The sequence below is a fragment of the Amycolatopsis sp. NPDC024027 genome, from assembly GCF_040638975.1.
In the GTDB taxonomy this organism is placed as follows: domain Bacteria; phylum Actinomycetota; class Actinomycetes; order Mycobacteriales; family Pseudonocardiaceae; genus Amycolatopsis.
Genome location: NZ_JBEZYY010000012.1, coordinates 223,516 through 277,728 on the forward strand (window position 1 = coordinate 223,516; position 54,213 = coordinate 277,728).

Below are 54,213 nucleotides of genomic sequence, written 5' to 3' on the forward strand. Positions count from 1 at the left end.
GCCGCGCACAGGACGAGCCAGGCGCCCGGCAGCAGCCGGCCCGGCGCGACCACCAGCGCGATCGTCACCGCGACCGCGGCCAGCACGAGCCCGGCGGCGAGCGTCAGCGGGTGCCACCGGCGCCGCGGAACCCCTTCGGTCACAGGGCGGCGCGGCAGATCGTCAGGTACGTCTGGCCGGTGTAGCCGCCACCCCAGAAGGTGGAGAAGCCGTCGGAGCAGCGGTAGACCTTCATGTCCGGCGTCGTCCACCGCCACGCGTTCTTGCCCACGAACTGGCCGCACGTGTTGGCCACCGGCTGGTGGTCGACCTGGATGCCGCCCTCGTTCCAGGTGCCGTACTTGTGCCAGCCCGCTTCGCAGTAGGTGCTCCCCCGCCAGAACCCGCCGAAGCACGCGGCGTAGGTGTTGACGTAGGTGCCGCTGGTGTCGGTCAGTTCGGCGTAGCCGGTGGGGTAGGCGTCCCGGCAGTCGTTGCGGTCGAAGCCCGGCATGCCGTACGGGCTGAACTCGGCGTTCGCCTTCCGGACGCGGGACAGGCCGGACCAGTCGAGCGCGGTCGCACCGATCGTCAAGGCCCCGAGCGTCACCGCACGGAGGAACGTCCTGCGCGTGCCGCGGGCCCTCAGCTTCCGTCCCGCGCGGGTGGGCTCGGCAGCCGGGCCGGGGCGGTCAAAGTCGGGAATGTGCGCCAACTCCAGGGTCACCGGTCTCGCCTCCTTCCTTCGGGCCGGCCCAGCCGGCCAGTGCCGTGTCCACTTCGGCCGCCCGGACCGGCAGCAGCATCCGGCGGACGCGGCCGGTCCCGTCGAGCGACATCAGCACCGGTGGCGCGAGGTGGGAAACCGAACGCCACGCTTCGCCGTCGCTGATCACCGGCAGGCCGTGGGCCAGGTCCGCCCACGTCGTCAGGGGTTCGTGGGTCAGCAGGGTCGCGTCCGCGCCGAGCCCGGCCAGCCGCTCGACCACCGTCAGGCACAGCGGACAGCCCGAATCGACCGCCGCCACGATCCGGCCGCCGTCCCCGGCGAACCGCGGGCCCAGCACCAGATCGGGCGGCGCGGCCACGAATCCGTCCGTGGTCCGGGTGACCACCCCGCGCAGCAGGCGGACCTCGCGCAGGACGGCCGCCAACCCGAAGAACAGCAGGATGATCGCCGCCCACGTGAGGAGCGTGACCGCGATCGACGGGGTCATCGGCGGTCCCAGGCGATGTCGATCCCGTCGAGCCAGTCGAGCCGTTCCCGTTCGGTCTTCGCCGGCGTGGTCGCGAGGTGGACCTCGGCCAGGCCGGCCGGGCAGCCGAGGACGAACGAGCGCGCGGACTCCTTCGCGTACCCGGCCTTCCAGACCTCGCCGTAGCGCGTGCGCGCGCCCGCGTGCCGCGGGATCAGCGCGGCGGCCTGGCGCGGCGTGGGGATCGACAGCGAACCGTGGTCCTTCACCACGACCACGAAGTGTTCGTTCATCGGGTCCAGCAGCGTCTCCGCGCGGGGGACGACGGTCATGCCGTCGACGTGGTCTTCGATCCGCAGCGAGCCGAACAGGGCGAGCACGCGGTCGCGGCGGGGCGCCGGACCCGCGTACACCGTCATCAGCTCGTGGTAGGCGCCGAACAGGGTGGCCACGGACGACTGCCCGTCGCGGGCTTCGGCGACGGCCACCTCCCGGCCGTGCACGACCAGGCGCTCCCGGGTTTCGGCCGGGGCGACGTGCGTGCACGCGAAATCGTGGTAGCCGCGCGGCCCGATCTGGAACCCGGTGCCGTACGAGCCGCCGACGAACCGGACACCGGCCACCACGTGGGAAACGGGGGCCGCCGCGGGCAGGCCCACGGTCACCCGGTCCCCGCCCGGCGCCACCAATCGCAGCCGTTGTGTCGCCATGAGACCTCCGATTCCCGGAATCGCCCCGGTGAGACTAGCCGACGGATTCCGCGGTGGCCACGATCGTTTTCCAACGGTTCTCCGATTGCTCCGAACGGGGACGGTAATTCTGGCGGGGGAATACAGTGGGTCCATGCACATCTGGTCCGCGGGAATGACGGCGCTGACGGCATTCGGGGCGATTCTGCTGGCCGCGGCCGGCGTGACCCACGCAGCGCGCCCGCAGGAGCACCGGGCGGTGCTGCGCGTCCACGGCCTGCTGCCGCCGACGGCTTTCGTGGCGGCGGCGACCACGGGCGCGGAGGTCCTCGTGGGCGTGGCCGTGCTCGCGGTCCTGCTCACGGATCCCGCTGCCGCAGCTCTCCCGGTCGCCGCGCAAGCCGCGCTGTACTGCGCTTTTGCCGGCTACGCGGCGGTGCTGCGGACGCGCCGGCCGGGTGTGCCGTGCGGGTGTTTCGGCGCGGAGACGGTGTCGTGGGCGGTGGTGTCCCGTGCGGTCACACTCGCCGCGGGCAGCGCGGGGTGCGCGGCGATCGGCGCGCTCGAACCGGTCCCGGACCGGTGGCCGGGCGTGGCGGCCGGCGTTGTCCTCGCCATGGCGAACCACCTGATTCCGGCCTGGCGCGGCGCCGGCAACCGAAAACCCGGCCACCCCACCCGATGATTTTTTGACCACTTTCCGGACCCCGCGAAGAAATCGACGGCGGTTGGGCGGAAAATCACCGTCCGCGATTCGCGTCCCGGTTCACCACGCGCAGGACGAGCCACTGGTCGAACCACGCCCCGGCGGTGGTCACGACGAGCATCACCAGCCCGATGACCAGGTGCGTGTAGCTGTGCAGCGGCGCGGCTTCGTCGGTCAGCTTCGCGAGCCCGAACTGGAGCAGCAGCCGCACCGTGAACAGCACGGCGACGAGCGCGAGCGCCTGCTTGCTCCGCCACACCGCACGCAGGTACCGCCGCCGGCGGGACAACAGGGTGAACCACAGCGTCAGGTGCACCGCCACGAGCACCAGCGGCAGCAGCGCGACCCAGCCGTACCGGTCGCTGAACTGCCGGCTCAGGTCGTTGCTCGCCACCAGCAGCCCGACGAGCACGAAGTACCAGCCCGGCAAGCCCTCGATCGGCCCCTCGACGGGCCGCGTCCCGATGAAGCCGGCCTCCCGCGTCGGAATCTGTTCGCTTCGATCGTCCATCGGCCCGAGTCTTCCGCGGAACCACCGTGCCGCGATCGGCCGCCGGTACGAGATGCGCACCGCCGTCTCGTACCCGGGTAGGAGTTTCGCCCGGTGCACGGGGCGCGCGGCCGCGCGGTGCGGCACCATCGGCGGATGACCTTCGCCGGCCACCCGCGGATCCCCTGGACCGGCCGCCGTGGCCCGCTCGTGGCCGAGGCGGTCGTCCTCGGGGCACTGGTCGTGCTCGACACCGTCGTCGCGGCCCGGGCCGGTCCCGGCCGGGGTCAGCTCGCCACCGTCGCCATCGAGTTCGCGCCCGGTGTCGGCCCGGTGGTGGCGCTGCTGGCCGTGCTGCGCCGCCGGTTCCCCGGCCACATCGCCGGCCTGGCCGCCGCCGTGTCCGGCTTGTCGCTGCTGGGCACGGCCGTCGCCGCCGCGCTCGCCACGACGGGCGCCCGGTTGCCGCCACAGCCGGGTGCGGCCGAAGCCCTCGCGCTGGCGCTGATGGTCGGGGCGTGCTGCCACCGGCTGTCCCCGAGGACGGCCACCGCGCAGGCGGTCCTCGGTGGCTGCGCGGCGACCCTCGCCCCGATCCTGCGCTACGGCGCCGAAACACCGTCCGCGCTCTACGCCGCCGGTGCCGCCGTGGCCTGGGGCGGCGCGCTGGCCGGCGGCCTGGTCCTGCGCGACGCCGACGTCCGCCACCGCGTGGAGGTGCTCGAACTCCGCACCGCCGAGCGGCTGCGGCTGGCCCGGGAGCTGCACGACCTCGTCGCCCACCAGATCGGCGGCATCGTCGTGCGCGTCCAGGCCGCGCACCGCGTCGCCGAGCGGACCGGCGGCGACACCGCGACGTTCGCCGAGCTCGAAACCGCGGGCGCCGCGGCCCTGTCCGCGATGCGCCGGCTGGTCGGAGCGCTGCGGACCGGCGACGAAGACCTCTTCGTCCCGCCCGCCGACCTCGCCACCGCCGTGGACCGCGCGGTCCCCGACGACGACCGCATCCACCTGGACGTCGGCCCCGGCCTCGCCGGGCTCGAGGTCGCGCCGGAAGTCGTCACCACCGCGCACCGGCTGCTCACCGAGTCGCTCACCAATGTCCGCCGGCACGCGCCCGAAGCCGCCGAGGTCCGGGTGCTCGTCCGCCACGAGCCACCCGGCGAGCTGCTGGTCGAGGTGGTCAACGACGGCGCCGGCCGGCCCGCCCGCCGGGGCGGCTACGGCCTGCTGGGGATGGCGGAGCGGGTGGCCGCGGTGGGCGGTACCGTGCAGGCGGGTCCGGCGGCGGGCCGGCGCTGGCGCGTCGTCGCGCGGCTGCCGCTCCGGCCGGGCTGAGCCGAGGGGAGACCGGGTGCCGACGCGAGTGCTGATCGCCGACGACCAGGCGCTGGTCCGCGCGGGGTTCCGGCTGATCCTCGACGGCGAACCGGACATCGAGGTCGTCGGCGAGGCCGCGGACGGCGACCAGGCGGTGCGCCTGGCCCGGCAGCTGCGCCCGGACGTGACGCTGATGGACATCCGGATGCCCGGCGTGGACGGGCTGCGGGCGACGGAACTGCTGGCCGGCCCGGACGTCCCCGAGCCGCTGCACGTCGTGATGGTGACGACCTTCGGGCTCGACGAGAACGTGCACGCGGCGCTGCGGGCCGGCGCCTGCGGTTTCCTGCTCAAGGACGCCGGGCCGAACCTGCTCGTCGAGGCCGTGCACGCGGCCGCCCACGGCGAGGCGCTCGTCTCCCCCGCGATCACCACCCGGTTGCTGGCGCACTACGCGCGCCGCGGTCCCCGGCGCGTCACCCCGCCGGAAAACCCGCTCACCCCGCGCGAACTCGACGTCGTGAAGGCCGTGGCGCGCGGTGAGACGAACGACGAGATCTGCCGGTCACTCGTGGTGTCGATGCCCACGGTCAAGACCCACATCGGCGCGGCCAAGCGCAAGCTGGGCGTCCGCAACCGCACCGAAATCGCCATCTGGGCCTGGGAAAGCGGCCTGGTGCGCTGACCGGGGGACGCGCACGACGACCGTGCGCGCCACGACGTCGCCGAACCGCTGCCGCCGCCGGGTCACCAGCATCACCACGATCCCGGCCAGTCCCCACGCGAAGCCGTCGACCACCATCAGCAGCTCGCGGACGAAGAACGCGCCGAGCGACGGGTGCGTGCCCTCGAGCGTCTCGATCCGCAGGCCCAGCCACCGCATCGCCGGCGTCTGGCCGCCGTGCCGGTAGGGCCACCACGCGAGGACGAACCACAGGCCCACCAGGTCCAGCGCCAGCATCGTGTAGAGGACGACCTCCAGGAACGTCAGCAGCCCCGGGCCGTGCGGGCGGAACAACCAGACCACCGCGATCGCGAACAGCAGCATCGGCCCGAAGACGAGCAGCTCGTCCAGCAGGAACTGCACGAGGCGGCGCCCGACGACGCCCAGCCCCGGGCGGGAACCGGTCATGACCCCATGATCTCCGCCGCGGCCGCCGGGCGCACGCCGGGTGCGTCTCATACCCGGGGCCGAGGCGGACGCGGCGAGTTCGTCCTCCGGGCTGATCACCGGCGGGCGCCGCCCGGCCAGGCTCGGGCGCACCCCACCCGCCGACGGAAGGATCCCGGTGCGTCTCTCCCGGACAGGACTGGCGGCCGCGACGGCCGCCCTCTTCGCGGCCTCCGTGCCCGTCGCGGCCGCCGACCCGCTCGCCCCGTACACCACCCAGCAGCTGAGCTGGGGCGACTGCCCGTTCAAGCCGGCCGCGGACGAGAAGCCCGCGCAGTGCGCCCGGGTCACGGTCCCCCGGGACTGGGCCGACCCGGCCGCCGGGCCGGAGCTCGAGGTGTCGATCAGCCGGGTCGCCGCGACCGGCGAGCGGCACGGCGCCATCCTGCTCAACCCCGGCGGTCCCGGCGGCCAGGGCACCCCGCTCGCGGGCGCGCTCGCCGGCCTGCAGCCGACGGTGAACGAGCTCTACGACTTCGTCGGCATGGACCCCCGCGGCACCGGCCACGCGGGCACCGACGACAACGGCTTCCAGTGCCGGGTGCCGGTCGGCCGCCTGCCGGCGGGACCGCTCGACGCCCGCGACCGCTCCGCGGCGAGCATCGCGGCGCACCAGCAGGTCCCCCGGGCCATCGCCGAGGCCTGCCAGAGCGACGCGCTCGCGCCCTTCGTCACGACCTGGCAGACCGCGCACGACATGGACCTGATCCGCACCCTGCTCGGGGACGAGAAGCTCAACTACCTCGGCTACTCCTACGGAACGTGGCTCGGCGCCAAGTACGCGTCGCTGTTCCCGGAGCACACCGGCAAGACCGTGCTCGACTCCAGCGTCGACTTCGAAGGCCGGCTGCAGGCCGACTTCGAAGCGTTCCCCGTCATCGACCAGCGGCAGTTCGACGACGTCTACCTGCCGTGGCTCGCGCGGAACTTCGCCGCCCAGCTGGGCGGAACCGCCGCCGAGGTCAAGGCGAAGTGGGAGCGCGTGCGCGCGTACTACGGCACGCACGGCCTCGCCCCCGACACCTACGACGGCGTCTTCGTCGGCAACGGCAGCCGCGTCCGGTGGGTGCTCGGCGCGCTGATCTTCCTCCTGGGCGCGCAGGCGCTCGACGGGACACCGCCCGCGGACCCGGCAGCCCTCGCCGGTGACCTCGACGCGGTGTCCCGCACGACGTTCGGCGTCCCGGCGGCCGAGCTGACCACCGATCGCGTGGTGGCCGCGGACCTCGCCCCGGACTACACGCAGCGGCCCGGCACCCGCTTCGCCGTGGCGTGCGGCGACCAGCCCACCCGCACGGCGGCCTGGTACAAGCGGCTCAGCGACCGGCAAGGCCCGCGGTACCCGCTGTTCGGCTGGGCGTACGGCCTGGGCGAAACGTGCGGCTTCTGGTCCGACAAGCCGCGCCACGAACTCCCGGACGTGTCCCCCGAAGCGGCGGCGAACATTCTGGTCGTGCAGGGCGAGTTCGACCCGCAGACCGGCTACGAGCAGGCGACCTCGGGAGCCCGCGCGGCCGGCGTGCCCCTGGTGTCGGTGGACGATTCGCCGTTCCACGGCCAGTACGCCTTGGCGGGCAACCCGTGCGTGGACGGTCTCGTGAACGTGTTCCTCGTCAAGAACTCCCGGCCGCGCGCGACGACCTGCCCGGGCGTGCCCCTCCCGGGCGAGGACCGGGTGTACCCGGTCGCCGGTCCGGTGCGCGGCGCGGCGATGTCCGTCCAAGCGGGACAGTCCGGTGTCGCGGCGGCACTGCGCACGCGGGTGCAGGACGAGGTCAGCGCGGTGAACCGGCAGCGGTGACCCGGGGCCCGTGGTGGTGGTCCGTGGTGGTGGTCCGTGGTCGGCCCGGTTCCCCGGCCGGCCGCGGGTCCGCGCTAGCATCCCGGCGGCGACCGCGCCGACCAGGAGGCGAACATGGCGGACGAACGCGGCGTCGAAGCCGTCGAGCAGTGGTTCCGGCGGCGCGGGCTGCCCGCCGTGGTGCGGGGACGGCCCGCCCACCTCCTCGTCCGCATCGCGCCGGCCGTCGTGTTCATCGCGGGCTGGCGGGTGCTGACCGCCGTGCTGTCCGCTGTGGACGGTGAAACGGACGCGGACTTCGACCGGCTGCTGGACAACGGCCTGTTCGCGCTGGGCTACAGCGGCCTGCTGCTGAGCCTGGTCGCCGGCCCCGCCCTCGGCTCCTGGCTCACCGCGCGGTGGGTGCGGCGCAAGCTGGTCGAGCGCGGCGGGACCGTGCCCGCCGCGGTCATGGTGGCCGTGTTCGTGGTCGTCGTGCCCGCCGTCGACCGGATCGTCGACGGCGACGCGGTGGCGCTCGGCCTGCTGACCCAGCTCGCGATCCTGGCCGGGCTGTTCGCGGCCGCGTTCGCCGGGGTCGGCTCGATCGTCGGCTGGGCGCTGCGGGCCGCGTACCGCCAGGCCCGGCTGCTCGGCGAACTGACCAGCCGGGCGCTGCCGCTCCTGTTGCTGTTCACCGTCTTCGGGTTCTTCACCGCCGAGATCTGGCAGGTCGGCGCCGCCCTGCCGCGGGAGCGGATGTGGCTGGTCGCCGGGCTCCTGGCCGTGGTCGCCGTGGTCTTCCTGCTCGCGATGCTCAAGGACGAGGTCACCCGGCTGACCCAGTCGCGCGCCGCCCCGGTCGGCCTCGACAAGCTGCGCGAAACCCCGCTGGCGGCCTTCCTGGCCGACGACGTCCCCGCCGAACGGCCGCCGCTCACGAAGCCGGAACGGGCGAACATGGTCCTCGTCCTGGTCCTGACCCAGGTGCTGCAGACCTTCGTCCTCGCCACGCTGGTGTTCGTCTTCTTCGTGGTGTTCGGGATCGTCGCGGTGCAGCACGCGGTGATCAAGGCGTGGATCGGCCGCGACCCCGCCGGCGGCACGCTGTTCGGCATCCAGCTGCCGGTACCGCAGGAGCTGCTGCAGGTCTCCCTGTTCATCGCCGCGTTCTCCGGCCTGTACTTCGCCGCGTCGACGGTGACCGACGCCAAGTACCGCAACGCCTTCTTCGACCCGCTCGCCGACCACCTGGCGGTGAGCCTCGTGGCCAGGGACCTCTACCTCGGCCGGCTCCTCGGAGTCCCGCCGAGCGCCGCGGAACACTGAGGAAAGCCCGGCTGCTGCGGGGCGCGGAAGCGCACCTCGGGCGGGGCGACGTCCGAATTGTGCCGTCCGCCACCTTGTAGGTTAGGTAAGCCTGACCTTATTGTCCTCGTGTGTCCCTGCCCCACCTCGCCGATCCCGGTGTGCACGCCCGCGAAGTCGACGTCGCCTACGGCAACGACGTCGTCGTGCGTGCCGCGTCCGTCTCCCTCGCCGCGGGGACCGTGACCGCGCTGATCGGCCCGAACGGCAGCGGGAAGTCGACCCTGCTGCGGGCGCTGGCCCGGCTGCACCCGCCGGTCGCCGGCTCGGTCACCTTCGCCGACGGAGCCGACCTGCGTGCTCTGTCCGGAAAGGACGTTGCCCGGCGGATCACCCTGCTGTCGCAGCACCGGACCGCGCCGGGCGGGGTGTGCGTCCGGGAGCTGGTCGAGTTCGGCAGGCACCCGCACCGGTCGCGGTGGGGCGGCCGCGACCCCGAGGGACCCGCCGCCGTCGCGCGGGCGATGGAGCTGACCGGCCTGTCCGCTCTCGCCGACCGGCCGGTGCAGGCGCTGTCCGGCGGGCAGGCGCAGCGGGTGTGGCTCGCCGCCTGCCTGGCCCAGGACACCGGGCTGCTGCTGCTCGACGAACCCACGACCTTCCTCGACCTGCGGTACCAGGTCGAGATCCTCGACGTCGTCCGCGACCTCGCCGACCGGCACGGCGTCGGGGTCGGCGTGGTGCTGCACGACCTCGACCAGGCCGCGGCGGTCGCCGACCGGGTGCTGCTGCTCGAGGGCGGCCGGGTCACCGCCGAGGGCTCCCCCGCCGACGTGCTGACACCGGAAAACCTCACCCGCGCCTACGGCATCCGCGTGGACGTCGTGCCCGACCCGGCCGGCGGGCGGATCCACACCCGCGCGGTCGGCCGCTTCAACGACACCAGCGCGCGCACCGCGTCGGCCTGACCGGTGCGCCGTCATCGAAAACCCAGGAGAGACATGCGGATCACCCGGCTGTTCCTCGGCCTGTCCGCGGCCGCCACGTTCTTCGTGGCCGGCTGCGGGACCACCGAGGCGCCCACGAACAACGCCGCCGCCACGAGCGGCGCCGGCCCGGTCACGGTCGTCGACTCGCGTGGCAAGGAAGTGAAGCTGCCCGGCCCGGCCAAGCGCGTCGCGGCGACCGAGTGGAACGCCGTCGAGCACCTCGTGTCGCTCGGCGTCATGCCGGTCGGCGTGTCCGACATCAAGGGCTACGGGCAGTGGGTCAGCGCGGAAAAGCTCGACGGCACGCCGAAGGACATCGGCACCCGCGGCGAGCCGAGCCTCGACACGCTCGGCTCGCTGGGGCTCGACCTGGTGGTCGTCACCGACAGCGTGACCGAAGGCGCGCTCGAGCAGATCGAGGCGAAGGTCCCGGTCGTCGTCATCAACGGCGGCAACGCCCAGGACCCGGTCGCCGGGATGTACGCCGGGTTGGACGTGATCGCGAAGGCCACGGGTACCGAGGCCAAGGCCGCGCAGCTGAAGGCGGAGTTCGAGCAGAAGCTCGCCACGGGCCGCGCCGAAGTGGCGAAACGGGGCGCCCTGGGGCAGAAAGTCGCCTTCTCCGACGCCTACGTCACCTCCGGCTCGGTCAGCATCCGGCCCTACACCAAGGGTGCGCTGGTGTCCGCGGTGTTCGGCCGCCTCGGCCTCGAGACCGCCTGGCCGATGGACGGCGACGCGGTCTACGGCCTCGCGCAGGCCGACGTCGAGGGCCTGACCCGGCTGCCCGACGTGCGGTTCTGGTACATCGCCAACAACGCCGACGGCGACCCGTACCAGCAGCAGCTGGCGGGCAACGCGATCTGGACGAGCCTCCCGTTCGTCAAGAGCGGCAAGGTGCACCGCTTCCCGGACTCCCTGTGGATGTTCGGCGGCCCGAAGTCCATGGCGCAGTTCGTCGACGCGGCCGTCGCCGCGCTCGAGAAATAGCGGTGGTCACCCGGACCGGGCCGCCCGTGGTCGCCGTCCGGCGGCGCGGGCGGCTCGCCCTGCTCGGCAGCGGGCTCGCCACGCTGATCCTGCTGGGTTCGGCCGTGCACCTGACGCAGGGCACCGCGAACCTGGACGCGCTGGACGTGCTGCGGCTGGTCTTCGGCGGCGGGACCGGCGACACGGCCGCCGTCGTGGTCGAGTCGCGGTTGCCGCGCATGCTCGCGGCGCTGGTCGTCGGGGGCGCGCTCGGCGTGGCCGGCGCGGTGCTGCAGTCGGTGTCCCGCAACCCCTTGGCGTCGCCGGACACGCTGGCCGTCAACGCCGGGGCGCACCTGGCGGTCGTCGCCGTGGCCGCGTTCGGCGTCTCGCTGCCCCTGCTCGGCGCGACCGGGGTCGCGTTCGCGGGCGGGCTGACCGCGGCGGTGTTCGTGCTCGCGCTGTCCGGGACGGGCGGCACCGGGATCGTGCGGCTGGTGCTGGCGGGCACCGCGATCGCGCTGGCCCTGATCTCCGTGACCCAGGTCCTGTTGCTGTTGTACGCCCAGGAAACCCGCGGTCTCTTCGCCTGGGGCGAGGGATCGCTGGAGCAGAACGGGCTGGCCGGCCTCCGCACGCTCGGTCCCGTCGCCGGCGTGGCGCTGGCCGCGCTGCTCGCCATGGCCCGGCGGCTCGACCTGATCCACGTCGGCGACGACCACGCCAGGACGCTGGGTGTCCACATCGGACGGGTCCGGTTCGCCGCGATCACGCTGGCCGTGCTGCTGGCCGCGACCTCGGTGACCCTGGCCGGCCCGATCGGGTTCGTCGGCCTCGCCGCGCCGGCCGTGGCCCGGCTGCTCGCGTCGGTGGTGCCGGGCCTGCACCGGCACGCCGCGCTGCTCCCGTGCTCCGCGGCCCTGGGCGCGGCTCTCCTGCTGGGCGCCGACGTGCTGCTCCGCGCGCTCATCGGCCCGCAACGAGCCCTGGAGGTACCGACGGGCGTCGTGACGACGATCCTCGGCGCACTGTTCCTCGTGGTGCTCGCCCGGACGGCCCGGATCACTTCGGCGACCGCCGCACCGCCCGCGGCCGGCGCGCGAGCCGGTGTGAGCGCTTCGCGGTACCGGGTGGTTCTCGTCGTGCTGGCGCTCGCGGTGGCCGGGGTCGCCGTGGGTGCGGTCCTGCTCGGGGACGCGAAGCTGCTGCTGGGCGACGTCGTCAACTGGGTGAGCGGTCAGGCGGGCCCGATCGTCACCGGCGTGCTGGACACCCGCGTCCCCCGGGTGGTGGCCGCGCTGCTGGCGGGCGCGGCACTGGCGCTGGGTGGCGCGCTCACCCAGGCGGTCGCCCGGAACCCGCTGGCCGAACCGGGGATGATCGGGGTCGTCGGCGGGGCGGGCCTCGGCGCGGTCGCCGTGCTCACGGGCTTGTCCGGCGTCGGGTTCTGGGCCCTGACCGGATCCGCGGGCGTGGGCGCCGCCGTGGCGATGGCCGTGGTCTTCGCCGTGGCCGCCCGGGGCGGGTTCGCCGGCGAACGCCTGGTGCTGATCGGCTTCGGCGTGCACGCGGCGTCGCAGGCGCTGGTGACGCTGCTGATCGCCCTGTCCGACCCGTGGAACGAGACGAAGGCGCTGACCTGGCTGGGCGGTTCGACCTACGGCCGGACCTTCCCGCACCTCGTGCCGATGGCGCTGGCGCTGCTGCTGGTGGCGCCGGTGCTGGTCCGCCTGCGGCGCGAGCTCGACCTGCTGTCGCTGGACGACGAAACACCACGGGTCCTGGGCGTGCCGGTGGCCCGGACGCGGTTGCTGCTGCTGTCGTGCGCCGTCCTGCTGACCGGCGCGGCGGTCGCGGGTATCGGGGTGCTGACGTTCGTCGGGCTGGTCGCCCCGCACGCGGCCCGCGCGATCGTGGGCAGCCGGCACTCGCGCCTGCTGCCCGCGGCGGCGTTGCTGGGCGCGATCCTGGTCTGCGCGGCGGACACGGCCGGCCGCACGGTCATCGCCCCGGGCCAGCTCCCGGCCGGCCTGATGACCGCGATCATCGGCGCGCCGTACTTCGGGTGGCTCCTGTACCGCCACCGGACCCGGGGCCGCTGAGGCGGTTCCTACCGCCGTTTGAGCACTTCCGTGGGCAGCCCGAGGGTCTCGACGATCCGCCCTACGGCGTCGCCGACCGCCACGAAGTCGTCGCCCAGCGGATCCAGCACCAGCTGGCGGACCATCGCGACGTGGGCGGGCGCGGAGGCCGCCAGGTGCGCGCGGCCGGCCTCGGTCAAGGTCGCGGTCGTGAACCGGCGGCCCTGGCCGGTGCAGACCTCGCGCGTCACCCAGCCCCGATCCTCCAGGCGCGCCACCGCGTGCGAAATCCGCGGCAGTGACCCGTTGGCCATCTCCGCGATCTGGCTCATCCGCAGGCGTTCGCCCGGCACCATCGAGAGCCGCGCCAGGATCATGTAGCCCAGCAGCGTCAGGTCGGCGTCCCGCAGCAGCTGGCTCTCCAGCGCGCCCGGCAGCGTGAGCAGGACCTTCACCAGGTTGAGCCACGCTCGCTGTTCGCCTTCACCGAGCCGGGGAAACGGTTGGTCGTCACGCACGCCTTGACTTTAACACGCAACCCAACCTACCTTTGGGTTGCACGTTAAACCCAAGGAGGAGCGATGCTCACCACCGCCAAACCGGCCGCCCCCACCGCCACCACCGCCGTCCGCCTCGGCTTCGCCCTGTTGGCGGCGGCCGCGGTGAACACCGTCATCGCCCTCGGAGCGGTGGCGCTCGACGACGGCGGGATCCGCATGGGCCTGTCGCCCGCGTCCTACCTGCCGGCCACCGCCATCGGGTTGCTGCTGGGCACCGTCGGCTGGTTCGTGATCGCCCGCCGGGCGCCGAACGCGCTGCGCGTGGTCGTCCCCGCGGTCCTCGTCCTGACCTGGGTGCCGGACCTGATGCTGCTCAACGTGGGCGCCACCGCCGCCAACGTCATCGGGCTGATGCTCATGCACCTGGTCGTCACCACGGCGGTCGTCACCGCACTCCGCCCGACCCTGGCCCCGGCCCCCGGCGGCGTCCAGCCGGTCGGGACGGCCGACTGAGGCTTGTCCGGTAAGCGATCCAGCTGCGGTCCGGTCGGTTTGCGGACGCGGTCGGTCGCGGTGAGTCGACGGACAAGGCGTGGGCGGTGACTTGCCGGACAGCTCCTAGCCCGCCGAGAGGACCGTGCGGGAGCCCAGCCGGCCCTTCTCCGGTTCCCGCGTGAGCTGACCGGCCGCCACCGCGGCGGTCAGCGCACCGACGGCGTCCTCGGCCCGGTAGATCGTCTCCAGCAGCGTGAACCGTTGCAGCTCGGCGACCGTGCGGGCGCCCCGCCGGGCCAGTTCCGCCAGCAGCGCCCGGCGCAACGGCAGCAGCTGCGGGGTGAGCGAGATGTCGACCAGCGCGCCTTCGGCGTCACGCGGATCGCGGTAGCGGATGCCCGCGAACTCGTCCACCGCCCACAGCTCGTTCTTGAACGTCGTGAGGTGCCGGCTGTCCGCCGTCGCGAACACCAGCGCCCGCGCGGTTCCGTCGTCGGCCACCAGATCCACGGCCACCACGCACCCGAGGCCCACCGCCCGCAGCCGGTCCCGGTGGTCCGGGCCCGGCTCGGCCGAGAGCAGGACCTCGTGCGCCTTGCCCCGCACCAGTGCCGGCGGCCACGCACCGGACAGGTGCGCCAGCATCGGCCCGGGCACCTCGACCTCCCCGAGGTCGGCGACGGTCCGGACGGCCAGCCCGGCCGGAGCGCCACCCGGCGGGATCGGCCGCCCGACGAGGACCGCCTCCAGGGGGTGGCCGGCCAGCCGGTCGGCGAACTCGCCGAAGACCCGGAAGGCATCGGCGGCGAAATCCCCGCCCTCGACGTACGTGGCGCCGCGCGGGGACCGCAGCACGGTCGCCGTCCACGCGTCGAGGTACCGCACCAGCACGTCACGCTCGACGGAAACGTGCGGGTCAGGACGCCGGACGCGCTCGGCCACGCTTCCGGTTGTACCGCACTCCCCCACCGGCTCACCAGCAGGACCACCCGGTCGCGGCGCCGGCCGGCCAGGCCGGTTCAGTACAGGTCGAGGAGGACGAGGGTGCTTTCTTCCACGGAGGCGCGCCCGGCTTCGACGAGGTCGGCGGCGCGGGTGAGGAACGCGGCGAGCGACGACGCCTGGGGTGCGCCGAGGTCCGGCACGTTGGGGCGGAACACGACCTGGCCGCGGGTGCCACGCTCGCCGGGGTCGAGATCCACCAGGTAGCAGTCGCCTTCGAAGGCGAGGAACGGCAGCCAGGACGGCGACCACACGGTCCACCGGTAGTAGGCCGGTTGCTCGACGGGGGTGGCCAGGTCGCCGACGGCGTCGGTCAGCATGCGGTGCATCCCGATCATCTCGTCGACGGTCAGGAAGTGGTGGAAGTTGAGCGGGCCGTGCAGCCGGTCGGGGTCGTCCTGGCCGGCCGAGACGCGGAGCAGCGCGCAGAGGTCGTCCGGGAGGGTGAGGCCGGTTTCGGCGGCCAGCCGGTCGAGGTCGTGCTCGGTGGCGCCGGGCCGGAACGGGGCGGTGCCGGGCAGCAGCCGCTCGATGGTGTCTCGCAACCGCCTGAACTCGCGAGCGGTGTGGTTCATGGTGGCCAGTCTGCCGGGCACGGGCGCATCGAAGCTAGGAAAGGCCGAGTGAGCGCGAGAGGTGAGCGGTCCACCAGCGCAGCTGCGGGCCGCCGGCCGTGGCCGCCCGGCCCGTGACGCCGGCGCTGCGGCGGAACACGGGACCGTAGACGGACTCGGTGACGAGAGCCTGGTGGAGTGCGGCCACGGCGAGCCTGGTGTCCTCGACGTCCGCCGCGTCGGTTCGCAGGGCGTGCAGCGCGTCGACAACCGGGGCGAGCATCCCCGAGCCCCGATCCCGCCACCCGGCGGCGTGCAGCGCCACGGCCAGTTCGCCGTAGCCATCGCGGTAGAACGCGGCCAGCGTGTCGACGAGCTCGCCGAGGTCGGCGCCGCGATCGAGCCAGGACCGCAGCACCTCCGCCACCCCGGCGCGGATCTTCCGGCCGCCGTGCCGCAACAGCGCTTCCAGCAGGTGGTCGCGGCCGCCGAAGTGGTGGCTGATCCCGGCGTCGGTCATGCCGACCCGCGCGGCGACGGCCCGGACCTGGACCGCGGCGACGCCACCCTCGGCCAGGATCCGCTCGGCGGCGTCCAGGATCAGGCGCCGGGCCTCTTCGGGAGGACGGCGCACACGCGGAGAGGTCACGCCGCCACCATACCTTGACTGGCCAAAGTACGGGCCCTACGGTCTTACCTTGACACCAAAAGGTAGGGGGCGGCCGACGTGACCGTTCGGGAGCGGCGCCTCGCGCGTCCGGACGCGGTCCTCAAAGGACACGAGACCGGCGCCGGACCGACCGTTCTGCTGCTGCACGCCGGCGGTGAGCGGCGCCGGGTCTGGACGCCGGTCACCGACGTCCTCGCCGAGGCCGGGTTCCGGTGCGTGGCCTTCGACCAACGCGGGCACGGTGACAGTGCCGGCACGCCGCGGACGCTCGCACTCTGCGCGGACGACGTCGCCGCCATGCTCCACGCCGAACCGCCGGGCTGCGTGGTCGTGGGCGCCTCGCTGGGCGGGCTCGCCGCCATCGCCGCCCTCGGCGACCCGGCGGTCCGGGCCAGGGCGGCGGGTCTCGTACTGGTGGACGTCGTCCCCGGCCTGGATCCCGGCCGGGTCCGCCGTTTCCTCGCCGCGGGCGGCCTGCTCGACACGCACGCCGACCTCGTCGAAGACATCCTGGCCGGGGTTCCCCGGCTGCGAGAGATCACCGCCCGGCTCGACCTGCCGATCCTGCTGGTGCGCGGCGGCGACGGGTCGCCCGTCACCGACGACGACGTCGACCGGTTGCTGCGTCAGGCTCCGCACGCCGAGGTGACCCGCATCCACGGGGCCGGGCACCTGATCGCCCGGGACCAGCCGGTGGCGCTGGCCGAAACGCTCGCCGCCGTCACCACCGAGTGGCCCGCGCTCGCGCTGCTGTGCGATCTCGGCGCGGAGCGGGTCGGCCACCCCGGCGGCCATCTCCTCGACCACCTCCGGCGCGTCCGCGATCAGGTGGCCGAGTGGGGCGGGAGCCGGCGCGCCCGCCTCGCCGCGCTGTGCCACGCCACCTACGGCACCGACGGCTTCCCGCACCCGCTGCTGCCGCCGGATCGCCGGGCCCGCCTGCGCGCGGCCATCGGCGACGACGCCGAGGCCCTCGTCCACCTCTACGGCGTGTGCGACCGGAGCAAGACCTACGCCCACCTCGGCAAGACACCGCTGCCGCTCACGGACCGCTTCACCGGCGAGACCGTCCCCCTGGCCGCCGACGACCTGACCGACTTCGCTTTCCTGACCATCGCCAACGAACTCGACGTGGCCCGCACCTCCGCACTGACCACCGAAACCCGCAGCGGCATCCGGACGCTCATCGCCGCGCTGGGCGCCTACGTCCCCGGCATCAGCAGCCGGGCCCTCGCCGACCCGGCCCTGCTCTGACGGCCCTCCGGCTTGACCGCCCATCAACTTTCGTCGCCCCGGATGTCCACCTTCACCGCTTACACCGGGACACCCCGGCGCGGTTCTCTTGGCGTCATGACCAATACACGGCATTCCAGGCGCACGGCGTTGCGCGCGGCGACGCTGGGCGTGGCGGCCGGCGGGCTCACCCTGGCGGGAGGCAGCGCGATGGCACAGGCCCGCACCGGCACGGGCCGCACGACGACGTTCGTGGTCGTCACCGGTGCGAGCGGAAACCCGGGCGGGATCGACGCGCTGTCGCTGCGCGGGCACCGCACCGTGGGGGTGGACCTGCCCGGACACCGCGCCACCGACGCCCAGTTCGCCCTCGACTACCAGTGCCCGCAGGACCCGGCGTCCCTGGCGACCCGGCCGTCGCCGATGGCGGGTGTCGGACTCGACGCTTACGCCGCGGCGGCGATCGAAACGGTCCGCACGGTCGCCGAGTTCGGCCCGGTCGTGCTCTACGGCGGCAGCATGGGCGGAGCGACGCTGAACCGGGTCGGCAACGCGGTGCCCCACCTGATCGACCGGATCGTCTACGACAGCGCGTTCTGCTGCGTGGACCTGGCCTGCCCGGAGGACTACCTGACCACCCCGGAGGGTTCGACGACCCTGGCCGGCGACGTCGCCGCCCTGGTGGTCGCCGACCCCGCGGTCATCGGCGCGGTGCGGGCCAACTACCGCACCGCCGACGTCGAAACCCTGACCAGGCTGAAAAAGGTGCTGATGGCCGGCGCGAGCGACGCCGAGTTCCACGCCATGCTCGCCTCCCTGCACCCCGACGAGTCGCTGACCGTGGGCAGGGAGAACTCCCAGGTCCGGCCGGACACCTGGGGCCGCATCCCGCGAACCTACATCCGGCACACCGCGGACCGGATGATCCCCCTCGCACTGCAGGACCGGATGATCACCGAAGCCGACCGGCTGACCCCGCACAACCGCTTCGACGTCCACACCGTGAACGCGGGGCACGCCGCGACCGCCGAGCAGTTCCGCCGGATCGTCGAAATCCTGCACCGCCTGCCGGAGTGCCACCGCTGACCGCACTGCCCTGCCGATGGGAGGACCGGAGGCGCGCGAGCTGGTCCGCTCGCGCTCGCTGAGCCTGGAGTGGCGCTCTCGACGGCGGTCTCGAGGCCCGCTCGTGGCGTACTCTCGGCGCGTGGGGATCACGAAGTCCGGCAGGGACCCGATCCGGCCGGTGCCCGGCGATCCGGGGACGCCGGCCGTGCCACCGGACCAGGACACGGTCCTCGTGGCGGCCGCGCGCGCCCGGGTCCGGACTTCCCGCGGCATCGCCGGCATCTGCGCGATGCTGTCCGTCGCCTTGGCGGCGCTCACGCTGCTGCCGGACGGACCGTGGCGCACGCCGCTCGTCAGCTCGGCGTTCATCGCCGGTCTCTCGGCCGTGGCCGCGCTGGTCGACTCGGCGCGCTTCCGCTCCCGGCTCCCGGCGAAGTGGACGGAACTGCAGGTCATCGGCCCCGCGGCGGCCGAGCCCTGGCGGCTGGCCCGCACTCCGGACGGCACCGAGCTGGCGTTCAAGCTGACCGGCACCGACGACGCCCTGAGCCGCCACATCGAGCGAACGGGCCACCTCCGCGTGCTGGGCGAACCCCGCATCGGCGGCCCGGTCCGGATCGCCGTCCCGGGCCACCCCCTGCTGGGCCTCGCGTTCTTCAGCCTGCCCTGAACAGCACCCGCGGCCGCCGCCGTGCCGGAGATCTCCGCCCGGAGGGGCTGCCCGGCCCCACCCCGGTGGAACCAGGTCGCCGCACACCACGGTCACCGGACCGCGGTCCCGTGCACGCACCCGCCGCGCGAGCTCGATGACCTGTTCCTGCCGGGCGTGGGTGTGGCGCAGCGGCCAGTCGAGCATGACGTTGACCAGCCGGACCGGGCCACGCGGACCGTCGATGCCGACCCGGACCGCGCTGCCCGGCGTCACGCCCTTTTCCTCACGATCGCCGGAAAACCGGTGGTGGCGCAGCCCTATCGCGGCGGCGAGCTCGCGCGCTTGATCCCCTTCCGGCGCCGACCACGCCTCCTGGAGCGCCACGACGTCCGGAGCGTGGCGCCGACGGCGGTGCCGGACTACCCGTTTCCCGGTGCCTCGGTTCGCCAGCCGAGAAGGATCGCGCGGAGCGCCGCGTCAGCAGCGTTGTCGAGGACCACCAACAGCCGCGCAGATCGACGAACAGCTGACCGTCCGGAAACCGGTGCCGGTGGGACTGGGCCCAGTGCACCGCCGGCCACGTCTTGCCGATACCGCCGATCCCGACTACCACGTGCACCCCGGGCCCGCCGGCCAAATCGGCCAACTCACCGGCCCGGCCCACGAACCGTGCCGGCGAGGCAGGCAACTGCCGAGGCGGCGGCACCCGTGCGATGTCGTGGCACGTTCGAGCCGCCCCCGCGAGTCTCAGGAGACTCTGCTCGGCAGCGCGCACGCGGCGAGCAGCGCTGCGATCGTCCACGCCGCCGGGCCGACGCCCCACCACGCGGACAGGGCGCCCGCGGTGACCGCACCGATCGTCTGGGCGCCGTAGAGCACGACGATGTACAGCGCCACCGCCCGGGACCGCAGCGAAAGGGCCACCGTCGCCTGCAGGAAGCCGTTGTTGACCGTGACCATCGACGCCTGCGCGGCGCCGAACACGAGACCTGTCGCGAACAACGCCGGCACCGAGCCGAGCAACGGGAGTGCCGTGAGCGCGAGCGCGGCGAGCAGTGCGCACGCCGACCGCAGCACCTGCTCGGGGACGTACCGGCGCAGGTTCGGGTAGGCGACGGCCGAGCAGACCGCGCCGATCCCGAACGCGGCCAGCACGAACCCGAGGTCGGTGGCGGAAAGGTGCCGGATCGTCAGGACGTACACCGGGACGAGCGCGGACATCGCTTGAGTCAGCGAGAAGAAGGTCGCCGCGCGCACGAGCAGTTCGCGGTATCGCGGCGTCGCCCGGAAGAACGCCGTGGTTTCCCGCAGTGACTCCCGCCACGAGCCCGCGACGTTCGACGTCACGACAGTTCGCGACTTCCGGAAGCACAGCAGGAACCCGGCGAACGACAGCGCGTTGGCGAGGTAGACCGGGAACCCGCCGACCGCGCCGAAGGCGAACCCACCCGCCGCCGGGCCGAGCGTGCGGGCGAGGTTGAACGACAGGCTGTTCAGCGCCGAACCGTCCGGCACCAGCTCCGCCGGCAGCACCGAGGACACTTCCGCGTTCCACGCCGGGTAGCCGGCGGCCCAGCCCGCGTTGAGCGCGAACGTCAGCACGAGGATCACGACCGGACCGAGGCCGCCGCACAGCCCGAGCACGGCGAAGAGCGCCGCCACCAGTGCACCGGTCGCGTTGGCCCAGAAGAGGACCGTGCCGCGGCCGATCCGGTCGGCCAGCACGCCCGCCGGGAACGACAGGACCACGGCCGGGAGGGTGGCCGCGGCCAGGAGCAGCGCGTTGGTCAGTGGCGACGGCGAGGAGCGCGCGAGCTGCGCGGCCGCCGCCGTGTTGTGCATCCAGGTACCGAAGTGGGACAGCACCGAGACGATCCACAGCTTCCGGTAAGCGCGCACGGCCAGCGGTGGCAGCCCGCGCCACGCGATTCGACTCTCGGACACCACGGCCCCTCTCGGTTCGGTCCGCCGAGCATCGCCGCCCCGATCAAGGTCGTCAATCTTGATGGGATCAATGTGAAATGCTGGCGGCATGACCGATCGGATGTTCACCACCGCGCAGGCCGCCCGGCTGCTCGGGGTGAAGGCGGAGACGGTGTACGCCTACGTGAGCCGCGGGCTGCTGAGCAGGACACGGGCCGCCGACGGGCGGACGAGCCGGTTCGATGCCGAGGAGGTCCGGCGCCTGGCGGCGAGGAACCGCAGGGGCGCAACGGAACCTGACCCGGTCGAGACGTCGCTCACCGTCATCCGCGACGGCGCGCTGTACTACCGCGGGCGGAACGTCACCGGACTCGCGGGGACACAGACGTTCGAGGCGGTCGCGAGTCTATTGTGGACAGGCGTGCTGGACGAAGGCGCGGCGTTCGTCGCGGCCGAGCCCGTGCGCGAACTCGCGTGCGCGGCGATCCGGCCGCTCGTGGGGCACGCGCGACCGGTGGACCTGCTGCCGGTGATCGTCGGGGCGGCCGCCACGGCGGATCCCCTGCGCTACGACGTGGATCCGGCGATCGTGGTGCGCACCGGCCGGGCGCTGCTCGCGGTGATGGTGGACGCCCTGCCCTCCTCCGGGAACGCCCGGCCGGCGGACCCGCTCGGCGTGCGCCTGTGGTCGGCGCTGACCACGAAGGAGCCTCACGAAGACGGGGTCCGCGCGCTCGACGCCGCTCTCGTCCTGCTGGCCGACCACGATCTCGCGTCGTCGACGTTGGCTGCCCGGACGGCCGCGTCCACCCGAGCGCATCCGTACGCGGTGGTCGCCACCGGGCTCGGCGCCCTGGACGGTCCGACGCACGGGGCGGCCGCGGAAGCGGTGCGCCGCTTCCTGCGTTCGGCGGCCGCACCGGCCGATCCGATGGCCGCCGTCGCCGACCGCGTCCACGAAACCGGCCGCGTGCCGGGATTCGGGGAACCCCGCTACCCCGAAGGCGATCCCCGGGCGGCGAGGCTGCTCGAACTCATCGACACCCCAGGCCCGATCCGGTCCACAATGGACGGCCTGGTGGCTGCCCGGCCGGGGATGCGGCCGAACGTCGACCTCGCGCTCGCGGTGCTCGCCGAGGCCCACGACATGGTGCCGGGCGCGGGCGAGACGATCCTCGCGATCGGACGGACCGCGGGGTGGCTGGCGCACGCGCTGGAGGAGTACCGCGAGCGACCGAACCGGTTCCGTCCCCAGGGGTTCTACACCGGGAGCTGACAGCCGCGGCGATCTCCGGATCGCTGGTGTTGCCGGCAGCACGCCGACCGGAAAAGATCTCAACGACCCCTGGCCGGCGTGGTACGGTTGGCACGTTTCAGCGACCCTGGGGGGAACGAATGCGTCGCATTTTGGTCGTTTGTGCTGCGTTGGTGGCACTGTTCGGGGGATCCGTTCCCGCTCAAGCGCGGACTCAGGATCAATGCACTTGGACGTCGTCGGCCCTGCCGTTGCCGGCGGGCGTCACGAGCGGAGCGGTGTGGGCCGCGGGCTCGGACGGCTACCTGGCCGGTCAAGCGACCGACGGGAGGTTCTTGCTGTGGCACCACGGTGCCCTCGTCGACGTGAACGCGCCGGCCAGCAAGTCCAGCTATGTTTTCGGGGTCAACGGCAGCGGCGAGATGGTGGGCTACGACGGGCTCTCGGGCGCGCCCTTCGTGTACCGCGACGGCACGTTCCAGACGCTCCCCGGCCCCGCCGGGGCCAGTGTGTCCGCCGATGCCATCAACGATTCCGGTGACATCGTCGGTACCTCCTACGCCTTCCCTGGTCCCTACCAGAGCGTCGTGTGGAAGCGAGACCGGCCGGGCACCTACCAGATCGTCGCCGACGACGTGGCGGTCGGCATCGACAACGCGGGCAACGTGGTGACCGAAAAGGGATCGGTGTGGTCGCCGGACGGGACCACCCACCGGCTCGCCGGCTCTCCCGACCTCCAGGTCCAGCTGTACCAGGGCGGTTACGCACTCGGCCAGGCCTTCGGCGACTACACCAGCCTGCACAAGTGGGACGCGACCGGAAGCCTGATGTACCGGTACGAGGCGCAGGATCGCCCCTCCCCGCGCGGGATCAACTCCCACGGGCTGCTGGTTGCCTCGTACACCCCCGTCGGCGGCACCGCGCGGGAACTGGGTGTGTGGCGCGGTACCACGTTCACCGGCAACATCACCTCCGAACGCTGGGTCCGGGTGGTGACGGAGGACGGCGAACTCGCCGGACAGCGCCCGTCGGCAGACGGCCAGACGTTGGTGCCGGCCACCTGGACCTGCGCCGGCTGAGGACTGCCGGCCAGGTCGACGGCGAGGCACTCTCAGGCCGCTGGTCGCGCGCTCATGGCTCCCCTCTGTGTCAAGCAGACGAGGAGGTCGCTGTCCTATCCTTGTCATTGGCAGGTTCGGGAAGTGACTGTTCCGAAGTGCTGACCACGGGGTTCAGGGCAGCCGCGCTGGAGTCAGGAGTCGCCCCCGGTGCCGACGACGATCACCAGACGACGCCTCCAATGGTGCGGTGCCGTTCCAGGACGCGAACCGGCCCTTGTCGGCGAACCGGCCGACATCACCAATGTCGCCGAGCAGCCGGGCGGCACTGGACGGGCCGATCCCGAACAGCTCCAGCAGCGTGCTGCCGGTGGACGCGACCAGCTCACCCAGTTCGGTGTTGGCGGTGTTGATCCGCTTGTCGATGCGGTCCAGCTCGGTAACCAGGTCCGCGGCCAGCCGCCGGCGGGTCCTGCCCACGACATCACGCGGCCGCACCGAGGCCAGCAAGGCACGAGCCTGAGCGGCGGACAGGAACTTCTTCGCCCCGCCGGGAAGCAATTCCAGCAGCAGGCGATGCAACCGGTTGACGCCTGGGTGCGAGCGTGGCCCAGCTCGTCACGATGATCGACCAGCGAACGCAGCGCCACCATAGCGTCGTCGACCACGGTCTCGCCGTCGGCGACCAGGCGCTGCGCGAGATGGCGGCCGATGCCCTGGCAGCCCTCGACCGCCCACACCCGCTGCGGATGCCGGCGACCGGCGGCCAGCATGCGGTGGTAGCCGTCCTGGTCGGTGCCGAACCGACCGGTGTGCAGCACGTGCTCGCGTTCGTCGATGATCTCGATGGTGGCGGACCGCTTGTGAGGATCCACGCCGATTATTAGTGTCACGTAGTTCTCCTCGCCGTACCGGGGCTGGGTATCAGGCGAGGTGGGCAGCGCTACTTCGAGCTGAGCAGACCCCTCTTGAGCCACACCCCGCCACGGTGCTCGACGGGAGGCACGCCATGAGTGAGCCACACCCGACAGCGTGGTGGGCAGCCGATGAGAGAGCCACCCGCCGAACACCTCGACCAAGCCTGGCCCGGCATCGGTCGTACCGCCATTCAACAAGTAGCCGAAGAGCACGCGCCAGCATCATCACTTCGTCTGAATCAAGGTGGAAGCCGGTGGAACTCACGGATCGGCGGGCAGCAGTCACAACGCTCTTCGAGGCCCACCGGAAGGCGCCGTTACCGAGCCGATGGCGGGGAGCCGACGTGGGAGGCGTCGACATGGTGATGCTTGAGGCAACCCCAGCCGGTTGTCTCTCCGTCTGGCTGGAGCAACAAGGTCTCCTGGACGACCGGAGATGGGACATCCTCGCCGAATGCGAACAGCAACTCATTCGGGTCATCCCCGAGCTGGACGCCTACGGTCGCGAGTACTACCAACGACTACTGGACATGACGGTACTGGTGCTGGAGACAAACCACTCGTAGCAACGTGGGAGTCCGGCCGATCTCTGGTGCTCCGCCAGCGCTGCTGCAAAGTGCCGGTGACCGCCCACGCCGACGACCGGACGCGGTAGCGGGTCGCCAGGCCAGTGGCCGTCAGCTTGGGCGTCTTTCCCGGCTCACGGCACCTGAACGATTGCCTCCGGACGCAGTGGCCACTCTGCGGTGAGAAGACTGAGCCGATCGTCGTAGGGAAACCGATCATCCTCGTCGGATGGCAGCGGATCGCGAACGAAGCACCGGTGCAGCAACAGCTCCCGGCGCTGGTCCAGCGGTTCCATCTCGTGCTCGGCCCAACCGGCCCGCGGCGCCGGAGCGTCGCCGCCGATGTCCGCTTTGCCGTCCCAATTGAGGTGCAGGCCCTCCTGGTCGGAGTAGAACCGGGGGAAGCACGTCCGCCACTGCGAGTTCGAGCCCCAGCCGTGTGACAAGTCGGCAGTAGGGCGCGATCCACGCCGGAAGGTGAAGTACAGCGTCGAGGTCGTGGCCACGGTCGCGTCCATCAGGTGTCGAGGGGCTCGCACCCGCACTCCGGCGCGGCTGAACAGCAGTTCGCCGAACCACAAACCGGGCCACAGCACTTCCTCGAGCGTCACGGCGGCCGCGGAGGGGTCCTGCACCACGGCGAAGACCTCGTGGTGGAACGGGGAAAACGCGTCGGCGTGCTCGAACGGAGTCAGCCCGATGGCGGCGAAGAACTCGGTGTGCAGCGCGCGTCCGCCGAGGCCCGACGTGCCGGCGGGTTCTCCGGTCGCACCCGGCTCGTCTTGACCGCAGAACCGTTCGATCAAGTAATCGCTGACGCGGCTGAGCCCGTACAGCTTCATGATCCGCCACAACTGCTCGTCGTGCCCGGTGTACCCGCCCGCAGGTATCCGTTCCCGGTTGCGAAGCGATGCCAGCTCGGCCAGATGGTCGACCGTCACCGGCCGCTGGCTGCTCAGGTACGCCCGGCAGCCATCGACGCCGTCATCGTGGTCGAGCAAACCCTCGTACAGCCGACGGAAGTACCACCAGTCGAGTTCCACAGTGTGATCATGACCCGTCCGCCCCACACCGGCAACGGCGCGTTCCTGCCCTTGCCGTCGGCTGAAGCATCAGTGGTACGGCGGCCTCACATCAGAGGCTTGTCCAGCAGAACATCAGCTCGTCGGCTTCCCGAGCCCGCCGCGCGAGCTCGACCATGGACTCGATGAACGCTTGTGCGTCCGCCACGTCGACGTTGCCGCCGAGCTCTTCGATTTGTGCCCACTCCCGCGCCACACGAGGCACATCGCCGGGCTTGGGCCAGTACGTCGCGGGTCGAAGTGTTCAGCTCGGACACCCACGGACCGTCGTAATCGGGGTCCTGCTCCCGGCCCGCCGGCCAAACGAGACTGTCGGCCACCAGGTCCGGGTTCCACGGCACCTGCTGGATCGCCGCGATCATCATGCCCAGCACGACGGTCGGATCGACGCCCTTCGCCTCGATCCCGTCGCCCACCGCGGTGCGCCCACCACCGGCGTCCATCACCTGCCGCACGGCGTCGGCGTCGGGTGCACGGAAGTAGTCGAACGACGGCATGCCCCCGAGTATGTCAAAGCGGCGCCCCACACGGGGCACCGGTGACGTGGGTCGCGCCTAGAGTTCGAGGGACGTGGCCGGGTAGTCCGGTTCCCCGCCGCCGGCCGGGACCGGGAGCAGCAGCGCGTAGTAGCGGGCGGCGGTGAACGTGGCCGGCTCGGGCAGGTTCAGTGCTGCCATGGCGGCCGACGCGGCGTCGTGCCGTTCTCCGTTGACCCGGATCTCGGCCGTCATCGCGCCGGGCCGGCCGCCGTAGAAGACCTTTACGCCGTTGAAAAACGGGGATTCCAGGTCGGCCGTGAACGTGGCAGCGATGTTGGACAGCACGTTCGCCTCCAGCAGCGTGATCTGCAGGCGCCGGTTCTCGTCGGCGTCCAAGCCGAAGGCGACCGCGCCGGAGGTGATCGTGTGCCAGCCCGGAACGCCGCGGGTTTCGCCGGGTCCGATGTGCTCGGCGAAACGCCCGCGCCGATCGAGCAGCTCCAGCAGGCACGCGCCCGCCGTCTGCGTCCACGCGTCGGCCGCGTGCCCGGGATCGCCGGAGAAGGCCATGGCACAGTCGGGGAAACACGGCACATCGGGCTGGATGGTGATGTCGGGCAGCGCGACGAGGTCGTAGTGATGATCGCCGCCATGCTGTGGCGGTGTTACGCCCACCGCCCAACCCCGAGGGCTGATCAGTGAATTGCCCTTGAGTTCGGCGCCCCGTGTCACGCCGGGTGCGCACGCCTCGAGGCTGGCTCGCACCAGGGCGAGGAACTCCAGATCCGGCAGGCGCTTCGCGCCCGCTCCGACGGCACCCCGACGGCCTCGTTTCCCGAACATGCAGCAGATGCTAGCCGTCCTGAGCACGTCCGGAGACCGAATAAGCCATCCACCCCTCGTTCTGACGCGGGGAACCGGATCCCGCCGGTCCCATATCGGCTTGCCCCTCACGGCGGCGGTGTCTACGTTCCGGTGATGCATACGCGACTGCTGGCGGTGACCTTCGAGGCGGACGACCCGCCCGAACCGGCACGCTTCTGGGCCGGTCTGCTCGGCCGGGAGGTCATCGAGGACACCGGCGGCGTGCTGCTACCGGGCGGAGACGCCCGGCTCGGCCTGCGGTTCGTCCCGGGTCGCGCCGGCCGGCTCGGCGGGAACCGGATGCACTTGCACCTGACCAGCGCCGACCTCGACGACCAGCGGCGCACGGTCGTCTCCGCCATCCAGCTCGGTGGCCGACACGTCGACGTCGGGCAGCGACCCGAGGAGGCGCACGTCGTCCTGGCCGACCCGGCGGGCCACGAGTTCTGCGTGATCGAGCCCGGCAACGACTACCTCGCCGGGTGCGGCCCGCTGGGCGAGCTCACCTGTGCCGGCACCCGGCAGGCCGGCCTGTTCTGGAGCGAGGCGCTGGGCTGGCCCCTGGTGTGGGACCGGGGCGAGCAGACCGCGATCCAATCACCGCGCGGCGGCACGAAAATCGCCTGGGACACCTGGGACAGCACGCCCGAGGCGCCGAACCGGCAGCGCTTCGAGCTGCTCCCGGCGGACGGCGACCAGCGGGCGGCGGTCGACGCGCTGATCTCCCTCGGCGCCACTCGGCTCGACGCCCGCAACGACGGCACCGTCGCGCTGGCGGATCCGGACGGCAACGAGTTCCGCGTGCGGCCGGCCGGTCGCCGGCCGGGGTGACCGCCTACGAACCGTTTTTCGATTTGGCGAGCGCGCGCCGCCACACCGCTCGCGCTTCTGGATTCATGCCGTTCACTTCGCTGACTCTGCTCAGCGTGTCGGCCTCGCTGTAGGTGCCGCCTTTGGTGCGACGGACGGACAGCGCCTCGTGGTAGTAGGTCACCGCTCGGGTGTTTTCGCCGGCATGGAGGGCGATGTGCCCGAGGCTGTCCAGGACCGCGGATTCACCGGCGTGATCCTCTTGCCGCCGAAACAAGGCGAGCGCGGATCTGCAGTAGTCGTGCGCCTCGCGGAGTTTGCCGGTTCTGGCGGTCAGCCAGCCCAGTGCGGCATAGGCGTCGGCTTCCCAGTGCGTATCGTGCACGGATTGATAGTGGCGCAGGGAATCGGCGACGAGCTGGATGATGTCGTCGATGGCCTGCCGGTCTGCCGGTGTCCACGCCAAAGACGCCCGAACCGAGGAGGGGATCGCGCTCTTGCCGTAGGCGACCGCTTCCTGGAGGTGGAAGACCGCTTCGGTTTCCCTGCCCAAGCCGAGCCGCGCGCACGCATGACTGAGAAATCGATGCGCCAAGGCCTGCAGAGCCGGATCACCAAGGCGTTGCGTGGCAACCAAACCGGCGCGCCACGCACTGATGTCGGCGTGGATGTGTCCACGGCGCCGGTGGAACGCACTCAACGACCAGGCGATCTGCCAGACCAGGTCGTTCCACCCCTTCTCGGCGGCGAGGTGCTGGGCAGCGAGGATCAAGGGGTGCTCGGTGTCGAACCAGGCCAGTGCCGCCGGCTCGTCTGGCAGGAGCACGGGAACGCATTCCGCCGCAGGCGGAGCCGGCGCGATGGGCAAGCGGTGCGGGTACAGCAGCCGTTCGCCGGAGTAGGCGGTGTGGAGGTAGAACTCCACCCAGCGCCGCAACGCGGCGTCGTGGCCGGCCGACGGTTGTTCCGCGGCATACAGGTGCACCAGATCATGCATCCGGTAGCGGCCCGGCACGTACTGCGAGACCAGGGACAACGCCTCGAGTTCGCGGAGCACCCGGCCGGCTCGCCGGGCGGCGAGACCGGTGAGCGCCGCGAGCGCGGCGGTGCTGATGCCGGTCCCCGGCACGAGCCCCACCAAGCTGAACGCAGCCGCTCCTTCGGGACCGAGTCCCCGAAACGAGCAGCCCAGGACGGTGCGCAGATCGCTGCCGAGCTCACCGGCGCTGAGCGCGTCCAGGCGCGTCGACGGGTCGATGACCTCCTCGGCGAGCGATGCCAGTGTCAGGGAGGGGTTCGATCCGGCGCGCGCCGCGGCGATCCCCAGTGCGAGCGGGTGGCCGCCGCAGCCGGCGACGAGCGCGGTCACCGCGTCGGGCTCGGCGGTGACGCGGTCATCGCCCAGCTGCAAGCCGAACAGGGTGCGGGCATCGGACTCGTCGAAGAGGCGTGGTTCGGTCCGGACCGTGCCGTGGGCGACGACGAGGTCTTCGAGCCGGTGGCGGCTCGTGATCAGCACGGTGCACGACGCGGACCCGGGCAACAGCGGCGTGGCCTGCTTGCTGTCCCGGACATTTTCCAGCACGACCAGCAGGCGCTTGTCCGCGACCAGGCTGCGGTACAGCCCGATTTGGGCGTGCGGGTCGGGCGGGATCAGCTGCGGGTCGAAACCGAGCGCGGTGATGAACCCGCGCACCGCGGTCGCCGGGTTCATCGCGAGGGCGGTCGGGGAGTAGCCCTGGAGGTCGACGTACAAGTGGCCGTCGGGAAAGTCGGCGGCGTGCCGGTGGGCCCAGTGCAGCGCCAGCCAGGTCTTGCCGATGCCGCCGGCCCCGGTGATCGTGGAAATCATCACCGTGCCGTCTCGCCTCGCGCGGTCCGAGGCGCCGGTGAGCGCGGCGAGTTCGGCGTCGCGTCCGATGAATCGCACCGGATCCGGCGGCAATTGCCGCGGTACCGGGACCACCACCCCGCCGGGACGTGACCTGCTCGGCGCCGGGGCGCCGGTGAGGAGCCGCAGGTGGAGGTCCTGGAGCGCGGTACCGGGATCAGCACCCAGCTCCTCGACCAGCTTGTCCCGCACCCGCTGGTAGTGCGCCAGCGCCGAAGCCGTCCGGCCCGCGCGGTGCAGGGCCAGCATGTACTGCCCCGCGACCCGCTCGTCCGACGGCCACCGGACGGCGCGTCGCGACAGCTCGGCGAGCAGGTCTTCGCCGTGTCCCAGCCGCAAGAGGACGTCGGTGAGGTCGTGCTCGGCCTCCTGCCGCTCGTTCGCCAGCCGGTCGCGTTCGGCCTCCGCCCAGTCGCCGTCGAGCCCGGTCAGCGCCGCTCCGCGCCAGAGCCCCAAGGCTTCTTCCAGCAACGCCCTGGCCCGCTCGTCGTCCGCGCCCCGGCTGCCTGCGCACAGGCCACGGAACCGGTGCACGTCCACCACGCTGTCCGCCTGCTCCGCCACCAAGGCGTAGCCGCCCGAACGCAGGACGATCTCGACCGTGGCCGCCGCGGCCAAGGCGCGGCGCAGTCGCGAAATGTAGCTCTGCAGCGTCGCGCGCCCCCGGCGGGGCACGTCCGTACCCCACACTCGCTCGGCCAGCCGTTCCACCGGGACCAACCGGCCGGCGTCCACCGCTAGCGCGGCCAGCACGCACCGCTGCCGCGCGGGTCCGGGATCCACCGGCCGCCCGTCGACGTGCACGGTCACCTCGCCCAGCAGCCTGAACTCCGCCGCCATGCTCCCCTCCCCCTCCAAGGACCTGCATACCGGTCCGAGTCGAGGAACGCGGGAGAACGCGCGTGATTCACACGAACGGTCGCCGAGCCGGCGACCGCGGCCTGACCAGCGGAATGCAGTGCCTTGCAGGCGTTTCACAGCTACGGCGGATCAGGGTGACTTCGACCGGGAACCATTCGAAGGAGAACTGCCATGACCCACCGCCTCAAGAGGCTCGCTTCCGCGCTCATCGCCGGTGCCGGGCTCTGCGCCCTGCTGCTGAGCGGTAGCCCCGCCACCGCGGCCACCGGTGACGGACCGGCCGTCCACGTCCTTTCGCCGGCGGCCTTCGCCGCCGCCTCCGCGAACGACTGCCTGGACTACCGCATCTGTTTCTGGACCGGTGACTACTACTCCGGCACGTTCGTCGCCTTCAGCGGGAACTACGCGCCCTGCGAAGGGTGGCGGTTCGAAGGCACGAGCTTGCAGGACCACACCTACTCGTTCCGGAACCGCGCTTCCGGCCCCGTCTCGGTCTGGGACCGGTTCGCCGACGGCACCTACCGCTACAACAAGCTCGGCCGGTTCGGCCGCGACTTCGCCGACGACTACCGCTTCAGCTACCGGACCGACGCCTGGGTCTACGACCCGAATGGCACCTGCACGTCGCTGAACCTCCACCACCTGCAGGGCGTCTGAAGGCAACTTTGAAGCTCGCCGACCAAACGCGCGAAGCGCGCGGCGAACGTGGCGCGGGACAGGCCGGCCCGGACGGCCGGTCCCGCGCCGGCCGCCCGGGAGGCAGAGCCCAGGTCTATGCGGCTGTTGCCCGGGGTCTACTTGAGCCGTTTGAAGCCGTCGGGTGGGGTCAGCGTCAATTTGGCGAGATTCTCTTCTGTCCGGGGCAGCCAGGTGTAGGTGATCGCTTCGCCCTTGGACTCCGGGAATTCCTCGCCGCCCTGCTTGTTGCCGCCCTTGACCGCGGTTTCCTTGACCGGGAGGTACGTGGTGCTGTCCACCCACAGGTCGATCTTGTACTCGCGCCGGGGGCCGATCACCCGGAGGTGGTGGGTGTCGACGGCGCCGATCTTCTCCTGGCCCACCAGCTCGACCTTGCCCTCGGCCACCGCCTTCCTCATGCCGTCCGGATCGGTGGGGTCCGGGATCGGGGTCTGCGGTTTGCCGTCACTCAGGTGGTCGACGGACCACCAGTTGCCCTCCCAGTCGATCGTGGTGATCTCCTGGCCCTCCCCGGCGCCTTTGACGGCGTGCGACTGCTGGCGGTGGGGCGGGCCGGACGGCGGTGTGGGCGGGCCGGCCGGGACGGTCATCTTCCGGTCCCCGGTGCGACTCGCCTGGGCGGCGGCCGGAAGGCGGGTGTAGACGTCGTTGCGGTACCGCTGGGTCGCCTTGTCGGTCCAGGTCTCGTAGTAGCCGCTCTCGTAGGTGTCCTTCGAGTAGATGACGTACTGGGTGCCCTGGCCGAGTGCCTTCACCGTCTCGGCTTGGATGTACGCCACGGTGACGATCCGCGGCTGAGCGCTGCTGGGCGCCGCGCTGCTGGGCGCCGCGGTGACGGATCGGTCGGGGGTGGCCTGGGTCGAGACGACCACCGCGACGACGGCCGCGGCGGCCACCGGGGTGGCGATGGCACCGGTGATCGCCCACGTGCGCCTGGTCCGGCGGCGGCGGAGCTCGCGGACCAGCTCCGGGCTCGCGTGGACGTCGTCGATCTCGTGCCGCAGCCGGTCACCGATCCGGCGGCCGTACTGCTCATCGGTGAGCACGGGGAACCTCCTGGAGTGAGTCGTGGCCGGCCAGCAGCTCGCGCAGCCTGGCCAAAGCCCGGGATGTGTGCGACTTGACCGTCCCCGAGCTGAAGCCGAGCAACCCGGCGGTCTGCTCGACGGACATGTCCTCGAAGAAGCGCAGCACGATGACCTGCCGCTGGCGGATCGGCAGTTCGGCCAGCGCGCGCAGCACCACGCGACGCTCGGAGACCTGCTCGTACCCGGCGTCCACGGCGGGCAGCGTGTCCACGTCGGGCGGCATCGGGGCCTCCCTGGGACGCCGGAACAACGACCTGACCCGGTCCCGCGACAGGTTCAGCAACACCGCGCGCGCATACGCCTGAGGCGAGTCACGCGCCCGCGACCAATGCCGGGCGGTGCGCAACAGCGCTGTCTGCAACAGGTCCTCGGCGTGCCCGCGGTCGCCGGTCAGCAGGTACGCGGTGCGCAGCAACGCCGTCGAACTGTCTTCGACGAACACTTCGAAACTGGGATCTACCCGCATACCCCTCAGAACGTCCGCGTGCGAAACCAGGTTGTCATCGGTTCCAAGGGGAAGGCGATGCCACCGGCTAGCGACCGGCGGCCGTCGGCCCCGCGGGGTAGTCCAGGCCGGTGGACAGCAGGTCGAACGCCTGCCCGGTCAGCTCCGATTCCGGCGCTGGGTGGCCGGCCGCTCGCCACGCGACGACTGCCGTCTGTACCGCGCACAGCGCTACCGAGGCCACCAGGTGCGGGCGGGGGTCCGCGGCCGGGTCCACGCCCATGCGGGCGCCGATCAGCCTCGCCACCTCGTCGAACCGGGCGGTCGCCCGCTCGATGCGGGCGGCCGTCAGCGCCGGGCTGACCGAGATCACCTCCTGCAGGCTGTGGAAGCGCGTGTCGGTCTCGGCCGTCCGGATGACTTCGACCGCGGCCGTCCGCAGCGCGGTCAGCACCGGCAGGTCGGCCGGTTGCGCGGCGAACGCCTCGAGCACCGCCGTGATCTGGTCGTCCGCGAGGGCCAGCGCCACGTCCTCCTTCGAGGTGAAGTACCGGAAGAACGTCCGCGAGGAGACTTCGACCGATTCGGCGATCTGGTCGATGGTCGTGGCCTCGAAGCCGTGGGCGCAGAACAGCGCGTGGGCCGCGTCGATCAAAGCTTCCCGCGTCCGCTGTTTCTTCCGTTCCCGCAGGCCGAGCTTCTCCATGCCGGCCAGCATACGACAGTGACGTCATCGGAAGACTTTTGTCAGTTGACGACACTTGGCACGCTGTGACAGAATTCGGGCATGAAGCCTCCCCCGTCGACGTCCCGCTACTGGAAGCTGCAGCGCCGGCTGGCGCGGCTCAACACGCTCCTGTTCCGCACCACCGGCGGCAAGGTGGGCGGGTCGTTCTTCGGCGGCGCGCCCGTGCTGCTGCTGCACCACGTCGGCCGCAAGTCCGGCGAGGCCCGGATCAGCCCCCTGATCTACCTCGACGACTCGCCGCGGCTGGTCGTCGTCGCCTCGAAAGGCGGCGTGGACGCCCACCCGGCGTGGTTCCACAACCTGACGGCGATGGCGGCCACCGAGGTGGAACTGCCCGGCGGCGAACGCCGCCGAGTCCGCCCGCGCGTCGCCGAAGGTGCGGAGCGGGCTCGCTTGTGGGAACGAGCGGTGGCGATCTACAAACCTTATGCGACCTACGCGACCTACACCGAGCGCAAGATTCCGGTAGTCGTCCTCGAACCCGCCGACGCCTGACCCGCCGGCCACACGGTCACCTCAACGCCAGAACGGCAGGCAGGCCCAATAGCCGGCGGCCACCACCGGAACCACCAAGAACAGGGTCGTCGCGGGCACGCTGGTCGCCAGCCGCGAAGGCAGGCACCCCGCCCTCGCGGACATCCGCTCCCGCATGTGCAGCCGGATCCGCGGAGACGGAACCGTGGCCGACCAAATCGCTTCGAGCGCGGCCTCGATCTCCCCGATCCGGGCGCTGCTGACCTGCCGGACGGCACGGATCCGCCACAACATCGCCATCCACGCGATCGTCACGGCGAGACCGAACACGGAAAACAACACGAGCACGACCTGCGGCAACCGGGACACCCCACTCGACGTCGCCGAGAAGGCAATCAGCGCGCTGTTCAGCGTGATGAGCAGTCCGCCCATCCGGAAGTAGATCTGATCTTCGTGGAAATAGTGCGCTGAAAGCAGCTTGTACTCCTCCAGCAGCCAGTTCTCTTCCCGCTCCACGAGCATGCCGACCAGCTCCCCACACACCGGAAGTCGCCGGACCCACTGCGGCGACGCGCTCCCCGCAGAGGCGGTCCGCGACCGCCGCGATACCGGGAACACCCGTTCAGCGCAGCGAATCCGGTGCGACCGGCCGGACTCGCCGCGGATCGTCCCGCTTCAGCGCGACGATCCAGGACCGTCCCGGACGATGCGGTAACGCAGATGCGTGGCGTTGCGGCCTTCGAGCCGCCGGACGGGTTCCAGTTCGACGGGGCCGAGTCCGGCCGGCTCGAACAGGCGGCGCCCGCTGCCCAGCAGGACCGGGACCAGGTGCAGTTCGAGCTCGTCGAGCTGGCCGGCCGCCAGCAGGGCCCGCGCCGCTCCCGCGCCGTGGACCAGCACGGCGCGGTCTCCCGCCGCTTCCCGGGCCTCGACCGCACACGCGGTGACGTCGGTGTAGAACTTCGCGCTGCCGGGCGGCTCGTCGGCCGGGTCGATGCTGTGGGTGAGCACGTGGATCGGCACGCCGTCGTGGTGGTCGCCCTGCCACCGCCCGGCCAGCTCGAACGTCCGGCGGCCGGATACCACCGCGCCGGTCGACGAGGCCTCGGCGTACACCTGCCCGTTGACGCCCTCGGACATCCGGTCGTCGAGCCAGTCGAACAGCCGCCCGCCGCCGCGGCCGAGTTCCTGGCCCGGCCGGTCGTCCGGCCCGGCGATGTACCCGTCGACCGACATGGACATGTACAGCCGCAGTGGTGTCCTGGCCATCTTCGTTCCCTTCGTCCGGACAAGCCGGCGGCGGCGTGCCCCTCGGGCACGAAGCCGCTCTCACCCGTGCGTCGATCACGCGACGCCGGATTCGACAGCCGGTCGAAGAACTCGAAACCCGCGCGTTACATCTTGACGCGGCCGACGTAATCGTTCAGAGTCCTCCTACTGCGTTCAGCCGCACCGCCGATCGACCACCCACCCCCCTGCCCTTCCTGGTCCCCCACCGCATCCGCCGCAAGATGTTAACGCTAACAGTGCGCGGGCGGTCCCCTCGCCGAAAGGAAAGATGCCATGTCGCTTGGACTTGCGCGGACCGCGAGGTGGCGCCGCCGGTGGCGGGCGGGGTCGGCCGCCGCGGCGGTCGTGGCCGTCGCGGGTGGGCTGCTCACGGTGGCCCCGGCCCCGGCGTCGGCCGCCACTGTGGACACCAGCGCCTGGTACGTCCTGCTGAACCGCAACAGCGGCAAGGCTCTCGACGTCAACGGCGCCTCCACCGCCGACGGCGCCAACCTCATCCAGTGGACCCGCTCCAACGCCACCAACCAGCAGTTCCAGTTCGTGGACGCCGGCGGCGGCAACTACAAGCTGCGCGCGCGGCACTCCGGCAAGCTCGCCGACGTGCTGGGCGCGTCCACCGCCGACGGCGCCAGTGTGGTGCAGTGGACCGACAACGGCGGCACCAACCAGCAGTTCAGCCTCGCCGACTCCGGCAGCGGGTACGTCCGGCTGGTCAACCGCAACAGCGGCAAGGTGGCCGACGTGCAGGGCGCCTCGACGGCCGACGGCGCCGCTGTGGTGCAGGCGAGCAGCGGGAGCGGCAACGACCAGCAGTGGCAGCTCGTCCAGGTCGACGGGGGCAGCGCCACCTGCCCGCTGCCGTCGACGTACCGCTGGTCGTCGACCGGTCCGCTGGCGAACCCGAAGTCCGGGTGGGTCGCGCTCAAGGACTTCACCAACGTCGTCTACAACGGCAAGCACGTCGTCTACGGCACGACGCACGACACCGGATCGAGCTGGGGCTCGATGAGCTTCGCCCCCTTCACGAACTGGTCGGACATGGCCACCGCCGGCCAGAACACGTTGTCCATCGGGGCCGTCGCGCCGACGCTGTTCTACTTCGCCCCGAAGAACATCTGGGTGCTCGCCTACCAGTGGGGTGGGCCGACCTTCTCCTACCGCACCTCGAGCGACCCCACCAACCCCAACGGCTGGTCCGCGCCCCAGACGCTGTTCACCGGCACCATCCCCGGTGGAGCCCCCCTGGACCAGACGATCATCGGCGACGGCACCACCATGTACCTGTTCTTCGCCGACGACAACGGCGGCATCTACCGCGCCGGCATGCCCATCGGGAACTTCCCGGGCAGCTTCGGCTCGTCGTACACGAAGATCATGAGCGACACTCCCCTCAACCTGTTCGAAGCGCCCGAGGTCTACAAGATCCAGGGCCAGAACCAGTACCTCATGATCGTCGAGGCGCGAGGGACGAACGAGCGGCGCTTCTTCCGCTCCTTCACCGCCACCAGCCTGGGCGGCTCGTGGACACCGCAGGCCGCGACCGAGAGCAATCCCTTCGCGGGCAAGGCCAACAGCGGCGCCACCTGGACCAACGACATCAGCCACGGCGATCTGGTCCGCACCAACCCCGACCAGACCAAGACCGTCGACCCGTGCAACCTGCAGTTGCTCTACCAGGGGCGCGACCCGAGCTCCGACGGCATGGACTACGGCCTCCTGCCGTACAAGCCGGGCGTGCTGACCCTGCAGCGCTGATCGATCGGGAACGGTGAACCGGAGCGGGCAGGCTCGGCGCAACCGAGCCCGCCTCTTCCTGTCTCAGCGTCTTTTACACCAGTCGTTCCAGCGCCCGGCGCGCGCGAGCCGGCGCCTGACGGTCGCCGTGCAGCTGCAGGAAGTGGTTGAGGGCCAACATGATCGCGACGATCTCGTAGAGCAGCTGGTCGATGTCGGTGTCCGGCGGCAGTTCCGCCAGGCTCACCGCCCGCCAGATGTTGAGCCGCAGCTCGCGCTGCCAGAGCTGGTCCGCCCGCACGATGGCATCGCGCACCGGTCCGTCCCGGCCGTCGAACTCGGCCGCGGCCGCGGTGAAGAAGCAGCCGCCGGGCAGGAGTTCCCGTTCCAGGTAGGAAATCCACGCCTCACAGGCCGCGCGGAGGTACGGCAGGCCGCGCGGCACCCCGCGCGCACGTTCGGGCACCTCGCGGACGAACATCCCGGTGGCGGCGTCGACGACGGCCAGCTGGAGGCTCTCCTTGGTGCCGAAGTGGCCGATCACGCCCGCCTTGCTCATCCCCAGCTCGGCGGCGAGCCGCCCGATGGTCAGCCCTTCCAGCCCCTCCGCCGACGCGATCACCAGGCCGGCGTCGAGGATGCGCTGCCGGGTGAGCCGAGACTCGGCCAGGGACTTCCGGGGACTCATGGCGACACTATAGATTACGAACGATCGGTCGCTATTTTGCCCCGGCTCCTGAGGAGGACCCATGCCCGGCTCCCGCCTGACCGCGCTCGGCCACCACCAGCCCGCCCGCGTGCTGACCAACGCCGACCTCGAAGGCATCGTCGACACCTCCGACGAGTGGATCCGCCGCCGCACCGGCATCGCCACCCGCCACATCGCCGACGGCTCGGTGGCCGACCTGGCCACCGAAGCCGCGGCGAAGGCACTGGCCGCGGCCGGTCTGGACCCCGGCGAAATCGGCCTGGTCACCGTGGCCACCTGCAGCGCGATCGACCGCTGCCCGTCGATCGCCGCCCAGGTCGCGGGCCGGCTGGGCATCCCCGCCCCGGTCTGTTTCGACCTCAACAACGGCTGCGCGGGCTTCTGCACCGCCTTGGCCACCGCGGACCACGCCATCCAGGCCGGAGCCGCCCGGCACGCGCTCGTCATCGGCGCCGAGAAGATGTCGGACGTCACCGACTGGACCGATCGCGGTACCTGCGTCCTCCTCGGTGACGGTGCGGGCGCGGCCATCCTCAGCACCGCCGACGCGCCGGGGCTCGGCCCGGTCGTCTGGGGATCCGACCCTGCGCGCCGGCACCTGGTCCGGCTCGTGGACGCGTGGCAGCCCGCGTTCGCCCAGGACGGCCAGTCCGTGTTCCGCTGGGCCGCCCAGGAACTGCCCGCGGTTGCCGCGGAAGCCTGTCGCCGCGCGGGCATCGCCACCACGGATCTCGCCGGAGTCGTCACCCACCAGGCCAACCTGCGGATCGTCGAGGCGCTGACCAGCCGTCTCGATCTGCGCGACGACGTCGTGATCGGCCGGGACGTGGTCGATTCGGGCAACACGTCGGCGGCGTCCGTGCCGCTCGCACTGTCCAAAATGGTCGACCGCGGCGAACTGCCGTCCGGCGAGCCGGTGCTGCTCTTCGCCTTCGGCGGCGGGCTCTCCTGGGCCGGCCAGGTCGTCACCTGCCCGTGAGTGACGGCCGCGACCGGGTAACGCGCACTGCCCGGCCGCCCCCCGGGCGCAGTGAATGACTCATTCCTGACGTCGGACGCCAGGAATGAGTCATTCACTGCAGGTCTGGGCCCGGCCGGTCCCGGAGGACACCCTGTCCGGCCGGGGGACGCCGCCGCGGTGCGCGGCGTCCCCCGGCTCGGACGTCTCCCCGGCTTTCCCGGCAAAGCGCCCGCTTACAATGGGCACGACCGGGCCGGCCGTCGTGGCCGCCGTCCGGGCGCGCGAGCGGGGAGGACCACCGGATGACGATGTCGCTGTCGGCCGAGCTCTGGCCGGACGTGCAGCCGGAGACCGCCCGGCGGCTCATGCTGGCCGGCGTGGAGGCCTTCGCCCAGCGCGGCTACCACGCCACCACCACGCGGGACATCGCCGCCGCCGCGGGGATGTCGCCCGCCGCGCTCTACGTGCACTTCCCCTCCAAGGCCGCGCTGCTGTTCGCGATCAGCCGGTACGGCCACGAGCAGACGCTCGCGCTGGTCGAGAACGTCGTCGCCAAGGAGTCCGATCCCGTCGAGCGGATCCGGCTGATCGTCGAGGACTTCGTGGCGTGGCACGCGCGGCGCCACACCGTCGCGCGGGTGGTCCAGTACGAGCTGCAGGCGCTGCCCGAGCAGGAGTTCGAGATGGTCGCCGAGCTGCGGCGCCGGATCGAGCGGATCGTGCGCGAAGTCATCGCCGAGGGCGTCGAGAGCGGCGTGTTCACCGTGTCCGATCCGCACGTCGCCGCCCGGGCCGTGCTTTCACTCGGCGTCGACGTCGCCCGCTGGTACAGCGAGCGCGCCCGCCAGACGCCCGCGGCGCTGGGCAAGGAGTACGGCGGGCTCGTGCTGCGGATGCTCGGCGTCGGCATGGCGCCCCAGTAGCGGACACATACTGTCCGCTACCTCTGCCACGCTGGCCTCGTGCACCACGTCCTCGACGCGCGGGCCCTCAACCGCGCCACCCTCGCCCGGCAGCTGCTGCTCGAGCGGGCCGGCCTGCCCGTGCTCGACGCCGTCGCCCACCTCGGCGGCCTGCAGGCGCAGGAGCCGCAGGAACCGTTCACCGGGCTGTGGTCGCGGCTGCGCGCGTTCGACCCGGCCGCGCTGGACGCCCTGCTGACCGGGCGGCGCGTCGTGCGGACCCACCTCATGCGCCGCACCGTGCACCTGCTGACCGCCGTCGACGTCCTGGCGTGGCGGAGCCGGTTCGACACGATGCTGCGGCAGCGGGTCGTCGGCACCTACCGCCGCGAGCTCGCGGGTGTCGACTTCGCCGAGCTCGCCGCGACGGGCCGGGCGGTGCTGGCCGACGGCGAGCCCCGCTCGATGGGCGAACTCGCGCGGGCGGTCGCCGACCGGTGGCCCGCGCCGGGCCCGCGTCCGCTCGGCGAGCTGCTGATCGCCGCGTTGATCCCGTCGGCGCAGCTGCCGCCGCGCGGGTTGTGGCGCACCAAGGCGGGCGTGCGGAACCTGCCGCTGGCCACGTGGCTCGGCCGCGACCCCGACCCGCTCGACCCGGACGACGGCGTCGGGCGGACGCTGGTCCGGCGCTACCTCGCCGCGTTCGGCCCGGCGGCGACGGCGGACCTGCGCGCGTGGTCGGGCCTGGCCGGCCTGCCGGCCGCGGTGAAGGCGGTGCGCGAGGAGCTGCTGGTCTTCCGCGACGAGCGGGGACGCGAGCTGCTCGACCTGCCCGAAGCACCCCGCCCCGACCCGGACACGATGGCACCGGTCCGGTTCCTGCCGGCGTTCGACAACGCGATCCTCGGCTACGACGACCGCTCCCGCATCATCGACGACGCCCACCGCGGGCTCTCGGTCGCGGGCGAGCGGGTGGTCCTGGTCGACGGCCGCGTTTCCGCGACGTGGACGACGGAGAACGACACGGTCGTGGTCCGGCCGCTGCGGCGGCTGACCGGGGCGGAACGCGAAGAGCTCGCGGCCGAGGGCAGCGAGCTGGCGGGGTTCTTGAGCGACGGCGAAAGCGCTTGCGTCCGGGTCGAGACGACCTAGCTCGCCCGGCGCTCAGCCGACCGCCCGGGCGAACCGTTCCGCCACTTCCCGCAGCCGCTCGACCAGCCCCGGCGGTGCCTCCTCGACCACGAAGTCGAAGCCCCACTGGGCCAGGTAGTACGGCACCGTGTCCAGGGTGTTCGCCCCGGTCCGCACCCGGCAGCTGTGCTCGTCGATCGCCTCCACCACTCCGGCCGTCGGCGGCACGCGCCGGGCCACCGCGCCGGCCGGGGCGGCCACGCGCAGGACCAGCTGGTGCGGGTAGACCGCCGTCGAGATCTGGCGGGAGACGTACTCCGCGAGGTCCGCCGCCGGGGGCTCGCGCGGCGTGAACCGGAAGCCCACCGCCGGCACCCCGGCGATCCGGTCCACCCGGAAGGTGCGCCAGTCCGCGCGGTCGAGGTCGAACGCGACCAGGTACCAGCGCCGCCCCGTGTGGACCAGCCGCAGCGGCTCGGCCGACCGCTGCGTCGCGGCCCCCGACCGGTCGCCGTAGCCGAACCGCAGCCGTTCCTGGTCGCGGCAGGCGGCCGCGATCGTCGTCAGCACCGAGGCGTCCACCGTCGGGCCGGCCCCGGGCAGGGACACCGTCGCCGCCTGCAGCGCGCTCACTCGCGGCCGCAGCCGGGGCGGCAGCACCTGTTCCAGCTTCGCCAGCGCGCGCACCGACGTCTCCTCGATGCCGCTGACCGTGCCGCTCGCCGCCGTGCGCAGGCCGACCGCGACCGCGACGGCCTCGTCGTCGTCCAGCAGCAGCGGCGGCAGGGCCGCGCCCGCGCCCAGCCGGTAGCCGCCCGCCACCCCCGGCGTCGCGTGCACCGGGTAGCCGAGGGAGCGCAGCCGCTCGATGTCGCGGCGGATCGTGCGGACGTCGACCTCGAGGCGGGCCGCGAGGTCGGCACCCGGCCAGTCCCGGCGCGCCTGCAGCAGCGAGAGCAGCCTGAGCAGCCGTTCCGAAGTGCCGTACATGGCACGCAGTGTGCCAGACATCGCGGACAGCTCCTGTCCGCGATCGGCCGGAAGGTGCAGTCCGGGCTTCAAACACTTGCCAGGCACCACCCCGGGCGGAAAGAGTGACGCATGCCGATCGATCCGCACACCCTGCTCGCCGTCGCCCGCGAAGAAGCCGAGCGGGGCAAGGCCGAAGGGGGCGTGCCGATCGGGGCCGCGCTGTTCGACTCCGCGGGCACGCTGCTGGGCCGCGGGCACAACCGGCGCGTGCAGGACGGCGACCCGTCGATGCACGCCGAAACCGCGGCGTTCCGCAACGCCGGCCGCCGCCCGCACTACCGGGACACGATCATGGTCACCACGCTCTCGCCGTGCTGGTACTGCTCCGGGCTCGTCCGTCAGTTCGGTATCGGGCGCGTCGTCATCGGTGAGGCCGAGACGTTCCACGGCGGGCACGACTGGCTCGCCGGGCTCGGGGTGGAGATCACCCTGCTCGACGATCCCGGCTGCACCGCGCTGATGACGGAGTTCATCGCCGCGCGCCCGGACCTGTGGTTCGAGGACATCGGGGTGGAGAAGTCCGAATAGGACAGTGCAGGGACAGGACAGTACCGATCGGACCCGCTCGATCGGACATGCTTGACCAACAGTGCTTTACAGGAGCCGGTATGCCGTCATCCGTTCCGCTCGTGGACCTTTCGCCGTGGTTCGCGGGCACGTCCGAGGGCCGGGCCGAAGTGGCGGGCCGGCTCGACCAGGCGCTGCGGGAGTCCGGCTTCCTGCTGGTCACCGGGCACGGCGTCCCGGACGACCTGCGCCACCGGACGCGCGAGCTGGCGCGGCAGTTCTTCGCGCTGCCCGAGGAGGTCAAGCAGCGCTACGCCGTCACGGTCGGCGGCCGCGGCTGGCTGCCGCCGGGGGTCGAGGCCAACGGGTACGCCGAGGGCACCGAGACCCCGCCGGACCTCAAGGAGTCCTACTCGGCGGGCGCGGACACCCGGACCGGCGTGGCCGAGGTCGACGGGTTCTGGTTCCAGCCCAACGTCTGGCCGCACGAGGTACCCGGCCTGGGCGAGGTGGCCACGGAGTACATGCGCCGGATGCGGGCGCTGGCGGACCACCTGCTGGAGATCTTCGCCGCGGCGCTCGGTCTTGCCCAGAGCCACTTCACCCGCCACACCGCGCACCCGACGTACACGTTCAACATCAACTGGTACCCGCCGATGACCCACGTCGGCCCGCCGGCGCCGGACCAGTTCCGGATCGGCCCGCACACCGACTTCGGCACGGTCACGGTGCTCGACCGCCAGGCCGGCGTCGGCGGCCTGCAGGTTTGCACGGCCGACGGCGACTGGGTGGACGCGCCGTTCCATCCGGAGGCGTTCACGGTCAACATCGGCGACCTGATGGCCCGCTGGACGGGCGACCGCTGGCGCTCGACGCGCCACCGCGTCCTTCCCCCGGCCGCGACGGCACCCGACGAAGATCTCGTTTCGTTGATCTTCTTCTACGAAACCGATCACGACGCGCGGATCACGACGCTGGCACCACCGCTGGGCACCCGGACCTACCCCGAGGTGATCGCGTCGCAGTACCTGAAGGAAAAACTGGACGCGATCACGATGAGCTGATTTTCAGCCGCAGATCTGCTGGGCGGTTGCTGCCCATTCCCGCTCAGCGGGATTACCGGTTGCCCGGCCGCGCTCACGGCCGGATCACGACGCCGGTTCAGCGCAGACCGTCCGGTTGCGGCCCGCCGCCTTCGCCCGCAGCAGAGCCGCTTCCGCCGCCAGCAGCGCTTCGTCGAGGAGCCCGGCCGAACAGCCCGCCACGCCGATCGACACCGTCACCCCGACGAACTGCGGGCCGTCGCCCGAAGCCTTCAGCGCCACCAGCGTCGAGGCGATCCGCAGGCGGATGCGCTCGGCGATCGCCATCGCGTCGAAGGGGCCGGTGCCGGGCAGCAACACGGCGAACTCCTCGCCGCCGGAACGGCCCACGAGATCGGCGGCCCGGACCTCGTCGCGCAGGGTGCCGGCCACCGCACGCAGGACGGCGTCGCCGATCCGGGTGCCGTAGCGGTCGTTGAGCAGGCGGAAGTGGTCGAGGTCGAGCAGCAGCACGGCCGGGCCGGATCCGCCGGGCCGGTCCAGCCGGGCCTCGGCGGCGCCGCGCCAGGACGCGGCGGTCAGCACGCCGGTGCCCGGATCGAGGGTGACGTGGTCGCGGCGGCCGCCGCCCAGCCCGCCGCGGTGCAGCACGACAGTGGCGCCGGCCAGCACCGGAACCAGCAGCGGCGCGGCCACCGCGGCCCAGGCGAGCGGAAGGCCGAAGGCCGTCATCGCGACGTCGAAGGCGTACGCGGGTGCGGCTTCGCGTGGCCGCCGGGGCCCGTCGGCGCCGGTCACGAGCGCGGCGTTGACCGCGAGGAAGGCCAGCCCGGCGGCGGTGAGCAGGAGGACGGTCCGGGAGCCGAGGACCTCGCCGAGCGGCCGGACGCCGGTCGCGGTGAGGAAGGCCCCCGCGACGAGGCCGGCGAGCGCCGTCGCCGCGGCGCCGAACGCCTGCCGGTGAACGGGTCTTCTGCGGACCCGGAACCACTGGTGCAGCGCGGAGAGCACGACCAGCGCGACGGCGAGACCGGGGCGGAGCACGAGCACCCCGGCGAAGATCCACGGCGTGTCGACGCCGGGGCCGAGGAGGGTCTCCTCGCGGTGGCGCTCGACCGGCCGCACGAGCTCCGCCGACACGAGCATCCCGGCCGCGAGCAGCGCGAACGGCGTCAGCATCGCGGCGAGCGGCGGGAAGCGGAGGGCGGCGAGCACGACGGCGGCGACGGCGAGGGCGTCGATCCCAACGACGTAGCAGACCTGGGCGCGGCGCGGCAGCCGCCACAGCGCCCACCGCCGCGGGGCCCAGCGCTGCGGGACGAGGGCGGCCAGGAACCGGCCCGGGCGGCCTTCCCCGCCGGCGGCGACCGTGGAATCCCCCACCATTTCGGCAAAGTAGCCGGAATGCGGGCTCATGTCGATCCGCCTTCAGGGGAATTTAACACGGTGGCGGGCTCCGGGCACCGTGGGTCATTTTCCGACCGACGGAGGGTTGACACGCAACATTGGTCTAGTCCACTGTGTGGTGGCACACAGCACTCCTCCCGGGTTGATCCCGCCGCCTCAAACCGGAGGTGCTCCACCTGCGCGTTTCGGAGGACCCCCATGAAATCAGTGCGCCGTCTCCTCACCCTCGCGGCCGCGGCTTCGGCCGCGCTGGCGACGACGGTCGGGCTCGCCCCGCAGGCCATGGCCGCGGTCGACCCCGTGCTCGCCTCCCCGTACCTGTACCAGTGGGGCGGGCAGACCAGTCCGACCGCCGCGATGTCCGCGACCGGCGTGAAAGCGTTTACGCTCGCGTTCGTCCTCTCGGACGGCTCCTGCAACCCCAAGTGGGACGGCAGCCGGTCGCTGACCGGCTCCGACAAGACGATGATCCAGAACATCCGCAACGCGGGCGGGGACGTGATCCCCTCCTTCGGCGGCTGGTCCGGCACGAAGCTGGGCTCGAAGTGCACGTCGGCCTCCGCGCTGGCGGGCGCCTACCAGAAGGTGATCGACGCCTACGGGCTCAAGGCGATCGACCTCGACATCGAGAACACCGACGAGTTCCAGAACAACACGGTGCAGGACCGCATCCTCAACGCGGTCAAGCTGACCAAGCAGAAGAACCCGAACCTGAAGGTCGTCATCACCATCGGCACCACCACGACCGGCCCCGACTCGTGGGGCAAGCGCCTGATCAACCAGGCCAAGGCGATCGGCGCCCCGGTCGACGTCTGGTCGGTCATGCCGTTCGACTTCTCCAGCGGCGGTGACATGGCCGCCCTGACGAAGTCCGCGGTCGACGGGCTGAAGAACCAGCTCAAGACCACGTTCGGCTGGAACGACGACACCGCCTACCGGCACAGCGGCCTTTCCTCGATGAACGGCAAGACCGACAACGCGGGCGAGACCGTCACGGTCGCGAACTTCAACTCGATCCGCGGCTACGCGACCAGCCACCACCTGGCCCGGTTCACGTTCTGGGCCACCAACCGCGACTGCAGCGGCGGTGGCGAGTGCAGCGGGATCAGCCAGGACAAGTACGCGTTCACCAAGATCGTCGCCGGCTACACCGGCTGACCCACCGGACCCGTAGTGGGGCTGTCGGGGGCCCTCTCACCGGCATCGGGGTCGGTGAGGGGGCCTTCGCGGGTCAGCGCCGCGGCCCACCGGGGTAGGGCCCGCAGGAGTACGGGTTGCACTGGTAGGGGTTCCAGATGACCGGCGGCGGGCTCGTCTTGGTCGTGGACGGGGTCGTGGGTGGTGGTGGCAGCTCGATCGTGACGGTCGGAGTCGGGGTCGGCGTCGGCGTCCGGCGCGCGTGCATCACCGCCGGCGACGGCGTGGTGGTCTCGGTCGGGACGGCCAGCACGGTCGAGGACGGCACGGCGGTGGCCGGCTGCAGCTGAGGGAACTGCGTGGAGCCGGGCACGGAGTCCGGCTGCGCCGCCAGCACGACGACCAGCCCACCCAGCACGACGATCACCACCGACGCCAGCGCCACCCGGGCCGCCCCACGCGGCCCGGCTTCCGGCTCGACGTCCCGGCGCGCCGCCAGCTCGGCCGCCCTCGAGCCCGGTTTGCGCGGCCGCGCCCCGGTCTGCTTGAGCAGCTCGTCGACCGTGACCCGGTCCCGTCGCCTGCGCGCGCTGCGCGTCATGCACGACCTCCACCCGATTCCCCCACGCCGCGCTCGCCCGCGACGCATGATCCCGGTGGATAGTAGAAACCCCTGCGGCAATTGTAAACGCGCTGATCGCCGCGCTCTCGTTATCGTTTCGAGACAACCGGATCGGCTTTCCGGCCGTAGCTGTCAACGAGGCGCCAACCGACGCCGCAACCCCGCCACCCGGGCAACCCCGGAAGCCTCCCACTCCGCTACCGCGCCCCCGGCCCAAACCTCAACGAGCCACGAACCCCGGTGCCCGCCGGGTCACTGGGGTGAACTCGGCAGCCCCAACGCCGCAACCCCACTACCGCTCGACACAGCCGGGCCGCGCTCCCAGCCCACCGTCAACGAGGCGCCAACCGACGCCGCAACCCCGCCACCCGCCGGGTCACCGGGGTGAACTCCGGCAGCTTCAGCAGCGCCAGCAACCCGAACGGCACGGCCATCCCGAGCAGCCCCTGCACCGGCAGCTTCACCCACGCCCCGGGAATCACCCCGAGCGACGCGGGCACCGCGCGCCCGGCGAGCACCGCGGCCACCACCCCGAGCCCGCTCACCGAGAGCGTGATCAGCCCGACCCGCAGCGACCGCTTGCTGCACAGGTGCCCGAGCCGGACCCACAGCCACACCTGGCCGAGGACGGCCCCGACCACGAACCCGGCGCCGTTGACGAGCATGACGCCGTAGACGACGTGCTCGCCGTCGAGCAGTCCGCGGCACAGGAGCAGCAGCGGGATCTTCACCGCGGTCATCACCAGCATGATCAGCGTGGGCGTGCGGGCGTCCTTCATCGCGTAGAACACCCGCAGCTGCAGCATGACCAGCGCGAAGGGCAGCAGCCCGACCGCCGACACCGCCAGGGTCTGGCCGAGCCGCTCGGCGTCGTCGAGGGTGCCGCGGCCCCAGGTGAAGATCGCGATGCCGATCGGCGTGCCGACCACGGCCAGCACCGCCGAAATGGGCACGAAGAGCACCGTGGACATGCGGGAAGCAAGCGAGAGGTCGCCGACGAGCGAGACCGTGTCGCCGTCCGCGGCGGCGCGGCTCATCCGCGGCATCAGCGCCGTCAGCAGCGAAACGCCGAGGATGCCGTACGGGAGCTGGAAAAGCAGGGACGCGTAGCTGTAGGCCGTGACGCCGCCGCTGTTGCCGCCGGTCAGCACGCGGGTGGTGATGACGAACCCGACGTGGCTGACGACGACGTAGCCGAGGATCCACGCGGCGAGCCCGCCGAACTCCTTGATCCGCGGGTCGAAGCCCCAGCGCCAGCGGAACCGGAACCCCGTGCGCAGCAACGCCGGGATGAGCACGACTGCCTGCGCGACGATGCCGAGGGTGGTGCCGATGCCGAGCACGAGCAGCTTGGGATCGCTCATCCGGACCGGGTCGAGGGTCAGCTCCCCCGGCACGAACGCGAACACCACGAGCGTGCCGGTGACGACGACGTTGTTCAGCACCGGCGCCCAGGCCGGCGGGCCGAAGACGTTCTGCGCGTTGAGGATGGCCGAGAGCAGCGCGAAGAGGCCGTAGAAGAGGATCTGCGGCAGCAGCAGGTACGCCAGCGCGGTGGTCAGGCCGGAGTTGGCGGTCTCGGACGATTTGTCGACGTAGAGCGCGGTGAACAGCGGGGCGATCGCCACCGCGACGGCCGTTCCGACGGCGAGCAGCACCAGCGCCATCGTGATGAGCCGCTGGGTGTAGGCGCGGCCGCCGTCGGGGTCGTCGTGCGAGCGCACCAGCAGCGGCACCACCACGCTGGCCAGGACGCCACCGAAGAGCAGCTCGAAGACGATGTTGGGCAACGTGTTCGCGACGGTGAAGGAGTCGTTGACGACCCCGGCCCCGACCACGGCGGCGAGCAGCAGCTTCGCGATGAACCCGGTGACCCGGCTGACGGCCGAGGCGACCGCCATCCGGCCGCTGGAGCGGGCCAGCGACGAGCCGGCACCTTCCCCGCGCCCGGCGCTGACCGGCGACGCGGGCGGCCGCGCGACGATCTGGCCGGCGAACTCGTCGTAGGCCCGCCGGGAGACGTCGGGGTCACGGGTCGGCCAGTGCGGGCCCCGCAGCTCGCTCGGGAGGAAGACCGTCGCCTCGTTGTCCATCGGTGGGGGGTGCTCCGCCATGGGGACAAGCCTGCCAGGTCGGCGACCCGGGATAAATCGAACGGCTGTGCGAAGTCACGACCCTGCGTGACGCATGATCAGCCGCTCAGGCGGCGACGGTGATCGCCAGCGCCGCGCGGCCCGCCTCGGTCAGCTCGGCGGCGACGCGGCCGGTGGCCCCATCGGCGCCGGGACGGAGGTAACCGCCGTGGGCCAGCGCGTGGGCGGTCATCTGATCGCAACAGGCGAATCCGTCGATGAAGAGGTCGGGCTCACAGCTGCACGTCATCTGCGCACGACCGGCGGCCACCGCCCTCAGCATGGCCATCGCGCGGTGGGTGAGCTCGACTCCTGAACCGGACACCGGACTGCCTTCCTTGTTTGTTCGCCACTACAACGGGTTATTCGCCCATTGGGCCGATTGTGTTACTTACGGCACTAGGACGTCCGGGGTGTGGGTGAGGTTCCCCGGGCGGAAAAGTCTGTCTCGAGGCAGACGCGCGCGGCGCCGCCGGCTGCTCGAATCGAGGCATGGAAGCACTGTTCAAGCACGTGGCCGCGGTGGCTCTGCTGCTCGTGACCGGCGCCGGGACCGCTACGGCGGACGAGGGCTTGGCGTGGCGGGACTGTTACGACGGCTTGTCGTGCACCGGGATCGAGGTACCCGCTGACTGGGACCACCCGGCCGCCGGGGCCACCGTCACCGTCCCGTTGCTGCGGATCCCCGCGCGCGAGCGGAAACTCGGCACCCTGCTGGTGAACCCGGGCGGTCCCGCGCAGTCGATCCCGCTCTTCGCCGTGCCGGGCTTCCGCGACCAGTTCACCGACCTGGCGGCCCGGTTCGACGTGGTGGTGTTCGACCCGCGCGGCCTCGACGTCACGTGCCCCGGGCCGACTCCCGCACCTCTGCCGGGGCCGCTGACCAAGAGCGCGTATGACGCCTACGCCGCCGCCAACGCGAAGTTCGCGGCGGACTGCACGGCGGCCCCCGGTCCCCTCGGGGCCCGTCAGGTCGCCCGCGACATGGACGTGATCCGGGCCCGGCTGGGCGAGCCCCGGCTGAACTACTTCGGCAGCTCGTACGGCACGGTCTACGGGCAGGAGTACGCGGCGCTGTTCGGCTCCCGCGTCGGGCGCATGTACCTCGACAGCGTGCTGGACCACACCCGGTCCGATCCGGCGGCGTGGGCCCGGGCCGGCGCGGTGACGGCCGAACGCAACCTGTTCCGGATGGCCCGCTGGTGTGCGGCGGACCCGAGCTGCGCGCTGCACGGGCGTGACGTGATCGCGGTGTGGGACGCGCTGCCGGCGGGGACGGCCGTCGCGTGGGCGGCCGCCCGGATCGGCGACGACCGGAGCTGGCCGGCGCTGGCGGCGGGCCTGGCCGCGGCCGAAGCCGGGGACACCTCGGCGGTGACACCCCACCCGGCCCCGCCCGACGCCCGCCTCGCCCGGACGGCGTTCTGCGCGGATTTCCCGGACCCGGCCCGGTTCCCGGCCGCCGAACGGGTGGAAGCCGAGCTGCGGGCGGCGGCGCCCCGGCTGGGCTGGGCAGTGCACCCGTGGCGGGTGTCGGGACAGTGCGCCGGGCTGCCCCGGACCGGGCTCAACCCACCGGCACCCCTGCCCCCGATGCCCCGGGTCCTGGTGGCCAACGGCGACGACGACCCGCTGACGCCCGCGGAGCACGGCCGCCGGGTCGCGGCGCAGCTGCACGGGAGTTATCTGCCGTCGGCGGGGAACCACGCGCTGTACCTGCGGGGGAACGCGTGCGTGCGCGGCTACGTGCACCGGTGGCTGGGGGACGGGCAGCTGCCGCCGGCGGAGGCGCGCTGCGGAAGCGCGGGCTGACCGGCGGGGTGGCTGACCGGCCCGGCTTTCACCGCCACGGCTCCACGGCTCCACGGCTCCACGGCTCCACGGCAACACTGCTGCCTGGGCCGCTCAATGCCCGCGCCCCAAGCCGGCCGAAGCCCTTGCCGGCGAGCGCAACCACGCCAACCCGCGGCCGCCCGGCCAACCGGAACCCGCCCAGCAGCCAGCCGAACCCGCACCGCACAGCCCACCGCAACCCACTCACCGGCCAACCGGACCCCGCACATCAGCCAGTCGGAACCCCCGCCCACCAGCCAGCCGGACCCGCACCGCTCAACCAGCCGAACCCGCACCGCACCGCACCGCCAACCGCAACCACACCCAGCCACCCAGCCCCGCCGGCTTCATCTCGAAGCCGCACTACGAACTCACCGGACGTGTACAACGTGGACATGGCCATCGACCACCCGAGCAGCCCGGGGCCGTGGCAACCGCCGGCTTTTCTCCGCAGCGCCACCGGTGATCTCGTCGTCACCGGCGCCGCCGCGGTGGTCGTGCTGGGGCTCGGGCTGGCCGAACGGGCCGGTGCCGAGCCGCTCGCCGTCGGGGCGGGGGCCGCCGCCGTGGCCGCGCCGCTGCTGCTTCGGCGCCGCTTTCCGCTCTGCGCCGCCTTGCTCTGCGCGGCCGTCGTCATCGCCCTGCCGCTCTGGCCCGGGCGGCTGGTCGCCATGGCCGCTTTCGGGTCGGCCGCCTACCACCGGCCGCGGCCGCGCGTGCTCGGTTGCTCCGTGGGCTGGCTGCTCGTCCTGGCCGTCGCCGGGGTCCGTCCGGCCGGCGCCGCCACCTACACCGACCTCGTGCTGCTCGGCGTCGCGCCGGTCGCGGCCGGGTACGCCCTGCGGCTGCACCGGGACCGCGCCGAGCACGCCGAGCGCCTCTACCGGGCGGAGACCCGGCGGGTCGTCGCCGAGGAGCACGCCCGCGTCGCCCGGGAGGTGCACGATGCCGTCGGCCACCACCTCACCGTGATCCGGCTGCAGGCCACCGCGGTCCGCCACGTCGCCCGCGCGCTGCCGCCGGCCGCCGACCGGGCGCTGGCCACCATCGCCGACGCCTCGGCCACCGCCCTCGCCGAAGTGCGGGCCGTGCTGCCGCGAACCGGCAGCTCACTGTCCGATTTGGACACCCTGGTCGAGCGCACCACCGGCCCGGACCGCACGGTCACCCTCACCCGGTGCGGCTCGCCGGACGTGCCACCGCTGCTCGGCCACGCCGGCTACCGGGTGGCTCAGGAAGCGTTGACCAACGTCCTGCGCCATTCCGACGCGACCCGCGTGCACCTCGACGTCGACCACCGCCCGGACGCCGTCGTGATCACCGTCGCCGACAACGGCTCCACCACCCCCGGCGCCCCGGCCGAAGGCAGCGGCCTGCGCGGGATGCGGGAGCGGACCCGGTTGCTCGGCGGCACCCTGGAAATCGGGCCCAACGACCCGACCGGCTGGCGCGTCGAAGCCCGGCTCCCGCGATGATCCGCACGTTGCTCGCGGACGACCAGGAGCCGGTCCGCTGGGCCCTGCGCCTGGTGCTCGACGCCGAGGACGACATCGAGGTGGTCGGCGAAGCCGCCGACGGCGCCGAAGCCGTCGAGAAGGCCCGGTACGGCGGCGTCGACGTCGTGGTGCTGGACCTGCGGATGCCCCGGCTGGACGGGATCGCCGCCATCCGCCGGATCGGCGAATCGGTCAACCCGGCGCCCGCGGTCGTCGCGCTGACCACGTTCGACGTCGACGAATACCTGTTCGGGGCGCTCGCGGCGGGCGCGGCCGGGTTCGTGCTCAAGGACAGCGAACCGGCGCTGCTGGTCGGCGCGGTCCGCGCGGCGGCGAAGGGGCAGGGCCTGCTCGACCCGCAGGTCACCCGCCGCACCCTCCGCCGGTTCGCCGCCCCCGCACCCCGGCGCGCGCCGGACGGCTTCGACCGCCTCACCCCGCGGGAACTCGAGGTGCTGCGGCTCGTGGCGAAGGGCATGAGCAACGCCGAGATCGCCGCTGCCCTCGTCGTCGGCGAAGGCACGGTCAAGACGCACGTGGCCCGGTTGCTGGCCAAGCTCGGCCTGCGCAACCGGGTGCACCTGGTGATCCACGCCTACGAACACGGCCTCGCCGACGACCGCTGACTCAGGCCGCGCCCCAGAAGGCGTCCTCTTCGGCCGGGTCGCCGGAGAACGGCCACGCTTCGTACTCGACCCTCGGCGGCACCTCCGCGTACGCGTGCCGCTCGACGAGCCCGTCGCGTTCGAGGTCGCGCAGGGTTTCGGCGAGGACCTTGCCGCTGATCCCCTCGACGGTGGCGCGCAGGTCGCCGTGAGCACGCTGAGCGGGGGGGTTCGGCTAGGTCAGCCGCAGCTCCAGGGTGCGGGCCCATTCGCGCACGATCTGACGCCGCCGGCGGGTGTCGTCGGTCAGGAGGTTGGCCAGGCCGAGCCCGCGGGCCAGGTCGAGGGTGGCCTGGACCAGCTCCCGCACCCCCGGCCGGGACTCGTCGACGCCGAGGAGCTCCACCGTCACGCGGTGCGCCTCGCGGCCGACCCGGGCTTCCAGGGGCACCAGCACGTCCCGCAGCGCCTCGTCGGTCGCCGCCACCGACCACAGCTGGAGGGCCGCGCGGAACAGCGGGCCGGTGTACAGGTTGAGGACCATCTCCACGACGCGCTCGATGCGGGACGCCCCGCTCGGCAGGCCGGCCGCCTGGGCGCGCAGCTCGTCGATCTGGGCTTCGCCGAGCAGGTCGACCGCCGCCACCACGAGGTCCTCGCGGGCCGGGAAGTGGTGCTGGGCCGCGCCGCGGGAAACGCCCGCCCGCTCGGCGATCCCGGCCACCGTCACGCCGTGCCAGCCGCGCTCGCCGAAGCTGTCGAGGGCGGCCTCGACCAGGCGCCGCCGCGTGGTGCGGCTGCGCTCCTGCTGGGGTTCGCGGATGCCGGTCAAGCCGGGTCCACCCAGAAGTCGAGCTGCAGGTCTTCCTCCGCGGTGTCGCCGATGCGGTACTTCGCGAAATCGGTGACGCCTTCGGCCCGCAGCACTTCGTCGTCGAGGAAGAAGTGGCCGGTGACCTCCCGGCTGGGCTTGGTCAGGATCGCGTGGGCGGCGTCGGCCATGATCGCCGGCGTCCGGCTGCGCGAAGCCAGTTCCGCGCCGACGACGTTGCGGATCGCCGCGGTGTCGATCGTGGTGCGCGGCCACAGGGAGTTGACCGCGACGCCGTCCTTCTTCAGTTCCGCGGCGAGCCCGACGGTCACCAGGCTCATCGAGTACTTGGCGATGCTGTAGGCGAGGTGCCCGGCGGTGAACCACTTCTCGTCGAGGCTGATCGGCGGCGACAGCGTCAGGATGTGCGGGTTCGCCGAGGCACGCAGGTGCGGGATGGCCAGTTTGGACAGCAGGAACGTGCCGCGCGCGTTGATGTCCTGCATCAGGTCGTAGCGCTTCATGCTGACCTGGTCGGTCGGGGTCAGGTCGATCGCGCTGGCGTTGTTCACGACGACGTCGATGCCGCCGAACTGCTCGGCGGTCTTCGCCACCGCGGCGGCCACCACGTCGTCGTCGCGGACGTCGCCGAGGATCGGCAGCGCGTGCCCGCCCGCCTTCTCGATCGCTTCGGCCGCCGTGTGGATCGTGCCGGGCAGCTTCGGGTGCGGCTCACCCGTCTTGGCCAGCAGCGCCACGTTCGCGCCGTCGGCGGCCGCCCGGAGCGCGATCGCCTCGCCGATGCCGCGGCTGCCACCGGACATGATGATCGTCTTGCCGTCCAAAGTA

The 54,213-nt window shown here is 72.3% G+C and carries 58 protein-coding genes and 3 pseudogenes (2 of these 61 cut by a window edge); 29 read left to right on the top strand and 32 right to left on the bottom strand.

The window, feature by feature from the left end; all coding sequences use genetic code 11:
- From AB0F52_RS28145 to AB0F52_RS28160, 4 genes are all read right to left on the bottom strand, one after another.
- On the bottom strand, nt 1-143 hold the 5' portion of the coding sequence (locus tag AB0F52_RS28145; protein ID WP_360177266.1) for a hypothetical protein. It extends 31 nt beyond the left edge of the window; only the first 143 of its 174 coding nucleotides appear in the window; it begins with the start codon at nt 141-143; its stop codon lies beyond the left edge, outside the window.
- Nucleotides 140-574, bottom strand: a complete 435-nt coding sequence (locus AB0F52_RS28150) for a hypothetical protein (RefSeq protein ID WP_360177269.1) — start codon at nt 572-574, stop codon at nt 140-142. The genes AB0F52_RS28145 and AB0F52_RS28150 overlap by 4 nt, the downstream gene beginning before the upstream one ends.
- A gap of 97 nt (nt 575-671) precedes the next feature.
- Nucleotides 672-1,196, bottom strand: coding sequence for a hypothetical protein (locus AB0F52_RS28155; RefSeq protein WP_103341923.1), 525 nt, complete (start codon nt 1,194-1,196; stop codon nt 672-674).
- A complete protein-coding gene (locus tag AB0F52_RS28160; protein ID WP_360177273.1) occupies nt 1,193-1,885 on the bottom strand; it encodes a hypothetical protein in 693 nt (230 codons plus the stop codon). Before AB0F52_RS28160 ends, AB0F52_RS28155 begins: the two co-directional genes overlap by 4 nt.
- Before the next feature lie 133 nt (nt 1,886-2,018).
- Here AB0F52_RS28160 and AB0F52_RS28165 point away from each other — a divergent pair, with 133 nt between their 5' ends.
- A complete protein-coding gene (locus AB0F52_RS28165) occupies nt 2,019-2,549 on the top strand; it encodes a MauE/DoxX family redox-associated membrane protein (protein ID WP_360177276.1) in 531 nt (176 codons plus the stop codon).
- Nucleotides 2,550-2,604: 55 nt separating this feature from the next.
- On the opposite strand, the gene AB0F52_RS28170 is transcribed toward AB0F52_RS28165, so the two are convergent.
- Entirely contained in the window at nt 2,605-3,081 is a 477-nt protein-coding gene (locus tag AB0F52_RS28170; protein ID WP_360177279.1) for a hypothetical protein, read from the bottom strand.
- A 135-nt stretch (nt 3,082-3,216) separates the two neighbouring features.
- Between AB0F52_RS28170 and AB0F52_RS28175 the strand changes: the two genes are divergently transcribed.
- Both AB0F52_RS28175 and AB0F52_RS28180 read left to right on the top strand, forming a co-directional pair.
- Nucleotides 3,217-4,398, top strand: a complete 1,182-nt coding sequence (locus tag AB0F52_RS28175) for a histidine kinase (RefSeq protein WP_360177282.1) — start codon at nt 3,217-3,219, stop codon at nt 4,396-4,398.
- 16 nt (nt 4,399-4,414) lie between these two features.
- Nucleotides 4,415-5,065 carry a response regulator transcription factor gene (locus tag AB0F52_RS28180; protein WP_199191611.1) on the top strand — a complete coding sequence of 217 codons (651 nt, stop codon included), beginning with the start codon at nt 4,415-4,417 and terminating at the stop codon, nt 5,063-5,065.
- Here AB0F52_RS28180 and AB0F52_RS28185 read toward each other — a convergent pair.
- A complete protein-coding gene (locus tag AB0F52_RS28185) occupies nt 4,946-5,512 on the bottom strand; it encodes an RDD family protein (RefSeq protein ID WP_360177285.1) in 567 nt (188 codons plus the stop codon). The genes AB0F52_RS28180 and AB0F52_RS28185 overlap by 120 nt on opposite strands.
- 157 nt (nt 5,513-5,669) lie before the next feature.
- Here AB0F52_RS28185 and AB0F52_RS28190 point away from each other — a divergent pair, with 157 nt between their 5' ends.
- The 5 genes from AB0F52_RS28190 to AB0F52_RS28210 all read left to right on the top strand — a co-directional run bounded on the left by AB0F52_RS28190 (nt 5,670) and on the right by AB0F52_RS28210 (nt 12,699).
- On the top strand, nt 5,670-7,352 hold the full coding sequence (locus AB0F52_RS28190; protein ID WP_360177288.1) for an alpha/beta fold hydrolase: 1,683 nt from the start codon (nt 5,670-5,672) through the stop codon (nt 7,350-7,352).
- 114 nt (nt 7,353-7,466) lie between these two features.
- Nucleotides 7,467-8,660 (top strand): hypothetical protein, encoded by a 1,194-nt coding sequence (locus AB0F52_RS28195; RefSeq protein ID WP_360177291.1) that lies wholly within the window; start codon nt 7,467-7,469, stop codon nt 8,658-8,660.
- A 140-nt stretch (nt 8,661-8,800) separates the two neighbouring features.
- Nucleotides 8,801-9,607: an ABC transporter ATP-binding protein gene (locus AB0F52_RS28200; RefSeq protein WP_360177548.1), complete on the top strand. Its 807-nt coding sequence runs from the start codon at nt 8,801-8,803 to the stop codon at nt 9,605-9,607.
- A 33-nt stretch (nt 9,608-9,640) separates the two neighbouring features.
- Nucleotides 9,641-10,618 carry an iron-siderophore ABC transporter substrate-binding protein gene (locus tag AB0F52_RS28205; protein ID WP_360177294.1) on the top strand — a complete coding sequence of 326 codons (978 nt, stop codon included), beginning with the start codon at nt 9,641-9,643 and terminating at the stop codon, nt 10,616-10,618.
- A gap of 2 nt (nt 10,619-10,620) precedes the next feature.
- Nucleotides 10,621-12,699 carry an iron ABC transporter permease gene (locus AB0F52_RS28210; RefSeq protein ID WP_360177297.1) on the top strand — a complete coding sequence of 693 codons (2,079 nt, stop codon included), beginning with the start codon at nt 10,621-10,623 and terminating at the stop codon, nt 12,697-12,699.
- An 8-nt stretch (nt 12,700-12,707) separates the two neighbouring features.
- Here AB0F52_RS28210 and AB0F52_RS28215 read toward each other — a convergent pair whose 3' ends face one another.
- On the bottom strand, nt 12,708-13,196 hold the full coding sequence (locus AB0F52_RS28215; protein ID WP_360177300.1) for a MarR family transcriptional regulator: 489 nt from the start codon (nt 13,194-13,196) through the stop codon (nt 12,708-12,710).
- A 63-nt stretch (nt 13,197-13,259) separates the two neighbouring features.
- On the opposite strand from AB0F52_RS28215, the gene AB0F52_RS28220 reads away from it, so the two are divergent.
- The gene (locus AB0F52_RS28220) at nt 13,260-13,691 is read left to right on the top strand and encodes a DUF6069 family protein (RefSeq protein WP_360177303.1); all 432 of its coding nucleotides are present in this window, start codon (nt 13,260-13,262) and stop codon (nt 13,689-13,691) included.
- A 105-nt stretch (nt 13,692-13,796) separates the two neighbouring features.
- On the opposite strand, the gene AB0F52_RS28225 is transcribed toward AB0F52_RS28220, so the two are convergent.
- The 3 genes from AB0F52_RS28225 to AB0F52_RS28235 form a co-directional block, all read right to left on the bottom strand.
- Nucleotides 13,797-14,615, bottom strand: a complete 819-nt coding sequence (locus AB0F52_RS28225; RefSeq protein ID WP_360177306.1) for a hypothetical protein — start codon at nt 14,613-14,615, stop codon at nt 13,797-13,799.
- Nucleotides 14,616-14,692: 77 nt separating this feature from the next.
- Nucleotides 14,693-15,250, bottom strand: coding sequence for an SMI1/KNR4 family protein (locus AB0F52_RS28230; protein ID WP_360177309.1), 558 nt, complete (start codon nt 15,248-15,250; stop codon nt 14,693-14,695).
- 34 nt (nt 15,251-15,284) lie between these two features.
- Complete coding sequence (locus AB0F52_RS28235) at nt 15,285-15,878, bottom strand: TetR/AcrR family transcriptional regulator (RefSeq protein ID WP_360177312.1); 594 nt, start codon at nt 15,876-15,878, stop codon at nt 15,285-15,287.
- Nucleotides 15,879-15,956: 78 nt separating this feature from the next.
- Here AB0F52_RS28235 and AB0F52_RS28240 point away from each other — a divergent pair, with 78 nt between their 5' ends.
- From AB0F52_RS28240 to AB0F52_RS28250, 3 genes are all read left to right on the top strand, one after another.
- Nucleotides 15,957-17,153: an alpha/beta fold hydrolase gene (locus tag AB0F52_RS28240; RefSeq protein WP_360177315.1), complete on the top strand. Its 1,197-nt coding sequence runs from the start codon at nt 15,957-15,959 to the stop codon at nt 17,151-17,153.
- A 96-nt stretch (nt 17,154-17,249) separates the two neighbouring features.
- Entirely contained in the window at nt 17,250-18,218 is a 969-nt protein-coding gene (locus AB0F52_RS28245; protein ID WP_360177318.1) for an alpha/beta hydrolase, read from the top strand.
- Nucleotides 18,219-18,339: 121 nt separating this feature from the next.
- The gene (locus AB0F52_RS28250; protein WP_360177321.1) at nt 18,340-18,870 is read left to right on the top strand and encodes a hypothetical protein; all 531 of its coding nucleotides are present in this window, start codon (nt 18,340-18,342) and stop codon (nt 18,868-18,870) included.
- A gap of 84 nt (nt 18,871-18,954) precedes the next feature.
- Here AB0F52_RS28250 and AB0F52_RS28255 read toward each other — a convergent pair.
- The 3 genes and pseudogenes from AB0F52_RS28255 to AB0F52_RS28265 form a co-directional block, all read right to left on the bottom strand.
- Nucleotides 18,955-19,302 (bottom strand): annotated as a pseudogene (locus tag AB0F52_RS28255) (hypothetical protein); the annotation flags it as partial.
- A gap of 55 nt (nt 19,303-19,357) precedes the next feature.
- Nucleotides 19,358-19,561 (bottom strand): annotated as a pseudogene (locus AB0F52_RS28260) (hypothetical protein); the annotation flags it as partial.
- Nucleotides 19,562-19,599: 38 nt separating this feature from the next.
- Nucleotides 19,600-20,796, bottom strand: a complete 1,197-nt coding sequence (locus AB0F52_RS28265; RefSeq protein ID WP_360177324.1) for an MFS transporter — start codon at nt 20,794-20,796, stop codon at nt 19,600-19,602.
- A gap of 88 nt (nt 20,797-20,884) precedes the next feature.
- Here AB0F52_RS28265 and AB0F52_RS28270 point away from each other — a divergent pair, with 88 nt between their 5' ends.
- Both AB0F52_RS28270 and AB0F52_RS28275 read left to right on the top strand, forming a co-directional pair.
- Complete coding sequence (locus AB0F52_RS28270; RefSeq protein ID WP_360177327.1) at nt 20,885-22,051, top strand: citrate synthase; 1,167 nt, start codon at nt 20,885-20,887, stop codon at nt 22,049-22,051.
- A gap of 257 nt (nt 22,052-22,308) precedes the next feature.
- Nucleotides 22,309-23,109 carry a hypothetical protein gene (locus AB0F52_RS28275; RefSeq protein ID WP_360177330.1) on the top strand — a complete coding sequence of 267 codons (801 nt, stop codon included), beginning with the start codon at nt 22,309-22,311 and terminating at the stop codon, nt 23,107-23,109.
- A 153-nt stretch (nt 23,110-23,262) separates the two neighbouring features.
- Here the strand turns inward: AB0F52_RS28275 and AB0F52_RS28280 are convergent, their stop codons facing one another.
- Nucleotides 23,263-23,670, bottom strand: coding sequence for a transposase (locus tag AB0F52_RS28280; protein ID WP_360177333.1), 408 nt, complete (start codon nt 23,668-23,670; stop codon nt 23,263-23,265).
- A 23-nt stretch (nt 23,671-23,693) separates the two neighbouring features.
- Between AB0F52_RS28280 and AB0F52_RS28285 the strand changes: the two genes are divergently transcribed.
- Together AB0F52_RS28285 and AB0F52_RS28290 are read left to right on the top strand one after the other, a co-directional pair.
- Nucleotides 23,694-23,975, top strand: coding sequence for a hypothetical protein (locus AB0F52_RS28285; RefSeq protein ID WP_360177336.1), 282 nt, complete (start codon nt 23,694-23,696; stop codon nt 23,973-23,975).
- 374 nt (nt 23,976-24,349) lie between these two features.
- A complete protein-coding gene (locus AB0F52_RS28290; protein WP_360177339.1) occupies nt 24,350-24,571 on the top strand; it encodes a hypothetical protein in 222 nt (73 codons plus the stop codon).
- Nucleotides 24,572-24,705: 134 nt separating this feature from the next.
- Here AB0F52_RS28290 and AB0F52_RS28295 read toward each other — a convergent pair whose 3' ends face one another.
- The 3 genes from AB0F52_RS28295 to AB0F52_RS28305 all read right to left on the bottom strand — a co-directional run bounded on the left by AB0F52_RS28295 (nt 24,706) and on the right by AB0F52_RS28305 (nt 26,975).
- Nucleotides 24,706-25,614, bottom strand: coding sequence for a hypothetical protein (locus AB0F52_RS28295; protein ID WP_360177342.1), 909 nt, complete (start codon nt 25,612-25,614; stop codon nt 24,706-24,708).
- Between the two features lie 86 nt (nt 25,615-25,700).
- On the bottom strand, nt 25,701-26,150 hold the full coding sequence (locus tag AB0F52_RS28300) for a hypothetical protein (RefSeq protein WP_360177345.1): 450 nt from the start codon (nt 26,148-26,150) through the stop codon (nt 25,701-25,703).
- A gap of 57 nt (nt 26,151-26,207) precedes the next feature.
- The gene (locus AB0F52_RS28305; protein WP_360177348.1) at nt 26,208-26,975 is read right to left on the bottom strand and encodes a DUF6348 family protein; all 768 of its coding nucleotides are present in this window, start codon (nt 26,973-26,975) and stop codon (nt 26,208-26,210) included.
- A 135-nt stretch (nt 26,976-27,110) separates the two neighbouring features.
- On the opposite strand from AB0F52_RS28305, the gene AB0F52_RS28310 reads away from it, so the two are divergent.
- A complete protein-coding gene (locus AB0F52_RS28310) occupies nt 27,111-27,827 on the top strand; it encodes a VOC family protein (RefSeq protein ID WP_360177351.1) in 717 nt (238 codons plus the stop codon).
- Nucleotides 27,828-27,831: 4 nt separating this feature from the next.
- On the opposite strand, the gene AB0F52_RS28315 is transcribed toward AB0F52_RS28310, so the two are convergent.
- Nucleotides 27,832-30,537, bottom strand: a complete 2,706-nt coding sequence (locus AB0F52_RS28315; protein WP_360177354.1) for a BTAD domain-containing putative transcriptional regulator — start codon at nt 30,535-30,537, stop codon at nt 27,832-27,834.
- A gap of 192 nt (nt 30,538-30,729) precedes the next feature.
- Here AB0F52_RS28315 and AB0F52_RS28320 point away from each other — a divergent pair, with 192 nt between their 5' ends.
- Nucleotides 30,730-31,215 (top strand): peptidase inhibitor family I36 protein, encoded by a 486-nt coding sequence (locus tag AB0F52_RS28320; RefSeq protein WP_360177357.1) that lies wholly within the window; start codon nt 30,730-30,732, stop codon nt 31,213-31,215.
- Between the two features lie 137 nt (nt 31,216-31,352).
- Here AB0F52_RS28320 and AB0F52_RS28325 read toward each other — a convergent pair whose 3' ends face one another.
- The 3 genes from AB0F52_RS28325 to AB0F52_RS28335 form a co-directional block, all read right to left on the bottom strand.
- A complete protein-coding gene (locus tag AB0F52_RS28325; protein WP_360177360.1) occupies nt 31,353-32,303 on the bottom strand; it encodes a hypothetical protein in 951 nt (316 codons plus the stop codon).
- Nucleotides 32,290-32,787: a SigE family RNA polymerase sigma factor gene (locus AB0F52_RS28330; RefSeq protein ID WP_360177367.1), complete on the bottom strand. Its 498-nt coding sequence runs from the start codon at nt 32,785-32,787 to the stop codon at nt 32,290-32,292. The genes AB0F52_RS28325 and AB0F52_RS28330 overlap by 14 nt, the downstream gene beginning before the upstream one ends.
- 91 nt (nt 32,788-32,878) lie before the next feature.
- Nucleotides 32,879-33,496, bottom strand: coding sequence for a TetR family transcriptional regulator (locus AB0F52_RS28335; RefSeq protein ID WP_360177370.1), 618 nt, complete (start codon nt 33,494-33,496; stop codon nt 32,879-32,881).
- An 81-nt stretch (nt 33,497-33,577) separates the two neighbouring features.
- Between AB0F52_RS28335 and AB0F52_RS28340 the strand changes: the two genes are divergently transcribed.
- Nucleotides 33,578-34,033, top strand: a complete 456-nt coding sequence (locus tag AB0F52_RS28340; protein WP_360177373.1) for a nitroreductase/quinone reductase family protein — start codon at nt 33,578-33,580, stop codon at nt 34,031-34,033.
- A 21-nt stretch (nt 34,034-34,054) separates the two neighbouring features.
- On the opposite strand, the gene AB0F52_RS28345 is transcribed toward AB0F52_RS28340, so the two are convergent.
- Together AB0F52_RS28345 and AB0F52_RS28350 are read right to left on the bottom strand one after the other, a co-directional pair.
- Nucleotides 34,055-34,534, bottom strand: a complete 480-nt coding sequence (locus AB0F52_RS28345; RefSeq protein ID WP_360177376.1) for a hypothetical protein — start codon at nt 34,532-34,534, stop codon at nt 34,055-34,057.
- A gap of 153 nt (nt 34,535-34,687) precedes the next feature.
- Nucleotides 34,688-35,281 (bottom strand): dihydrofolate reductase family protein, encoded by a 594-nt coding sequence (locus AB0F52_RS28350; RefSeq protein WP_360177379.1) that lies wholly within the window; start codon nt 35,279-35,281, stop codon nt 34,688-34,690.
- Between the two features lie 294 nt (nt 35,282-35,575).
- Between AB0F52_RS28350 and AB0F52_RS28355 the strand changes: the two genes are divergently transcribed.
- Nucleotides 35,576-37,057, top strand: a complete 1,482-nt coding sequence (locus AB0F52_RS28355; protein ID WP_360177382.1) for a non-reducing end alpha-L-arabinofuranosidase family hydrolase — start codon at nt 35,576-35,578, stop codon at nt 37,055-37,057.
- A gap of 73 nt (nt 37,058-37,130) precedes the next feature.
- Here the strand turns inward: AB0F52_RS28355 and AB0F52_RS28360 are convergent, their stop codons facing one another.
- A complete protein-coding gene (locus AB0F52_RS28360; RefSeq protein WP_360177385.1) occupies nt 37,131-37,724 on the bottom strand; it encodes a TetR/AcrR family transcriptional regulator in 594 nt (197 codons plus the stop codon).
- Between the two features lie 61 nt (nt 37,725-37,785).
- Between AB0F52_RS28360 and AB0F52_RS28365 the strand changes: the two genes are divergently transcribed.
- The 3 genes from AB0F52_RS28365 (at nt 37,786) to AB0F52_RS28375 (ending at nt 40,760) form a co-directional block, all read left to right on the top strand.
- On the top strand, nt 37,786-38,724 hold the full coding sequence (locus AB0F52_RS28365) for a beta-ketoacyl-ACP synthase III (RefSeq protein WP_360177388.1): 939 nt from the start codon (nt 37,786-37,788) through the stop codon (nt 38,722-38,724).
- Between the two features lie 284 nt (nt 38,725-39,008).
- On the top strand, nt 39,009-39,629 hold the full coding sequence (locus tag AB0F52_RS28370) for a TetR/AcrR family transcriptional regulator (protein ID WP_360177391.1): 621 nt from the start codon (nt 39,009-39,011) through the stop codon (nt 39,627-39,629).
- A gap of 39 nt (nt 39,630-39,668) precedes the next feature.
- A complete protein-coding gene (locus AB0F52_RS28375; RefSeq protein WP_360177394.1) occupies nt 39,669-40,760 on the top strand; it encodes a winged helix DNA-binding domain-containing protein in 1,092 nt (363 codons plus the stop codon).
- Nucleotides 40,761-40,772: 12 nt separating this feature from the next.
- Here AB0F52_RS28375 and AB0F52_RS28380 read toward each other — a convergent pair whose 3' ends face one another.
- Nucleotides 40,773-41,729, bottom strand: a complete 957-nt coding sequence (locus AB0F52_RS28380; RefSeq protein ID WP_360177397.1) for a YafY family protein — start codon at nt 41,727-41,729, stop codon at nt 40,773-40,775.
- A 111-nt stretch (nt 41,730-41,840) separates the two neighbouring features.
- On the opposite strand from AB0F52_RS28380, the gene AB0F52_RS28385 reads away from it, so the two are divergent.
- Both AB0F52_RS28385 and AB0F52_RS28390 read left to right on the top strand, forming a co-directional pair.
- Nucleotides 41,841-42,299 (top strand): nucleoside deaminase, encoded by a 459-nt coding sequence (locus AB0F52_RS28385; RefSeq protein WP_360177400.1) that lies wholly within the window; start codon nt 41,841-41,843, stop codon nt 42,297-42,299.
- 80 nt (nt 42,300-42,379) lie between these two features.
- A complete protein-coding gene (locus AB0F52_RS28390; RefSeq protein WP_360177403.1) occupies nt 42,380-43,342 on the top strand; it encodes a 2-oxoglutarate and iron-dependent oxygenase domain-containing protein in 963 nt (320 codons plus the stop codon).
- Between the two features lie 84 nt (nt 43,343-43,426).
- Here the strand turns inward: AB0F52_RS28390 and AB0F52_RS28395 are convergent, their stop codons facing one another.
- Nucleotides 43,427-44,707 carry a GGDEF domain-containing protein gene (locus AB0F52_RS28395; RefSeq protein WP_360177406.1) on the bottom strand — a complete coding sequence of 427 codons (1,281 nt, stop codon included), beginning with the start codon at nt 44,705-44,707 and terminating at the stop codon, nt 43,427-43,429.
- Between the two features lie 219 nt (nt 44,708-44,926).
- Between AB0F52_RS28395 and AB0F52_RS28400 the strand changes: the two genes are divergently transcribed.
- A complete protein-coding gene (locus tag AB0F52_RS28400) occupies nt 44,927-45,886 on the top strand; it encodes a chitinase (protein WP_360177409.1) in 960 nt (319 codons plus the stop codon).
- Between the two features lie 73 nt (nt 45,887-45,959).
- On the opposite strand, the gene AB0F52_RS28405 is transcribed toward AB0F52_RS28400, so the two are convergent.
- The 3 genes from AB0F52_RS28405 to AB0F52_RS28415 form a co-directional block, all read right to left on the bottom strand.
- Entirely contained in the window at nt 45,960-46,466 is a 507-nt protein-coding gene (locus AB0F52_RS28405) for a hypothetical protein (RefSeq protein WP_360177412.1), read from the bottom strand.
- Between the two features lie 353 nt (nt 46,467-46,819).
- Nucleotides 46,820-48,580 (bottom strand): murein biosynthesis integral membrane protein MurJ, encoded by a 1,761-nt coding sequence (gene murJ, locus AB0F52_RS28410; protein ID WP_360177551.1) that lies wholly within the window; start codon nt 48,578-48,580, stop codon nt 46,820-46,822.
- Between the two features lie 106 nt (nt 48,581-48,686).
- Nucleotides 48,687-48,944, bottom strand: coding sequence for a hypothetical protein (locus AB0F52_RS28415; protein ID WP_360177415.1), 258 nt, complete (start codon nt 48,942-48,944; stop codon nt 48,687-48,689).
- Nucleotides 48,945-49,111: 167 nt separating this feature from the next.
- Here AB0F52_RS28415 and AB0F52_RS28420 point away from each other — a divergent pair, with 167 nt between their 5' ends.
- The 3 genes from AB0F52_RS28420 to AB0F52_RS28430 all read left to right on the top strand — a co-directional run bounded on the left by AB0F52_RS28420 (nt 49,112) and on the right by AB0F52_RS28430 (nt 52,574).
- Nucleotides 49,112-50,431 carry an alpha/beta fold hydrolase gene (locus AB0F52_RS28420; protein ID WP_360177418.1) on the top strand — a complete coding sequence of 440 codons (1,320 nt, stop codon included), beginning with the start codon at nt 49,112-49,114 and terminating at the stop codon, nt 50,429-50,431.
- A gap of 416 nt (nt 50,432-50,847) precedes the next feature.
- Nucleotides 50,848-51,927 carry a sensor histidine kinase gene (locus AB0F52_RS28425; protein ID WP_360177421.1) on the top strand — a complete coding sequence of 360 codons (1,080 nt, stop codon included), beginning with the start codon at nt 50,848-50,850 and terminating at the stop codon, nt 51,925-51,927.
- Nucleotides 51,924-52,574 (top strand): response regulator transcription factor, encoded by a 651-nt coding sequence (locus AB0F52_RS28430; RefSeq protein WP_360177424.1) that lies wholly within the window; start codon nt 51,924-51,926, stop codon nt 52,572-52,574. The genes AB0F52_RS28425 and AB0F52_RS28430 overlap by 4 nt, the downstream gene beginning before the upstream one ends.
- A 58-nt stretch (nt 52,575-52,632) precedes the next feature.
- On the opposite strand, the pseudogene AB0F52_RS28435 reads toward AB0F52_RS28430, so the two are convergent.
- The 3 genes and pseudogenes from AB0F52_RS28435 to AB0F52_RS28445 form a co-directional block, all read right to left on the bottom strand.
- Nucleotides 52,633-52,764, bottom strand: a pseudogene (locus tag AB0F52_RS28435) (winged helix-turn-helix transcriptional regulator); the annotation flags it as partial.
- A 24-nt stretch (nt 52,765-52,788) separates the two neighbouring features.
- Nucleotides 52,789-53,385, bottom strand: a complete 597-nt coding sequence (locus AB0F52_RS28440; RefSeq protein WP_285990127.1) for a TetR family transcriptional regulator — start codon at nt 53,383-53,385, stop codon at nt 52,789-52,791.
- Nucleotides 53,382-54,213: the 3' portion of an NAD(P)-dependent oxidoreductase gene (locus AB0F52_RS28445; protein WP_360177427.1), read on the bottom strand. 5 nt of this gene lie beyond the right edge of the window; the window shows 832 of its 837 coding nt (coding positions 6-837); its start codon lies beyond the right edge, outside the window; its stop codon occupies nt 53,382-53,384. Before AB0F52_RS28445 ends, AB0F52_RS28440 begins: the two co-directional genes overlap by 4 nt.

What these genes read in the sequence shown, in the direction of transcription:
- AB0F52_RS28155 (WP_103341923.1), bottom strand. Translation starts at nt 1,196, where the DNA reads ATGACCCCGTCGATCGCGGTCACGCTCCTCACGTGGGCGGCGATCATC.
- AB0F52_RS28160 (WP_360177273.1), bottom strand. Translation starts at nt 1,885, where the DNA reads ATGGCGACACAACGGCTGCGATTGGTGGCGCCGGGCGGGGACCGGGTG.
- AB0F52_RS28165 (WP_360177276.1), top strand. Translation starts at nt 2,019, where the DNA reads ATGCACATCTGGTCCGCGGGAATGACGGCGCTGACGGCATTCGGGGCG.
- AB0F52_RS28170 (WP_360177279.1), bottom strand. Translation starts at nt 3,081, where the DNA reads ATGGACGATCGAAGCGAACAGATTCCGACGCGGGAGGCCGGCTTCATC.
- AB0F52_RS28175 (WP_360177282.1), top strand. Translation starts at nt 3,217, where the DNA reads ATGACCTTCGCCGGCCACCCGCGGATCCCCTGGACCGGCCGCCGTGGC.
- AB0F52_RS28185 (WP_360177285.1), bottom strand. Translation starts at nt 5,512, where the DNA reads ATGACCGGTTCCCGCCCGGGGCTGGGCGTCGTCGGGCGCCGCCTCGTG.
- AB0F52_RS28195 (WP_360177291.1), top strand. Translation starts at nt 7,467, where the DNA reads ATGGCGGACGAACGCGGCGTCGAAGCCGTCGAGCAGTGGTTCCGGCGG.
- AB0F52_RS28205 (WP_360177294.1), top strand. Translation starts at nt 9,641, where the DNA reads ATGCGGATCACCCGGCTGTTCCTCGGCCTGTCCGCGGCCGCCACGTTC.
- AB0F52_RS28220 (WP_360177303.1), top strand. Translation starts at nt 13,260, where the DNA reads ATGCTCACCACCGCCAAACCGGCCGCCCCCACCGCCACCACCGCCGTC.
- AB0F52_RS28230 (WP_360177309.1), bottom strand. Translation starts at nt 15,250, where the DNA reads ATGAACCACACCGCTCGCGAGTTCAGGCGGTTGCGAGACACCATCGAG.
- AB0F52_RS28245 (WP_360177318.1), top strand. Translation starts at nt 17,250, where the DNA reads ATGACCAATACACGGCATTCCAGGCGCACGGCGTTGCGCGCGGCGACG.
- AB0F52_RS28270 (WP_360177327.1), top strand. Translation starts at nt 20,885, where the DNA reads ATGACCGATCGGATGTTCACCACCGCGCAGGCCGCCCGGCTGCTCGGG.
- AB0F52_RS28300 (WP_360177345.1), bottom strand. Translation starts at nt 26,150, where the DNA reads ATGCCGTCGTTCGACTACTTCCGTGCACCCGACGCCGACGCCGTGCGG.
- AB0F52_RS28305 (WP_360177348.1), bottom strand. Translation starts at nt 26,975, where the DNA reads ATGTTCGGGAAACGAGGCCGTCGGGGTGCCGTCGGAGCGGGCGCGAAG.
- AB0F52_RS28310 (WP_360177351.1), top strand. Translation starts at nt 27,111, where the DNA reads ATGCATACGCGACTGCTGGCGGTGACCTTCGAGGCGGACGACCCGCCC.
- AB0F52_RS28315 (WP_360177354.1), bottom strand. Translation starts at nt 30,537, where the DNA reads ATGGCGGCGGAGTTCAGGCTGCTGGGCGAGGTGACCGTGCACGTCGAC.
- AB0F52_RS28320 (WP_360177357.1), top strand. Translation starts at nt 30,730, where the DNA reads ATGACCCACCGCCTCAAGAGGCTCGCTTCCGCGCTCATCGCCGGTGCC.
- AB0F52_RS28335 (WP_360177370.1), bottom strand. Translation starts at nt 33,496, where the DNA reads ATGGAGAAGCTCGGCCTGCGGGAACGGAAGAAACAGCGGACGCGGGAA.
- AB0F52_RS28340 (WP_360177373.1), top strand. Translation starts at nt 33,578, where the DNA reads ATGAAGCCTCCCCCGTCGACGTCCCGCTACTGGAAGCTGCAGCGCCGG.
- AB0F52_RS28345 (WP_360177376.1), bottom strand. Translation starts at nt 34,534, where the DNA reads ATGCTCGTGGAGCGGGAAGAGAACTGGCTGCTGGAGGAGTACAAGCTG.
- AB0F52_RS28350 (WP_360177379.1), bottom strand. Translation starts at nt 35,281, where the DNA reads ATGGCCAGGACACCACTGCGGCTGTACATGTCCATGTCGGTCGACGGG.
- AB0F52_RS28355 (WP_360177382.1), top strand. Translation starts at nt 35,576, where the DNA reads ATGTCGCTTGGACTTGCGCGGACCGCGAGGTGGCGCCGCCGGTGGCGG.
- AB0F52_RS28360 (WP_360177385.1), bottom strand. Translation starts at nt 37,724, where the DNA reads ATGAGTCCCCGGAAGTCCCTGGCCGAGTCTCGGCTCACCCGGCAGCGC.
- AB0F52_RS28365 (WP_360177388.1), top strand. Translation starts at nt 37,786, where the DNA reads ATGCCCGGCTCCCGCCTGACCGCGCTCGGCCACCACCAGCCCGCCCGC.
- AB0F52_RS28370 (WP_360177391.1), top strand. Translation starts at nt 39,009, where the DNA reads ATGACGATGTCGCTGTCGGCCGAGCTCTGGCCGGACGTGCAGCCGGAG.
- AB0F52_RS28380 (WP_360177397.1), bottom strand. Translation starts at nt 41,729, where the DNA reads ATGTACGGCACTTCGGAACGGCTGCTCAGGCTGCTCTCGCTGCTGCAG.
- AB0F52_RS28385 (WP_360177400.1), top strand. Translation starts at nt 41,841, where the DNA reads ATGCCGATCGATCCGCACACCCTGCTCGCCGTCGCCCGCGAAGAAGCC.
- AB0F52_RS28390 (WP_360177403.1), top strand. Translation starts at nt 42,380, where the DNA reads ATGCCGTCATCCGTTCCGCTCGTGGACCTTTCGCCGTGGTTCGCGGGC.
- AB0F52_RS28395 (WP_360177406.1), bottom strand. Translation starts at nt 44,707, where the DNA reads ATGGTGGGGGATTCCACGGTCGCCGCCGGCGGGGAAGGCCGCCCGGGC.
- AB0F52_RS28400 (WP_360177409.1), top strand. Translation starts at nt 44,927, where the DNA reads ATGAAATCAGTGCGCCGTCTCCTCACCCTCGCGGCCGCGGCTTCGGCC.
- AB0F52_RS28405 (WP_360177412.1), bottom strand. Translation starts at nt 46,466, where the DNA reads ATGACGCGCAGCGCGCGCAGGCGACGGGACCGGGTCACGGTCGACGAG.
- murJ (WP_360177551.1), bottom strand. Translation starts at nt 48,580, where the DNA reads ATGGACAACGAGGCGACGGTCTTCCTCCCGAGCGAGCTGCGGGGCCCG.
- AB0F52_RS28420 (WP_360177418.1), top strand. Translation starts at nt 49,112, where the DNA reads ATGGAAGCACTGTTCAAGCACGTGGCCGCGGTGGCTCTGCTGCTCGTG.
- AB0F52_RS28425 (WP_360177421.1), top strand. Translation starts at nt 50,848, where the DNA reads ATGGCCATCGACCACCCGAGCAGCCCGGGGCCGTGGCAACCGCCGGCT.
- AB0F52_RS28430 (WP_360177424.1), top strand. Translation starts at nt 51,924, where the DNA reads ATGATCCGCACGTTGCTCGCGGACGACCAGGAGCCGGTCCGCTGGGCC.